Origin of the sequence: Streptomyces sp. NPDC058284, from assembly GCF_042881135.1 — a bacterium.
In the GTDB taxonomy this organism is placed as follows: Bacteria; Actinomycetota; Actinomycetes; order Streptomycetales; family Streptomycetaceae; genus Streptomyces.
On sequence record NZ_JBHVYE010000042.1, the window covers coordinates 1 to 51,007 of the forward strand.

Sequence of the window (51,007 nt, forward strand, 5' to 3'; positions counted from 1 at the left end):
AAGTCCTTGTAGCGGAGCTACTAGGGCTTTTCGGCAACGCGGCGAGCGTGCGTGCCAGGCGGCGACCACCCGGCCGGGGATATGACACAGGCTCTGAGCAAAGGCTCGGTTCGTTGCGGGTCCCTTCCGCCTTCTCCGTTCGCCGCTCACCATTTCGCCAGGAGCTCTGCCATGTCCCCGAAGTTCCCCGCCCGCACCGTCCGCCGTACCGCCGCCGCCGTCGTGACCGCCGCGCTGCTCGTTCCGCTCGCCGCCTGTGGGAGCGATGACGACAGCGGGAGCGAGAAGAAGGGCGGGGGCAAGGACGTGAAGCTCACCGTTCTTGCCGCCTCGTCGCTCACCGATGTCTTCGCCGCCGCCGAGAAGGCGTACGAGAAGGCGCACCCGGGCACGGACATCACGGTCTCCGCGGCCGGTTCGCAGGAGCTCGCCGCGCAGGTCAAGCAGGGGGCGCCCGCCGACGTCCTCGTCACCGCCGACACCAAGACCATGGAGGGGCTCACGGGTGAGACCGGCGCCCCTACCGTCATCGCCAAGAACCGCCTCGTCATCGCCACCCGCGAAGGCAACCCGGACAAGGTGAAGGGGCTGAAGGATCTGGGCGACAGCAAGCTGAAGGTCGTCCTCGCCGACGACACCGTGCCCGTCGGCCGCTACAGCAAGCAGGTCCTGGACAAGCAGGGCGTCAAGGTGAAGCCGGTCTCCAAGGAGGCCAACGTCCGCTCCGTGCTCAGCAAGGTGGAGCTCGGTGAGGCCGACGCCGGCATCGTCTACCGTACGGACGCCGCCACCGCGACCGACAAGGTCGACGCCGTCGAGATCCCCGACGCGCAGAACGCCGTCGCCTCCTACCCGGCCGCCACCCTCAAGGGCTCGAAGAACGGTGACGCCGCCGCCGCGTTCGTCAAGTGGCTCAGCACGCCTCAGGCGCAGAAGCTCCTGCGCGACGCGGGTTTCCAGAAGCCGTAGCCTGCACATTCACCATGAACCGCCGCCGCCCTCGCACGCGTCCCCGCGCGCCGCTGACGCTCGCCGTTCCCGCCCTGCTCGCCGTCGCGTTCCTGCTGATGCCGCTCGTCGGCATCCTCGCCAGGACCGAGTGGGGCGACCTCGGCACGCATCTGAGCACCCCCGGCGTCACCCAGGCCCTCAAGCTGTCCCTGCTCGTGTCCTTCTGGGCGCTCGGGCTCTCGCTGGTGCTCGGGGTGCCACTGGCCTGGCTCCTCGCCCGGGTCGAGTTCCGCGGGAAGGCGCTCGTACGGTCCCTCGTTCTGCTGCCGATGGTGCTGCCGCCCACCGTCGGCGGCGTCGCGCTCCTCCTCGGGTTCGGGCGGCGCGGCCTTCTCGGGCCCTGGCTGGAGGACACCTTCGGGATCGTGCTGCCCTTCCACACGTCGGGCGCGGTCGTCGCGGCGACGTTCGTGGCCATGCCGTTCCTCGTCATCAGTCTCGAGGGCGCCCTCGGCGGGCTGCGGCCCGGCTTCGAGGAGACGGCGGCCTCGCTCGGGGCCTCCCCGGTACGGGTGTTCCTCACCGTCACCCTGCCGATGGTCGCCCCCGGGCTCGTCGCGGGCGCCGCGCTGACCTGGGCGCGGGCCCTCGGCGAGTTCGGCGCCACGATCACCTTCGCGGGCAACCTGCCCGGCACCACCCAGACCCTGCCGCTCCAGGTGTACCTGCTGCTCCAGGACTCGCCGGAGGCCGCGACCTCGCTGTCGCTGCTGCTGCTCGCCATCGCGATGGCCGTACTGGCCGGGCTGCGGGGGCGGTGGACGACGGGGGCCCCCTCCGTACGCGTACGGGAGCGGCCCGCCGACTCCGAGGAGGGGGACGACCCTCTGGCGACGCCCCCCGCGCCGCTCGTCAAAACCCCGGCCCCGCAGGAGCGCTGGGCCCTGCACGCCGACGTGACCGGGCACAACGAGCTCACCCTGGACGCCGAGCCCGGCACCACCATCGCCGTCGTCGGGCCCAACGGCGCGGGCAAGACCACGCTGCTGCGCGCCCTGCTCGGTCTGACCCCGCGCGCCCACGCCCGCCTGCGGCTCGGTGAGCGCGACGTCACCGCGCTGCCGCCGCACCGCCGCGGCGTCGCCTGGGTCCCCCAGGAAGGCGCGCTCTTCCCCCACTTGAACGCCCTCGGCAACACCGCCTACGGGCTGCGCGCGCAGGGCGTCCGGCGCGCCGAGGCCCGCCGCGACGCGCAGGACTGGCTCGACCGGCTCGGCGTCGGCCATCTCGCGCACCGCAGGCCCGCCCAGCTGTCCGGCGGGCAGGCCCAACGGGTCGCGCTGGCCCGAGCGTTGGCGGCGCGGCCCCGGCTGCTGCTCCTCGACGAACCGCTCGCCGCCCTCGACCAGACCACCCGCGCCCACGTCCGCCACACGTTGCGCCGCCACCTCGACGGGTTCGGCGGGGTGTGCCTCATCGTCACGCACGACCCCGTCGAGGCGGTGTCGCTGGCCGACCGGGTCCTCGTACTCGACGAAGGCCGTACGTTGCAGGACGCGCCGCCCGCCGACGTCACCCGGCACCCGCGCTCGCCCTGGGTGGCCCGCATGCTCGGCCGCAACGCCTGGCCCGGCACCGCGGACACCGACGGGTCGCTCGTCCTCGCCGGGGACGGCCGCCTGGTCGTCGCCGACCCGCCGACGGCGGGGGCGCGGGCGCTCGCGGTCATCGCCCCGGAGGCGGTGTCGGTGCACCGCGAGAGGCCGCAGGGCAGCCCGCGCAACGTATGGCCGGGGCGGGTACGCGAGATCACCACCGCCGGGAGCCGGCTGCGCGTCCTGATCGCGTCGGACGAGGCGCCCGACCTGGTCGCCGAGATCACTCCGCAGGCCGCGCTGGAACTGGGGCTCGTGGACGGGGCGGAGGTGTGGACGAGCGTGAAGGCTACGGAGGTTTCGGTGGTGGCGTTGTGAGGCTGGTGCCGGGCGGGGTCGGTGCTGGTGTGCTGCTGGTGTTGGCCTCGGCCTTGGGGGTCGGGGTGGTTGGCGGTCTGTGGGGGGGATTACAGCGGTGCCTGCCAAGTCACCGTCGTGCCCGCCTCCGTACCGTTCGCGCCGCCCGTATCCCCCGTGTCCCCGTCGTCGTACACCGTCAGGCGTACTCCCTCCCGGTGGTCGGGCAGGGTCGCCCTCGCGTCGATGACCACGTCGACCCGTGTGACGCCCGTGCGGCGTGACGTGGCGGCCAGCGCGCGGCGCAGGGCCGCGAGCAGGTGGCTGGCGGTCGGGTCCGTGACCCGGTTGTCGACCGCACCGGCGAAGTGCACCGACGGCTGGATGCCGAGGACCGCGGCGGCGCCCGCCGTCTCGCGCAGGACCTTCCCGCGGAAGGTGGCCGGGGCGTCGGCGGGCGGCTGCTGGAGCGCGAAGATGGCCGTGCGCACCTCCTGGATGGTGGACTCCAGCTCGTCGACGGCGAGATCGAGCGTGGACTCGACCTTCGTCGACCGGGCCCTGCGGCGGGTCGCGTCCAGCATCATGCCGGTGGCGAAGAGGCGCTGGACGACGAGGTCGTGCAGGTCACGGGCGATGCGGTCGCGGTCCTCGAAGACCGCGAGGCGTTGCCTGCTCTGCTGGGCGTCGGCCAGTACGAGGGCCAGTGCGGCCTGCGAGGCGAACTGCGTGGCGAGCAGGCGTTCGGCCGCGGTGTAGGCGGGCGCGCCGCGTCGGCGGGGCAGGGCGAGCGTGCCGATGAGCCGGCCGCCGGCCTGCAACGGCAGCATCATGCTGGGGCCGAAGCGGAGGCGTACGTGCGTCGTCATGCGGGGATCGGTCGCCGAGTCCTCGATGAAGACGGGCTCCCCACCGAGCAACTGCTCGAGCACCGCGCTGCCGGGTTCGATGGTGGTGCCGATGAGGTCGTTGTGGCTCGGGGGGTAGGGGTGTGAGTTCGGTTGCAATTGTGGTTTCGGCTTCGGCTTCGGCTTCGGTTGTGGGTTCGGGGCACTAGTGCTCCCCTGACGCGACACGGGGGCGGTCGGGCGCGGGCCGGAGCCGGAGCCGGGACCGGGGCCGGGGCCCGTGTCGGATGACGTCCCGCGGGGCCGGGCGTCGGCCGTCTTGCCCCAGCCGTGCGGCGCACCGTCCGTGGCCGCCGCCACGATCCGCATGCCCCCCGTCTCCGTCGGCTGCAGGATCACGCCCGCCGCCGCGCCCGCGAGGATCCTCGCCCGGTCCGCGACCGTCATCAGCGCGTCGGCCGCCGCCTCGCCGGTGAGCAGGGCCGTGGTGACCGCCGCCGCGCCCTCGATCCAGCGCTCCCGCTGCCGGGCCGCCTCGAAGAGCCGGGCGTTGCCGATCGCGATGCCCGCCTGGCTCGCCAGGACCCGCAGGAGCTGCCGGTCCTCCTCCGTGAAGGGGCCGCCGCGCTCCTTGCGCGCCAGCAGGAGCGTGCCGAACGGCTCGTCGTGAACGTATACCGGTACGTCGATGACCGTGCCGTCGGCGGTCGGCCGCACGGTCGGCACCCCCTCGGGGAAGCGTCCGGGGCCGCCCGCCACGTAGAGCTCGGCCGGACCCTCGCGACCGGCGGCGTCGACGCCGAGCGTGCCGAGCCCCGCCCCGGTCAGCCTCGCCGCGCTGTCCACGATGTGCTGGAGCGTGGCACGGAGTTCGAGGTCCGTGCCGACGCTGAGGACCGCTTCGAGGATCGGCTGCAGCGAGGGCGGTGCCGCGTCCGCTCCTTCGGGCATCTCGGTCACGTACTGCGCGCTCCGTGGTCGGTGGGGGCGGCGGCCCGGTCAGCCGGAGAGCGGAGCCAGGGACAGCGGTTGGATCTTGCCCTCCAGCATCGCACCGAGTCCCATCACGGCACACACATCGGGTCGCTCCGCGATGTGTACGGGCATTCCGGTGGCGGTCCGCAGCAGCTGGTCGAGGCCGGGGAGCAGCGCGCTGCCGCCGACCATCATGATGCCGCGGTCCGCGAGGTCGGCCACCAGATCCGGCGGGCAGTCGCGCAGCACCTTGCCGATGCCGTCGAGGACGGCGGTGAGCGGGGTGTGGATGGCGTCGCGGACCGCGGCCGTCTCCACGCGGACGGAACGGGCCGCGCCCGTCGCGACGTCCCTGCCGTGGATCTCCGTCGACTCCGGGCCCTGCGGCGTGAGGCCGTTGCCGTGCAGGGCGAGCTGGAGAGGGCGTACGGACTGGGCAGGCAGCATCAACTCGTGGTGGTGGCGCAGGTGTTGCACGACCGCGTTGTCGATCGCCTCGCCGCCCACCGGGATGCGCTCGGCGGTCACGATCGCGCCGAGGGAGAGGACCGCGACCTGCGTGGTCGCGGCGCCGCAGACGAGGATCATCGTCGCTTCGGGACGTTCCACGGGCAGGCCGCAGCCGACCGCCGCCGCGATGAGCGTGTCGACCAGTTCCACGCGGCGCGCGCCGAGCCCGACCATGGTCTCGACGGCGGCGCGCTGGGCGAGCGGATCCGCGTCGTGCGGGGTGCAGACGGCGGCGCGCAGCCGGGGCTTGCGGCGCAGGGTGCGGCGCAGCTTCTCGCTGATCAGGTTGCGCAGCATGCGCTGCGCCATGTCGATGTCGACGACGGTGCCGCCGGAGACGGGACGGGCCACCCGGATGTAGGCGGGCGTACGTCCCGTCATCTCCTCGGCGAACCGGCCGACCGCGATGAGCGCGCCCGTGCGGGTGTTGACGGCGGCGGCGCTCGGCTCGTCGACGACGAGGCCCACCCCCTTGACGAACACCCGGGTCCGCGAGGCTCCCAGGTCTACGGCGATATGGCAGCGGCGCAACTGCTCCAGACTGACGGTCATGGCAGATCCTCCCGAGAGCGCAGACCGTGCGGACCACCGGGCAGCGGTCCTCTCTCGCATCGTGCGGCGGGCGCGGGCGGCACGCGCGCTGGACTGAGCCGGGCGGGGTGCCGCCGCACGGGTGATGTTTCGCGGCGGGCGGCGCCGGTGGAGACCGCGCCCAGCCGTCCCCCGTCCCTCGTCCCCAGTCCCTCGTCCCCCGGGGGTCGGCGGTCTCACATGTCGTGGAGCGCGCCGACCACGTCCGACAGCAGTCGGCGGGTGAACCGGGCCCCCGCGTCGAGCAGACGCCGACGGGCCCGGCTGTCCGCGGCGATCCCGATGAACGGGATGCCCAGCCGCGGCGATCCCGATGAACGGGATGCCCAGGCTCCGCGCGGCGTAGGGCCGTACGCGGTTGCCGCCCGCGCCGCTGTGGTCGATCTCCACGAGGATCGGCGACCAGGCAGGTGGCGACCCACCGGGGACCGCGGACGGCGCGGGTGTCAGGGGTGCCGCGGACGTGCGGGGACCGCGGACGCTTCGAGCGGCAGGCGCAGGCGGTCCGCCAGCCGGCTCACCGCGTCCGGACCGTCGACCTCGGAGAGCACGTACCAGGCCGCCGACCGGAGCGGGGCGAAGCCCCCCCGGCGGCACCGGCGGACCGAGCGGGCCCACCGCGTCGCGGTACAGCCGTTCCGGGTGGCGGTCAACTGGGCCGCGTGGCCCGGTATTCGGCGAACGTGCCCTCCTCGTACCCCTTCGGGAGCCCGTAGACGAGCAGCCGGGGCCGTGGATGGCCGTACGCGTCCTCGGGCGTGGCGAAGGCGGCCGGGGTGACGTGGACGGGGCACTCCAGTTCGAGGACGGCGAGGTCGCCGGGGTCGTCCTCCCCGCCGTTCCAGCCGCCGTGCGCGCTCACGACGGCCGCGACCGCGCCGAGCGGCCTGTGGTGCGGGAAGCGGACGGTGACCTCGCGGGCCCCGCTGGCGCGGACGACGTGTGCGCAGGTCAGCAGGTGGCGCTCGGAGACCAGGGAGCCCGCGCCCGTCTCGCGTGGCCGCACTGGATCCGGGCGTGCCAGGACATGCTGCTCATGGCGCGCCGGTCGGCTCCGGTGACTGCCCTGTCCCCCTTGACTGCCCTGTCTGCGCCGACTGCCCCGACGGGCCTGCCTGACCTGCCGACGCGGCGGTCCCGGCAGCGGTCCCGGCGGTGGCCCACTCCTCAGCCCGCGGGGGCGCGTCCGGTGTCCAGGTGAGGCGGACCACGAGGTGGCCCTCGGCCTGGCCCTTCACGATCACGGCGCCTGCCTCCGCCGACATCCGTACCCCGAACTCGATCTCGACCGAGTCGGGCCGGAGGCTGCCGTCGCGGAACACCCGCAGCGCGGACGCCGCGGCGGCCCGCGCGCCGTCGAGCGACGCCTCGAACGTGCGGGCCGCCAAGGCGGGTTCGTCGCCGCGGGAGACGAGGCGGGAGCCGGAGCCGTCGTCCACGTCGGCGACGACGACCCGCGCGCCGTCCTCGGTCGTGAACTCCACCAACCCGTCCATGCGACGCCCCCGTTGAGCTGTGTCGATGCCCCACATCTGCCAACGGCATTGTTGCGGAGCCCGCTGGTGGCTGTCAGCCACACCGGCGCACCGAGGGCCTCGGGGCCGCGAACCCGCGCCGCCGGCGGGTAGGTGCCCTGGCGGATTCCCGCCACGTCCCGCCAACTCCCGTACGCCACAAGGGCCCCGACACTCTTCGCAGTGCCCGGCACCACCCCCGCCCGGGTCCGACGAAGAGAGGCAGCCCCATGACCAGAGCCCCCGTGCGGCGAAGAGCCCCGCTCGTGGCCGCCGCCGGTCTCGTGTTCGCCCTGCTTCCCGCGGGGCAGCAAGCCACCGCCGAAGGGCCGGCGGGCGGCGGCACCCCGGCGCCCACCACCCGTATCGCGCGCTCCGCCCACACCGTCACCCTGATCACCGGCGACCGGGTCACCGTCACCCGGCTCCCGGGCGGGCGGCGGACCGTCACCGTCGACCGGCCCGCCGGGGCGAGCGGGGCGGTGCGCAGCCTGATCTCGGACGGGCACGTCACCGTCGTACCGGACGAGGCGCGGCCATATCTGCGCTCCGGCGTCCTCGACCAGCGGCTGTTCGACGTGACCGAGCTGATCCGGCTGGGCCGGGCGGGCGCCCCGCTGCCCCTCATCGTCACGTACGACAACGGCACGGCCCGCGGCCCACGCGCCCAACTGCCGCGCGGGGTCGAGAAGGTGCGGTCCCTGCCGAGCGTCGACGGCGTTGCCGTCAGGGCCGATGAGCCGGGCGCGCTGTGGCGGTCCGTGCGCGGTGGGGCGGCGGGCATCGCCAAGGTGTGGCTGGACGGGCGCGTCGAGGCCGACATGGCGCGGAGCAACGAGCAGATCGGCACCCCGAAGGCCTGGGCGGCCGGGCTCACGGGCAAGGGCGTGAAGGTCGCCGTCCTCGACACCGGGGTCGACGCCGGGCACCCGGACCTCAAGGGGCGCGTCGACGAGAGCAGGAGCTTCGTTCCGGGCGAGGAGGTGGCCGACCGCAACGGCCACGGCACCCACGTCGCCTCCACCGTCGGCGGCAGCGGGGCGGGCTCCGAGGGCGCGAAGGAGAAGGGCGTCGCGCCGGGCGCCTCGCTCGCCGTCGGCAAGGTGCTCGGCGACGACGGTTCCGGCAGCGAGTCCGAGATCATCGCCGGTATGGAGTGGGCCGCGAAGGACGTCGGCGCCAAGGTCGTGTCCATGAGCCTCGGCTCGCAGGAGGCCAGTGACGGGACCGACCCGATGGCCGTCGCCGTCAACTCCCTCTCCAAGGAGACCGGCGCCCTCTTCGTCATCGCCGCGGGGAACACGGGCGCGCCCTCGTCCATCGGCTCGCCCGGTGCCGCCGACGCCGCGCTGACCGTCGGCGCCGTCGACTCCCGCGACGAGGCCGCGTACTTCACGGGACAGGGACCGCGCGCCGGTGACCACGCGCTCAAGCCCGACCTGTCGGCGCCCGGCGTGGACATCCTCGCGGCCCGTTCCCAACTTGCGGGCGGCACCGGCCTCTACACCGGGATGAGCGGTACGTCGATGGCGACGCCGCACGTCGCGGGCGCCGCCGCCCTGCTCGCCGAGCGGCACCCCGACTGGACGGGCGCCCGGCTCAAGGACGCCCTGATGTCCAGCGCGAAACAACTCGGCGCGCCCGCCTATGTGCTGGGGGCCGGACGGGTCAGCGTGCCCGACGCCGTCGACGCGAAGGTCACCGCGACCGGCAGCGTCGACCTCGGCTTCCACGGCTGGCCGTACGACACCGACAAGCCGGTCGCCAAGACCCTCACGTACGCCAACGGCTCTGACGAACCGGTCGCGTTGAGCCTGGACGCGCGAGGTGCCGCCGACGGAGTCGTCACCCTCGCCGACTCCACCCTCACCGTCCCGGCGCACGGCACCGCGTCGACCACCGTCACCGGGGACGCGGCCGAGGCGCCCGTCGGGAACACCAGCGGCGCCGTCGTCGCGAGCAGCGGCGGCAAGGAGGTCGCCCACACGGCGTTCGGCCTGGTCAAGGAGGAGGAGCGGTACACGCTCACCGTCCGCGTCAAGGACCGCGACGGCGCCGCGACACCCGCCGACCTCGTGGTGCAGCGCCTCGCCGAGGGGACCGAGCCGTTCCCGGCCGCTGTCGGCGACTCCGGCACCCTGGAACTGCGCCTGGAACCGGGCACGTACGCCCTCTCGACCTTTCTCGACGTGCGCGGGGCCGGCGGCGAGGACTCCCTCGGGCTCGGCTTCCTCGCCGACCCGCAGATCACCCTCGACCGGGACCGCGAGATCACCCTCGACGGGCGGAAGCTGCGCGAGATCAGGGCGGCCGTGGACCGGCGCACCGAGACCCGGCAGCTCCTGATGGAGTACGACCGGACGGCAGGCGGCGCCGACCTGGTGGGCGCCGTCCAGGTGCCGGTGAAGTACGACAGCGTCTTCGCCGCGCCCACCCGGAAGGTCACCGAGGGCAGCTTCGAGTACCGGACCGTCTGGCGCCTCGGCAAGCCCCTTGTGGACGTGCGGGGCATCGGCGAGGCCGTCGCGCAGCCCGGCGGCACGATCGCCGAGGGGCGCAGCCGCTGGTCCCTGGTGGACGCGGGCGACGGCGCGCCGGCCGCGTACGAGGGGAAGGACGTCCGGGGCAGGGCCGTCGTGGTGCGCCGCACCGGCGAGCTCTCCCCGGCGCGGCTCGGGCAGGCCGCGCAGGACGCGGGCGCGAAGGCGCTGTTCGTGACGGATGACCGGCCGGGGCGCCTCAACGCCTGGTTCGGCACCGACGACAACGGCGATCGGCCGTTGCAGATCGCCACGGTCGACGCGGCGGACGGGGCCAGGCTCGTCGCGGCGGCGAAGGCGGGCAGGAGGATCGAGAACACCGGCACCGTCAACACCCCTTATGTGTATGACCTTTCCGAGGGCCACAAGGGCGCCGTGCCCGAGGACCTCACGTACGAGCCGGAGAAGAGTGAGCTGGCCGTCCTCGGCACCGCCTACCACGCGGTGAAGCCCGCGACGGGCGGTGAGTTCCGCTACTCGATCACCGACACCTTCCCCGTCGGCCTCGGCTTCCAGGAGAAGATCGACTACCCGGCCGAGCGGACGGAGTACGTCTCGGCCGGGCGCGGCCAGCTGTGGCACGAGTCCGTGACCACCGGTCCCGGCGCGCTGGAGGAGCGCGGCGGCCTCGTCGCCTACCGGGGCGGCGGGCACACCGAGCTGGACTGGTTCAAGCCGGTCCTGCACCCCTGGCTCGGCACCGGCCTCGGCTGGGGCCAGCAGCGCAGGGGCAACGACCTGGAGTTCGACGTGCCCGGCTGGGGCGACTCGGGCCCCGACCACACCGGCTTCGGCGACGTCTGGAACGAGGACTCGATGACGCAGGTCAGCGAGGTCTTCGTGGACGGGGTGAGCGCCGACCGGAGCATGGGTCCGGCCGTGTACGTGTGGGACGCGGACCCTGCCGAGCACACCTACAAGGTCGTGACCGATACGACGCTCGACCCGGAGCGGTGGCGGCTCGGGACGAAGGGCCACGCCGAGTGGACCTTCAGGTCGAAGGAGACACCGGCGGACAGGAAGACCTTCCTGCCGCTCCTCAACCTCGGCTTCGACGTGGCCACGGACCTCTCGGGCGAGGTGCGGGGCGGTCGTACCGTGCCGGTCGGGATCTTCGCCGAGTACGTGAAGGGGGCGCGGGACACCGGGAGGATCGGGGGCGGCGAGCTGTCCGTCTCGTACGACGAGGGCAGGACGTGGCGGGACGTCGCGCTGGAGCGGGAGGGTGGGAAGGCTTCCTGGGAGGCGCGGTTGAGGGTGCCGGACAGCGCGGAGTCCGTGTCGCTGCGGGCCTCGGCGCGCGATGACCGGGGCGGGGCCGTCTCGCAGGAGATCGTGCGGGCGGTGGGGGTGCGGTAGCCCCGGTGCCCTGCTCGGGGCGGAGCTCGGCGTAACCCACCGACGCGAGGCTCCGCCCCGGATCCCGCTCCTCAGCCGCCGGAGGGGCCCACTGGCCGCAGCGCCCTCTTCATGATCTTGCCCATGTCGTTGCGGGGCAGCGCCTCCAGGTACCGCACGACCCGTGGCCGCTTGTGCGGGGCCAGTCGCGCGGCCACGTGATCGGCCAACGCATCGGCCGACGGCGGGGCTTGGGCGTCGGCCGGGACGATCCACGCCACGATCCGCTCCCCGAGGTCGGGGTCCGGCTCACCGGTGACCGCGGCCTCCCGCACCCCCTCGTGTTCGAGCAGCGCGTTCTCGATCTCGCCCGCGCCGATCTTGTAGCCGCCGCTCTTGATGAGGTCGGTGGCCTTGCGGCCGACGATGCGCACATATCCGTCGGTGTCCCGCACCGCCATGTCGCCGGTGCGGAACCAGCCGCCGGGCGCGAAGGCCTCGGCGGTCGCGTCCGGGCGGTTCAGGTACTCCGTGAAGAGATTCGGGCCGCGCACCTGGATCTCGCCGACCGCTTCGGGGCCGCCGTCCGCCGCGAGCTCCTCGCCCTTCTCGTCGACCAGCCGCAGGCCGACCCCCGGCAGCGGCACGCCGACCGTGCCCGCGCGCGGCTCGCCGTCGGCCCGCACACTCGTGTTCATCAGGGTCTCCGTCATGCCGTACCGCTCGATGACGCGCCGGCCCGTGGCCGCCGCGATGCGCTCGTGGTCGTGGACCGGGAGCGCCGCCGAGCCGGAGACCAGGAGCCGCGCCCCGGCCAGCGCCTTCGCCAGCTCGGGTGCGCCGGGGAGGGCCTCGGCGATCCGGTGGTACATCGTCGGCACCCCGAACAGCATGGTCGCCCCGGTGCCGAGAGCCCGCGCCACGCCCTCGGTGGTGAACCGCCCGAGGTGCCGTACGGAGCCGCCGCGCCGCAGCGGGCCGAGCGTGCCGAGGATCAGGCCGTGCACGTGGAAGAGCGGCAGGCCGTGCACGAGGACGTCGTCGGCGGTCCACTGCCAGGCGTCCTCCAGGGCGTCCAGCGTGGCGGCGATCGCGCGGCGCGGCAGGACGGCGCCCTTGGGCGGGCCCGTGGTGCCGGAGGTGTAGACGATCAGGGCGGGGGACTCTGGGGCGGGTTCGGCGGGCAGGTCTGCCGGTGGGGGCCCGCCGTCCTGGCGTATGTCGATGTCGTGCCGGGCCAAGTCGGCGAGGGCGGGCGGCAGTTCGGCGTCCGGCTCGGCCAGTACCAGCGAGGGTGCGCTGTCGCGGAGGATGTGGGTGAGTTCGGAGTCGCCCGACTTCGGGTTCAGCGGCACGGCCGGTACCCCGGCGAGCAGCGCGGCGACCACGCCCACGGCCGTCTCCATGGACGGCGTCGCCCAGACGGCGACCCGGTGGGCGCCCGAGGCGCGCAGTCGTAGCGCCAGTGAGCCAGTCGTTGAGGCAAGGTCGGGATAGGTCAGTGAGCGTTCGCCGAAGCGGAGGGCCTCGCCGCGCGCGGCGTTCAGGGCCGGGAAGAGGGGGTCCACGTCTCGTACTCCTCATCGTCGTCTCTGCACCGGAGCGTAGATCGCGACACGATCGGCCCGCATCCGTACACGGCGACGCCGCCTCCCGTGGGACGGGGGAGGCGGCGCCGCCGCGTACGGATGCGGGTGACGTCAGACCAGCCAGCCGAGGAAGTGGGCGAGACCGGCGACGACGTCGGTGATGAGGTTCATGGTGGTGCTTCTCCTTGTGGGACTCATCGGAAGGTCGGACCCGTGGGACCGGGCCCAACTCACCGGCCCTGTATGGGACATGGGCCGGGGTGCGGTCACGGTCTGCAGCCCGTCGCTCGCGCACCGTAAGCATCGTCAACCGCAGGGGCCCCGCGCAATTCCTGGCGCGACGATCACCTGTTCCAGGGAACAACTGCCCAGTCGTTCGCTTCCGTTGTTCGCATGCGCGTCGGTCGGTTCGGTCAGTACGTCAGCAGTACGCCCGCGTACGACACCCCCGCGATCACGACCCACGAGAAGAGCCCGAGCGCCGCCACCCGGCCGCCGGTACGGGTCAGGGACGGCAGGTCGACCGCGCTGCCGAGGCCGAACAGGGCGGCGGCCAGGAGGAGTTCCTGCGCCGTCTGCGCCGTTTCGATCGCCGCGCCCGGCAGCCACCCGGTGGTGCGCAGGGCAACCATGACGAGGAACCCGGCGACGAAGAGCGGCACGAGCGGCGGCCGCTTGGTGCCCGCGGTCCCCTCCGCGGCCCCGCCCGCGGTCCCTTCCACAGCCCCGCGCCCCTGCCGCCGCGCCCGCACCGAGAGGGCCAGCGCCGCGACGAGCGGGGCGAGCAGGGCGACCCGCATCAGCTTGACCAGGACCGCGTCGCCGAGCGCCCCAGCACCGGCCGTCTGTGCGGTCGCCACGACCTGCCCGACATCGTGCACGCTCGCCCCGACCCAGCGCCCGAACTCCGCGTCGCTGAGCCCGAGGGGGTGCTGGAGCAGCGGTAGTACGGCGATGGCGAGGGTGCCGCACAGGGTCACAAGGGCCACCGACGTGGCCGTGTCCCGCTCGTCGCTCTCGGAGACCTCGCTGACCGCGCCGATCGCGGACGCGCCGCAGATCGAGTAGCCGGTGGCGATCAGCAGCGGCTGGTCGCCGCGCAGCCCCATGCGGCGGCCCAGCCACCAGGTGCCGGAGAAGGTGACGGCGACCACGCAGAGCACCATCGCGACCGAAGCCCAGCCGAGGCCGAGCACGTCGTCCAGGCTCAGCTTCAGGCCGAGCAGCACGATGCCGACGCGCATCAGCCGCTTCCCGGCGAACGTGAGGCCCGCCTTGCCGGGACCGCGGACGAACGTGTGCGCGGCGCCCGGCAGATGGGCCGCCGCGATGCCGAGGACCACCGCCGCGGTGAGCATCGGCACCCCGGGCACGAGCCGGTGCACGCCCCAGGCGACGCCGACGCCGAGCACGGCGAGCGCCAGGCCCGGCAGCTTCCCGGGAGCGCGGACGGCGGGTGGGGCGCCGGGTGCGGCGGCGGGTGTCGTACGGGAGGCGGGGCGCTCCCCGAGCAGCGCCATTACCGGTCGGCCGGGAGCTCGTACACCCGGCGGACACTGCTGCCGAGGCGGGCGATGTCCGCGCCGTAGACGTGGATCGATATCGCGCGCGTACCGCAGGCGTTCCACACCCGGTGGATGTCGCCGGGCGGCGCGAAGCCGCAGACCGAACCGCGCGGGTTGACGACGTCCTCGGTGGCGACGAGCCGGGCGGTGCCACCGGCCCCGGCGGCGGGCACCAGACGGTAGCGGCGCTCCTGCTCCTCGCCCTCGTGCACGCCGGTCACGCACCACGACACGTGGTCGTGGACCGAGGTCCGCTGCCCCGGCAGCCACACCAGCGCCACCAGCGAGAAGCTGCCGTCCTGCTCGGCGTGCAGGACGTGCTGGCGGTACCGCTCGGGGTCACCCTCGCGCTGCTCCTCGGTGAGCAGGTCGGCGGCGCCGAGGTGCGGGGCGAGCCGCTCGCCCACGAGGTACGCGGTCAGGTCGGGAGGCAGGCCGCGCCCCACGGCCTCGCGCACGTCGGCGACGAGGGTGTCGAGGCGCTCTGTGGTCCGGGCGGGCCGGTACGCGATCGGAGTGCTCATACCGGCAGCGTCGCGCCGCCCGATCCATCACGTCCAACGACAGTCTTTTGGCAACCCCCCAACTTGCGCTTATGGATACGAGGGGGCGCGGGGGCGCAGGGAGGTGCTCAGCAGCCGACGCGGTTGGCGGCGACCGTCTTCAGTTCGTCGAGGACCAGGGCGGTGGCCGGGATCCGCAGATGGTCCTTGAGGACGTACGCCGACACCTGGCGCCGCGACGCGGGGTCCAGGGCGCGGCCCGTCACCTTGCCGTGGCAGAGGAAGTTCAGGACGAGCCCCGGCATCATCGCGATGCCGAGCCCCTCCGCGACCAGGCTCTGCACCACCAGGTTGTCGTCGGTGGTGAAGGCGATGTCGGGGGCGAAGCCCAGCTCGGCGCACTCGTGCAGGAAGTTGGCGCGGCAGCGCGGGCAGCCGGCGATCCACCGCTCCTCCGCGAGCTCGGCGAGCTTGACCGAACGCTGGCGCGCCATCCGGTGGCCGGCGGGCAGCAGCACGGTCAGCTGGTCCTCCATCAGCGGGATCTCCGCCAGCTCGTCCGGCACCTCGTCGTGCAGGCCGGGATAGGTGAAGGCGAGTGTGATGTCGCACTCGCCGCGCACCACGCGCCGCAGCGATTCGGGCGGCTCCTCCTCCAGGAGCTCCACGCGCACCCCCGGATAGCCCGAGGCCAGCCGGGCCAGGGCCTCCGGGATGAGGGTCGCGTTGGCGCTGGGGAAGGCGCAGACCCGCACCCGGCCCGAGCGCAGCCGCGTGATCGCGGTCATCTGCTGCTGGGCGGCGGAGATGTCGTCCAGGATGATCCCCGCGTGCCGGGACAGCGCCTCGCCGGCCTCCGTCAGCCGCATCTGGCGGCCGACCCGGGTGAACAGCGGGGTGCCGACGGACCGTTCCAGGGCCTTCATCTGCTGGGTGATCGCCGGTTGCGTATAGCCGAGGGAGCGGGCGGCCGCCGAGTACGACCCGACGCGGACCACCTCGTGGAACGTCTTGATGTGCCGTGAGTCGAACACCGCTGAATCATAAGCAGATGTTGGAGTCCGCGAACAAGAGCGGGTCCCGGCTTTTGCCTCGCGGGCAAGGGCGGCCCGGAGCACACAGACTCTCATCCTCCGAGCATTCTCCGAGCCGCACCGGTCGCGGTTGCTAGCCTGCGCGTTCGATCGGTGTATGTGGTGTACGCGAAGGAGAACTCCCCATGGCAAGCCCCCGTATCGCGCTGGTCACCCGCAGGCCGCAGCCGGAGTACGACACCGATCTGCCCGTCCTGGCGAAGGCCCTCGGCGACGCGGGGGCCGAAGTCCGCGTCGTCGGCTGGGACGACCCGGACGTCGACTGGTCCGGCTTCGACCTCGCGGTGATCAGGTCCACCTGGGACTACAGCTGGCGCACCGCCGAGTACGTGGCGTGGGCCGAGCGGTGCGCCCGGCTCACCCGGCTCGCCAACCCCGCGGACGTCGTGCGGTGGAACACCGACAAGCGCTATCTGGGCGAGCTGGCCGAGGCCGGAGTGCCGGTCGTGCCGACGTACTACCGCGCGCCCGGCCAGGGAGCGGAACTGCCGCACACTGATAGCGAGTTCGTCGTCAAACCGGCCTCCGGGGCCGGTGCCCGGAATGCCGCGCGGTACCGCGCGGACGAGCGGGACGCGGCCCTGGCGCACCTCGCCCACCTGCACGCCGAGGGCTTCACCGCCATGGTCCAGCCCTACCTGGAGCGCATCGACGTCACCGGTGAGCGTGCCCTCGTCTTCTTCGGCGGACAGTTCCTGCACGCCATACAGAAGGGCGCGGTGCTCGCGCCCGGCACGGCGTACGACGACCCCAAGATGCCGCACCCCGACCTGCGGCCCTGGGAGCCCACCGGCGCTGAACTCGACGTGGCAGCGCGGGCGTTGGCGGCCGTTCCTGGATCGCCCGACCTGCTCTACGCGCGCGTGGACCTGGTGGACGGCGCCGACGGCGACCCCCGCGTCATGGAACTCGAACTCGTCGAGCCCAACTTCTTCCTCGGCCTCCACCCCGGCTCACTGCCCCGCGTCACGGAGCTGATCATCGAGGCGGCGAGTGTGTGAAGGCAGGCGCCTACTCCGTCGCACACGCGTCCCGCACCCCAACCCGCTGGAGCAGCCCCCAGGTGAACTCCGCCACGCAGGAGCGCGGTTCACCGTTCGCGTCGGGCGCCTCGAACGCCAGGGCCCACCGCGTCGGCGCGCTTCCCTCCATGGGCCGCGCCGGGGCGAAGGCGCGGGCCGCCTCGTCGACCGTGCACGACCACGGGGCGAGGTCGTCGAGCGTACGGAGTCGCGGCGGCGGGGCTCCGGGAGCGCGCACCAGCCACTCGTTCCACACGGCGCCGTTCGGTGCGCGCAGCACCTCGAAGCGCAGGTCGGGCCAGAGCGGGACCGGCCAGAGCAGCGCCTCGCACTCCAGGTCGCCGATGGTGCGGCGGACCGTCGCCTCGGGTGCGCCGAGCACCGAGCGGTAGCGGGAGGCGGCGCCCCGGGAGCGCGGCGAGCGCGCCATCGCCTGCCAGCGGCGGTTGGCCTCGCGCATCTCGGCGATGGAGACACCCAGCTCGTGGCGGGCGTCCTCCACCAGGTCCGGATTGTGGTCGGCCATCCGGCGCAGCAGGACCAACTGGAAGTCGAGGGCGGTGAACGGGCCACCGGGAGAGCTAGCGGGCATGCACCCCATCGTCGCGCACCGCGAGCGCTCCCGGGCGGTGGCCCTCGGGCAGGAACAGCACCGAGTTCACGTACCGGGGACGTCTCGGCGTGAGCACCCGGCGCAGCAGGCCCTGCGACACGACGTGCGCCGTGCCGGACTGGTGGGTCTCCAGATCGAAGGCGGCCAGCGGCAGCCAGGTGCGCCGGGGCAGGACCCAGCCCCGGTAGCCGTGGTGGCGGGTCAGGAGCTCCACGACCGGGGCGATCGGCTGGATGCGGGACTCCAGCTCGATGAAGAGCGCCGGGCGGTCGCGGTCGATCAGCTCGTGCGCGCCGCGCAGCACCTTCAGCTCGTTGCCGTCCACGTCGATCTTGATGAAGTGGACGTCCCGCAGGCCGAGGCCGTCCAGGGTCAGGCACGGCACGTCGACGGCGGTGGCGTGGATGTCGCGGCGCACGAGCGACGACACGCCCCGCTCGCCCCGGTCCCCGTCCGGCAGCCAGAGCCGGGCCGTGCCCGGATGGTCCGTCGCCGCGGCCCGCACCACCCGTACGTTGCCGGGCGTGCAGGCGGCGAGGACGCGCGCCAGGTGCGGCACCGGCTCGACGGCCACCACGCGCCGCGCGTGCGAGGCGAGCCGGTGCGACCACGGTCCGTACCAGCCGCCGACGTCCACGGCCGTGCCGCAGCCGGGCGGGCAGAGGTCGGCGAGCCGGGCGAGCTCCGGTTCGAAGCGGGGGTAGACGAGCCGGGCCAGGGCGGCGATCAGCCGGTCGGGGACGTAGGGCGCCACGCGGGCGGCGAACGTCATGGGCATCCCTTCGTCGTCGTGGTCAGCCCCGTGGTCACGGGGACATCCGCTTGATCAGCTGCTCGTGCTCGTCCTCGGAGACCTGCTCGCCGGAGGAGGGCAGCAGCTGCGGGATGCCGTCGACGACCGGATAGCGCCGTCGCAGCCGCGGGTTGTACAGCGACTCCTCCGGTATGAGGGGCTCCGCCGGGGACAGCAGGTGCAGCGGGCCCTTGTCCAGCGGGCAGGCGAGGATCTTGAGGAGCGGGTCGTCGGGGTTCATCCGCTGGTCAACTCCTTGGGGGCGGGAGCGGGGTGGGGGGCGGTTCCGTCGTGCTTCGGCATGGCGAGGAGCACGGACACGGCGAGGACCGTGCCCGCGATCCGCAGGGCGAGGCGCACCGGCTCGTGCGGCAGCGCCTCGCCGAAGGCGAGCGTCCCGAGCACGGCCGTGAACAGCGACGTCACCGTCGTGCACACCGGCACGATCAGGGACGCCCGGCAGCGCTGCAGGGCCGCCTGCGACATGATCAGGCCGAACGCGCCGGTGAAGAGCAGCAGGTAGGGGTAGGGCGAACGGAGCAGGTCGCCGAGCGCGCCGCCGATGTCGTCCGTCGTCAGGTAGCTGGAGACGCCCTTGATGGCCAGCGAGCTGACCCCGTAGAGCAGGCCCACCGCGACGCCGTACTCGACGCCCGCCGTCGGCATGCGGTGCCGGTGCCTGGCGCGCCGCTCCGCCGAGCCGTACAGCCAGACGCCGGCCGCGAGCGACGGCAGGCAGACCGTGAGGATCAGCGCCACGGGCGCGCTGCGGCTGACCGCGTCGTTGTCGTCGCTGAGCGACAGGACCACCATGAGCAGGGCGAGCAGGATCCCGCCGACCGCGTACCGCTCGCGCCCCGAGGTCCGCTCGCCGAGCAGGACCGAGGAGAGCAGCAGGAGCAGCACCAGGCCCGATACGAAGATGCCCTGCGCGGCGGCGATCGGCAGCGTGCGGTACACGGCGAGTTGGGCGCCGAAGCCCGCCGCGAGGGAGAGTGAACCGCCGATCCACAGCGGGCTGCCGAGCACCTGCCTCAGGAGCCTAGCGGGGTTGCGGACGCTGACCGCCTGCATGGCCGTCAACGCCTTCTTCTCCAGCACGAATCCGGTGCTGTAGAGCAGGTTCGCGAACAGCGCCGCGGCCACGCCCCACCACACGGGCCTCAGGCCTTTCGGGCGTGCAGCAGGAGGATGGATGCGGCGCCGGGCACGGCGCAGGCCAGCCGGTCCAGGGCGCGCAGCGGGCGCGGCACGCCGTGGAAGGGCGCGCCGGACAGGCGCACCACATCGAACCCGGCGGCCGTGACGAACTCGCGCAGCGCGCGGGCCGTGTACAGCCGCAGGTGCCCCACCACCTCCTTGCCGGGGCGGCCGTGGATGGCGCGCAGGCTCACCTCGGAGAAGACGGGCTGGACACCGGCGAGGAGCAGGCCGCGGTTGTACCAGGCGGCGAGGTTCGGCGTGGAGAGCATCAGGTGCCCGCCCGGCCGGAGGACCCTGCGCAGTTCGTCCAGGGCGCTGTCCGGATCGACGAGGTGCTCGATGACCTCGCTGAACAGCACGGCGTCGGCCGCCCCGTCCGCGAACGGCAGCCCCCCGTCGGAGAGTTCGCCCCGCACCGCGTACGGCAGGCGGGCGTGCGCGCGCCGCAGGGCGTCCTGCGACCAGTCCACGCCGACGACGCGGTGGCCCGCGAGGAGCGGAGCCGCGGTCGCCGCCGCCGTGCCGTCGCCGCAGCCGATGTCGAGGACCGTGGCGGTACGGGTCGTCGCGGGGCCGAGCGCGGCGGCGAGGATACGGGCCTGGCGGAGGCTGCGGGCGTCGCCCGAGGCCACCGGGACGGACGGGTTCTCGTAGAAGTCCCGCAGTCCACGGGGGCGCCCGGGCCCGGCGGTTCCGGTGGGCTCTGAGGTCGTGTTGATCGTGTTGGCCGCGGTGGTCACTTGGGCTCCCCGGGGGTCCCGTGGGGTTCGGTGTGTTCCGTCGCGTGGAGGTAGTGCTCGAACAGGTCGCGCAGGTGCGCCCCGTCGCCGTGGCTGAGCAGCGTCCTCGACCAGCGCAGGGCCAGGTGCAGGCGGCCCGCAGTCGACGCCGTGGTCACGGTGAGCCCGCGGGGCAGCCTGGCCGGTGCCGAGAACCACACGGCGTGCGCGCGGCCCGCGTCACCGAAGTCCAGCGCGTACGGGACGCGGCCGATGTTGCTCAGGAGCGTGGTCGACGTCCAGGGCGCGGCGGCCCTGCGCAGACCGCGGGTGACGGCGGCCCTGAGGGTGACGGGCAGGACGGGCGCGGTCAGGAGCGCGGCGCCGTGGCCCAGCTGGGGGCGGGGCAGCGCCTTCAGGGCGCGGGTGCGGTCGGAGGTGCGGCGCAGGAGGTCGTGGATCGCCTCCGGGGTCCAGTCGCGGTGCGCCAACTCGTCCGCCGCGAAGGGCACTTCCACCAGGCGGGTGCCGTTGCCCATCGGCATGGTGGCGTCACGCGGGCGGTCGTCGACGGGCATCGTGATGCGGAAGGGGCGCGGGCGCGCTCCGTGTTCGCGGTTCCAGTGCGCGATCATCAGCGCGGTCGCCACCATGAGCTGGTCGTTCACCGTGAAGGGGGAGCCCTTGGGGCGGCGGGGCACGGGCAGCTCCGCCACCAGCATGCCGTTGCCGGGGGAGGGGTCGGGGGTGCCTTTCGCGACCCGGGCGGGGGGTGACCAGCCGGGTTTCGCGTCGGGTGGGGGTTCGGGGGTGGCGGCCTGGTCGGTGGGGGCGCGGGAGGGGGGCGCCGCGGGGGAGTTGTCCTGGCCGCCGTAGAGCTCGGCGGCGGTGGCGAGGACGCGTAGGCAGGCGGGGCCGTCCAGGGCCGTGTGGTTGATGGTGAGGAGCAGGACGGAGCGGGTGCCCTCGGCGGGGGCGGGTGCGTGGGGCTCTTGCGTCTCTGTGGGCCGGGCGGAAGTACCGGTGCGTCCCCGTGCGTCGGTCGCGCGGCCGTCCGTCGGCGGGGCGTCTGCCGCCACTATCACCTCCAGGCGGACGGGAGGTGATGTGGCCAGTGAGGGTGCCTCTGCCAGCGCTCTTTCGCGGGCCCGTTTGAGGGCGTCCGGTTCGGGGGCCGGGAAGGTGACGACTTCTGTGTCGGGGCCCGTCGTCAGTTCCCACTCGTAGCGGCGGCGGTACCAAGGGCCCCTGGCCTCCCGCATCAGGATGCGTGGGTGGCGGCGGAGGGCCTCGGTGAAGGCGGCCTTCAGGCGGGCCGGGTCCGGGGTGCCCGGAAGGTGCACCTCGATGTGCACGGTCTCCGGCTCCTCCTCCTGGAGGCAGTGCCGTGAGACCTCGTCGACGACGGGGAACGGTACGCGGGACGGCGGCCGCGCGGGGCCGCCCGCCCGTCGTGCCGGATGTTCCAGTGCGGTCATCGCTGGGTGCCTTCTCCTGTCGTGGACGTACGCCTGCGTCGGGGGAAGCGTGCCGTTCTGTGGCTCGGTGGCGCGGGGTCCGGCTGGGCGGCGGCGGGGCCGCGGGCCGAGACGGTCGGGCCCGCCTCGCCGGGTGGCGGGGGGTCCGTGGCGCGCTCGCGGCGGGGCAGCGGGGGCGTCGTCGGGGCGGGTGGCGGGCCGTACTCCAACGTATCCGTGACCCGTGGCTGTGTCTCGCGTACGGACACCAGCGCCGCGAACAGCGCGATGAGGGCGAGGAGTTGGGCCGGGTGGCCGAAGGTTCCCTCCTCGGGTGTGAAGGAGCCGCCCACGCCCGTCGCCGCCGCGATGCCCGCGCCGGCCATCGCGAGGAACGCGACCGGCACCAGGAGCGCGTGGCGCCACCGGGCGAGCAGCGCGAGGGCCGGGACCAGCAGGGCGAAGGGGCCCGCGATCACCGCGGCCACCAGCGTGAGCGCCACCGTGCCGAGCAGCAGGCCGGGGGCGGGCGGCGCGAGGGGCACGGCGTCCTGCTCCTTCTCGCGCCGCCACAGCACGGCCAGGGCGATCAGGACGAGTACGCCGACACCGGCCAGGATCAGGCCGATCTCGTAGATCTGCGACGGCTCGTAGGTGAGCTTGACGGTGCCGCCCTCGCCCTTGGGCACGAGCCAGCCCTGCTGCCAGCCGTCGAGCCGTACCGAGGTCAGCTCCTTGCCGTTGAGCTCGGCCTTCCAGCCGTCGTTCACGTTCTCGTACGTCGTGAGGTACGAGGCCGCTCCCGAGCCGACCGTGAGCTCGCGGCGGTCGCCGAGCCAGTCCTTGACCTTCAGCTCGCGCGAGGCGCTGTCGGCCGCGGCCGGCGTGCCGTGGGTCAGCGACGCGTCCATGACGGTCAGCGGGCCCGCGTCGCCCGTCTCCACGCTGTGCGCGCCCGCGCCCAGCCGGACCTCGGAGTCCTTCTTGCCGCGCCGGCAGAGCGTGATGTCGACGGGGCGCCGCTCGGTGAGGTCGCGGACCTTGCCCTTGGCGGCGGTCTGGTACAGCTCGCCGTCGATCGCCATGTTCGGGCCCTGGCCGCAGGGCAGCGAGAAGTCCGCGTCGGGCGCGGGCTGTGGGGTGCGGTACTTGTCGAGGGCCGGGACGTACACCTCGGTGAGGCCCACGGGGAGCTGGAGGTCGCTGTCCGCCAGCGGGTTGTGCACCGTCAGCGGGGCCGTCTCCGTGATGGTGATGTCCATCCGGTCGGTGGTGATCGGGGCGAAGCGGGCGTTGCCGTTCTCGTCGACGCCCGCGGTCGCCGCGCCGTCCGGGGAGCTGATCTCGATCTGCTCGGGGCGGGTGGAGATGCCGCCCGCCGCGGGCAGCACGATCTCGCCCACCGGCTGCTTGTCCGGCCACTTGAGGTGGATCACCGGGGTGTCGGAGCCCGCGATCCACCCCGTCGTCAGATCGCCGTCCGTGAGGTTGCGTGGCGACAGGGTGCTGCCGAGCTTCGCCGTGGAGTCCGCCGTGGCGATGATCTGCTGCTCCTGCTCGGGCGCCACCTTGTAGAGCAGGTCGTCGAGTTCGGCGCCCGGCACGGCCACCGCGCTCGCCTTGAACGTGTACGTGCCGTCGCCCGCCGTCGTGAACCGGCGGTGCAGGCCCGACTCGGCGTTCACCGGCGAGAGCGCGCTCGGGTCGGAGGAGCGGTGCAGCGCGTACGTCCTGGCGCCGGCGTCCGTGGACTTCTCCGCGTCCGTCGGGAGCTGGAGGAGCTTGGTGACGCGTACGCCCGGGATGCCGATCTCCGCGAAACCGGCGCCCGTCAGACCGGGGTGCGGCTCCTGGGTGTCCACAATCGTGATCTTGACCCAGCCCGTGCTGCCCGCGCGGGCCTTGATCCGCTGGGTCGTGCCGTTCGGCTGGAGGTTGCTGGTCACGCTGCCCCGCTCGCTCTCCACGCGCACCCGGGTCGGCGCGGACCGGGCGCCGTTCTGCGGCAGCGGCGTGACGCGGAAGGAAGCAGGAAGCGTGATTTTGGAGTTGAACTCCGCCTTGATCCATTCGCCGTCCGAGGAACCGGAGTTGCCCTCGGCCCATGCCGTGGCCGGGTTTCCGTCGAAGGCGTTCGCCGGGTCGTACTGCGGCAGGTGGAAGAACCAGTTGCCGTAGCTGGACGCCGAGACCGACTTGGCGCCGCGCAACTCCGCCGTCGTCTGGTGCTCGATGCCCTTGGTGGGCAGGATCTGGCGCGGCTTCCTGCCGGCGTCCTGCTGGGCGTCGACCGCGTTCCGCTCGTCGCGCCCGTACGTGTAGGAGGTGTTGGTGTTGACCACGCCGAAGCGGGTGTCGGCGCGGCGCAGGCCGTCACCGACCACCTGCCATCCCGGCGTGCCGACACCGGGGTGGTTGTCGCCGGTCAGGACGGCAGGACGGTCCCGCATCGAGGGGTCGGCGGAGAGCGGCAGCAGGGACTCGGGGCCGCCGCTGACGACCGCCGTGTTGGACACCGGCTTCAGGCCCGCCTGGCCGGGCCGCTCCGCGCCCTTGCCGGGGGCGTAGATCTCCACGGCGCGCTGGCGCGGATAGAGCCCCTCGATCTGGAGCGGGGTGTCCTCGGCGATCTTCCCGTCGGTCGTCGTCGGACCGAGGCCCGTCACCCGGCTGAAGCCCGACTCCTCCAGGGTGCGCTTCACGGTCGCGGACGGGACGTGGCCGACCTGGTCGGGGTCGAGGTCGTTGCGTACGACGACGTAGTAGAGGCCGGCGCGGGTCAGGTAGTCGCGCAGACCCGGGACTTCGCCGCCCGTCATCAGCGCCTGCTCGACCGCGTCCATCGCGCGGCGGTTGCCCCGCGCTCCGAACGGCACGTAGTCGCGCTGCGCCCAGCGCGAATCGGCGAGCACGTCCAGGGGCTGGTCGATGGGGGAGCCCCAGGTGTAGATGCCGTGCGCGGTCGCGGGGACGACCAGGGCGCGGGAGTCGGGGGAGTACTTCTCCAGCCAGTCGGCCGTCGCCTGCCAGTACGTCGGCAGCTTTTGGAACGAACCCGGCTGCAGGATCGAGCCGTTGAGGTACGGCCACGCCAGGCCGGGCAGGACGAGGACCGCGGCGATCAGCGGCGCGTACCGCCTGCCGCGCACCGGGCGCGCGCCGCGCGCCTGGGCGGCCACCCCCACCAGGTGCATCAGGCCGAAGGCGAGCGCGAGGGCGAGCCCCGTCTGGAACTTGTAGATGTTGCGGAAGGGGACGAGCCCGCCGTCCAGCCACGACTGGACGGTCCCGTGGAAGGGGGCGCCGAACGCGCCGCCGTACCCGGCCAGGGTGATCAGGGCGACGGACAGGACCGTCAGGACCAGCCAGCGCCGCTCCGGTAGATCGCGCCGGGCCAGGCCCGCGAGACCGAGCGCCGCGGCGAGCGCCGAGCAGACGACGGCCACCACGGCCGTCGCCACCGTCCAGCCCGCGGGCAGCCAGGCCTCGCCGAAGTGCAGGTACGCGACCCAGTTGCCGGCGCCGCGCAGCGTCTCCGTCGCCGACATCGTGCCCGTCGTGGTGGCCGAGTTCTCCACGTAGGGCAGGAAGTTCTCGCCGTAGATGCCGAGCATGAGCAGTGGCACGACCCACCAGGCGGTGGCGAGGACGACCCCGGGCACCCACCAGATGATCAGCTTCCGCTTGCGCGGGCCGCCCGGTCTGGAGAGGAGGTAGAGGGCCACGGGAAGCAGGGAGGCGAGCGTCGCCGCCGCGTTGACACCGCCCATGAACGGGATGATCAGCGCCGAGCGGCACGCGGCGAGGCGCGCGCTGATCCGCGCGTCGGTCAGCGGGAGCAGCACCCACGGCAGCACCGCGCCGGGCAGCACGGCGGCCGACGTCGACCCGATCACGATCGTGAACGTCGGCCACAGCGCGTACACCACCGCGCCGAGGAGCCTGCTGTGCCGGCTGCCGATGCCCAGGCGCTCGGCCAGGCGCATGGCGCCCCAGAACGCCACCGTCACGATCAGCGAGAGCCAGAGCCGCTCGGCGAGCCAGACCGGCAGGTGCACGAGCTTCGCCAGGCCGTAGAACGGCAGCATCGGGAAGACGTACCCGACGTACTGGTCCTGGATCCCGCCGAAGCCGCCCCGGTCGTGCCACAGCTGGCCCAGGTCGGAGAGGAACTGCCAGGGGTCGACGGTGACACCGAGCTTGGTGTCGAACGTCATCCGCCCCGGCTCCACCGCGAGGAACGCCAAGAACACCACGGCCCAGAACCCCAGCAACCAGCGCCGCGAGCGCGGCCCCCGCGAGGGTTCAGGGGCATCGGTCGTGGGCCGGACGGCCGCCGGGGGTGGGGCCTGGACCGTGGTCATGGACACCGCCTGAGGATGAGGAGGAGGTTCCAGGTCGCGACCTCGCGCACACCCGGCACCTTGGTGATCGCCCCGGCCAGGAACGGCCAGTAGCGCGAGCGCGCCGACACGACGTCCACGTCGGTGCGGGCCCGCACCTGGCGCAGGGTCGTACCGACGTGGTGCGCGAAGAGGTTCTCGCCCAGCGTGTGCTTCGCGGGCCTTCCGGTACGCCGCTCGTAGCGGACGCGGGCCCGCTCGGCGCCCAGGTAGTGCCAGGGCGCCCACTCGTGGCCGCCCCAGGGCGAGAGCCAGTTGGTGAACGAGACATAGATCAGCCCGCCCGGCCTTGTCACCCGGACCAGCTCGCTCAGGAACGTCTGCGGGTCGTCGACGTGCTCCAGGACGTTCGAGGAGAACGCGACGTCGGCGACCCCGTCCGCGAGCGGCAGCAGATACCCGTCGGCCACCACGGCACCCTCGGGCGGCTTGGCCCCCAACTCGTCCTGATCCGGCTCGAAGAGGAAGCACTGCGCGCCGCGCCGCCGGAACTCCTCGGTGAAGTAGCCGCCCCCGCCGCCGACGTCGACGACGACCCGGCCGCCGACCGGCCCGTACGCCTCGACCTGGTCGGCGGCGTCGCGGGCGAGGAGCGTGTAGCACCGCTCGGGCTCCCGCTGCTCGCGCAGGAAGGCCCTCAGGAGGGTGGCTGAACGGCGCAGCGAGGGGTCCTTCACGCAGCCCCCTGAGGTGCCGGGGGCCCGGCAGCCGCCAGGTGCGCGGCGGCCGCCTCGGCCGCCACCGCCTGGAACTGCCGCACCGTGTTGCCCCAGCGGAACCGGGAGGCCCGCTCGCCGGCGGCCTTGCCGAGCGCTCTGCGGCGCTCGGCGCTGAGGGCGAGGGTGCACCAGGCGGCGGCGAAGGAGCTCTCGCCCCGCGCGAGCAGGCCCGTCGCGCCGTCCTCTATGGAGTCGCGCACCCCCGGGACGTCGAAGCCGATCGAGGGCGTCGAGCGCGTCGCCGCCTCGGTGATGACGAGCCCCCAGCCCTCCACGGCCGACGGATGGAGCAGCATCCAGGCCTCGCAGAGCAGTCGGTGCTTCTCCGCCTCGGGGACGTGGCCCCTGAACTCGACGCCGGGGCCCGCGAGTTGTTCGAGTCGCCGCCTTTCGGGGCCGTCGCCCACGATCACGAGCCGGCCGCCCGTGACGGGCCTGACGCGCTCCCACAGCCGGAGCAGCAGATCGATCCGCTTGTACTCGACGAGCCGCCCCATCGCCAGGAAGAGCGGCTCGTCGGAGCGGGCGTGCAGCGGCCCCGGCTCCTCGACGCCGTTGTGCACGATCCGGATGCGTTCGCGCTCGACGCCGATCGCCCGCAGCGCCGTGGCCGTCGACGGCGAGACGGCCACCAGCAGATTGCCGCGCTGCGCCCCGGAGAGGGCCCAGTGCTCAAGCCGTCGGCCGAGCCGGGCGGCGGGGGCAAGCGCGCCCTGGAAGCGCATCCCCCATAAGTCGGTGTGTACGTGGTTGACCAGGCACAGGGTGGGCCCGCGATGCCAGAGCGGCGCCAGGTACGGCATGCCGTTGCAGACCTCGACGAGCAGGTCGCAGTCGCCGATCTGCCGGGTGAACGCGGAACGTGCCCGTAGGTAGTGACCCTTGTCGCTGCCCGCGGAGACCACGCGGTAGTCGCGGTACGCGGCGGGCCCGCCGCACAGCAACGTGACCTGATGGCCCTGTTTGCTGAGTCCGTCGGCGAGCCGGTCGACGAGGAGTTCGGAGCCGCCCGCGGCCGGATTGCCGAGGTCGCGGTGGGCGAGGAAGACGATCCGGCGCGGATGTGGGGGAGACGCCGGAGGGTGCTGCGCGGGGCGTGGGGCGGCCGAGCGCAGCGAGGACGGTACGTGCTGGGGCATACGTGCTCCAACTCGTCTCAGGGTGCGGAACTGTGGGGGGTCCGGTCGGGAGGAACGGTTTTGTGGGGTACTGCGGATGTTGCGGGTCTTGCGGGTCTTGCGGCTCTTGTAGGTCTTGCAGGCCTGCGGGGCGGTGGCTATGCGCGGGTGGTGCGGTGGCTGTGCGCGGGTGGTGCGGTGGCTGTGCGCGGGTGGTGCGGGGACTGCGCTCGGGTGGTGCGGGGACCGTGCTCGGGTGGGGGTGGACAGTTTTCGCCGCCCGGAACCGCGCGGCTACTCACCGAAGTGACAATTTCCGGGCTTTCGAGAGCTGATGCCGCATCACATCGTGGTCGACTGCAGGGCTGTCGGTGACGTCCCGGGATCCGGACTCCCCGGCTCCGCCGAACCGCGCCGCCGCCCTCCGGGACCGGGTGCCCCGTCGCCGCGCCGTCCGCGCACGACGAGCACGATTCCGGCCACCGCGAGCACTGCGCCCAGCACGGCCGCGCCGACCGGAAGCGTCTCGCCGACCAGCTTCAGCCGGCTGCTGTCGTCGTCGGCGAGCTTCACCTGGTCCTTCTGCGTGGCAGGCGTGAACGCGATCCGCTCACTGTCGAGCAGCACCGTCGAGTCCTTGCTCGACCCCGGCGCGCGCAGCGTCTTGCGGGGCCCGATGGCGGCGTAGATGATCCGGCCGGTGCGCTGGTCGGCGACGAGCTCGATGCCGTGGTTGGCGTAGTACTCGTCCGCGATGACCTGGCCCTGCTTCGGCCGGCCGACCAAGGTCCCCGGCACCTGACGCGTACCGGTCTTGGTGGGCCGCACGGTGGCCGTGAAGCGGAGCCCCTCGTACCCCTGGATCTTCTTCGTGCCCCGGTAGGTGAGCGGCACGGTCGCGCCCAGCGTGTTGTCCCACCAGCGGTAGGAGCGCTTCTCCACGTCGAAGGGGAACTTCAGGTAGGCCTCGCCCTCGAAGTACGGCTTCTCGCCGCAGCAGTGCACCGGCGCGTTCGTCCTCCGGTCGGTGACCCAGCGCTCCAGCGTCCACTGGAGCGAGTCGTGCGGGTCGGCCGCGGGCAGCGACTTGTCCGGATCGACGGACGTGGACACGTCCCAGACCGCCCGCCCGCTGTCCTCGCTGTCCGCCACGTCGCCGCGCACCTGCCGCGTGATGGTGAGGTTCTTGTCGTGGACGGTCTTGATCTTCTCCGTGTCGAAGTAGCTCCCCTTGCCCTTGAAGACGGTGATGGTGTCGATGTCCACCGGGGTGCGTTTCGCGCGTGGCTCGACGTACCAGGCCAGCATCGGCGCCAGAACCAGCAGGAACGCGCCGAGCCCGAGAAGGATCAGTGACAGGGGAGAGGCGGTGCGGCGCATGAGGTCACTCCTGGGCTGAGGCGGGAGAAGTGTTACCGAGCCGTATGGGCCGGGAACGTAAGCGCACCCTTGACGAAGTGTCAATGCGTTGCAGAGACTGGGGACTTGCCGGGTGGGGCCGGTACGGGCTGTGCGCCAGGGGCGACGCGGCCCGAGCCGCTCGGCCCGGCCGGGGGACTGTGCGACCGGGATGGGGACGACCTCCGACAGAGAGGCTGACCCTCACCATGCACCGATTGCTCGCCGCTTCACTCACCGTCGCCGCCGGGGCGCTGCTCGCCGTGGGCGCGGCGCTCGGCATCGTCGCCCTCCTCGACGCCACGCCGGACCAGCCGAACACGCCACTGGTGCATTACGAGGCACCGGCGACGCAGGGGCAGTGAGCGACCGTGGCCGCGACTGACACCCAGCCCGCCGAGACGGCCGTCGCCCCCGACCCCATGACCGCCGACGAGGACCCGGACCGCCCCACGGCCCGCTCCGCCTGGCGCGACGTGCCGCCGCGGCAGGTACGGGAGTTCGCCGCGCTCGCCATGGAGGAGGTGCCCGCGCTCGCCCAGGACATCCTGCGCGAGATCCGTGCCGAGTACCCCGGCCTACCCGTCGTCCGCGACGACTCGGGCGAGCCGATGGCGCTGATCGGCATCCGCCGCGCGCTGGAAGGTTTCGTCCAGCAGCTGGCGTCGCAGGAAGGGCGCCCGCGCTACCACCTGGAAGTGTTCCAGGAGTTCGGTCGCGGCGAGGGCCTGCACGGCCGCAGTCTCGACTCGCTCCAGGCGATCTACCGCCTGGGGGTACGCCTCGCCTGGCGGCGCCTCGCCGAGATCGGCCAGCAGATCGAGATCCCGCCGCCGGCCATGTACGAGCTCGCCGAGTCGGGCTTCGAGTACCTGGACGGCCTCGTCGACCAGTCAGTACGCGGATACGCGGAGGCGGCGGCGCGGGAGGCGGGCGAACGGCTTCGGCTGCAACGGAAGTTGATGGAGCTGCTGCTGACGGAGCGGCGTTCCGACACGGCGCCGGGAGCGCCGCACGGACCGCAGTCCGGGTCGTCCTCGGGATCCGGCTCGGCCTCCGGTACCGGAGCCGCGGCCTTCGGGCACGGCCTCGGCGAACGCGCCGCCCGCGTCGGCTGGCAACTGCCCGAACGCGTCGCCGTCGGCGTCCTGCTGCGCCCCGCTCGGGATGCCGTCGCGCCCGCTGTCGGGGCGGGCGTCCTGCTCGACATGGAGGCCGAGCAGCCCCGCATGGTGGTGCCGGACCCCGAGGCGGCCGGGCGGCCCGAGCTGCTGCGCCGCGCCATGGCGGGCTGGTCGGGCGCCATCGGCCCGCCCGTGGCGCTGGCCGACGCGGCGAAGTCGCTGCGCTGGGCGGAGGCCGCGGTACGGCTCATGGAGCGCGGCCTGCTGCCCGCCGGCGAGGTCCTGCACTGCACGCAGCACACCGAGGCGCTGGTGCTCCTGCAGCCCGAGGAGCTCATCGAGGACCTGGCCCGCCGCTGTCTGGCCCCACTGGACCACTGCGGGCCCGCCCACGGCCGCCGCCTCGCGGAGACCTTGCTCGCCTGGCTGGAGACCCGCGGCGGCGCCCCGGAGGTGGCGGCCCGCCTCGGCGTCCACCCCCAGACGGTGCGCTACCGCCTACGCCAGATCAGGGAACTCTGGGGTGACGAGATTGACGACCCGGACCGCCGGTTCGAACTTGAATTGGTGCTGCGGGCCCGCCGATTGCGGGGCCTTGTGGGCAGAACGTGACACCCGGACCCGACGTCCGACCGTGACCGGACCTTCCGATTCCGCACACAACCTTCACAGCGTCGACTTCCGCTCCCGCCGAGACGGCACCTAGCCTCCATGCCTCATGGACTACTGCCTCCCGTGCCGCAGGCACCTCAATGGCGCCCTCGCCTGCCCGGGGTGCGGAATTCCTGCCGAAGCGTGCCGGGCGTACGCGCGGTCGGCCGCCGCGCCCCCGGAGGAACCGGACGCCTGCGACGACGGGTACGAGGAGCCGTCCCCGCGCCCCCGCGGCCGCCGCAAGGAGCGCAGCCGCAGAGCGCACCGGCGCAGGCGCCGCAAGGTCCTCTTCATCACGGCGGGCCTGGCACTCGCAGCGGGCGGCCTGAGCCTGGCGGAGCTGGGTACGGAGGGGGCTACCGAGAGTCCCGTGCGGTCGTCCGCACCGGACGGCGACGTCGCAGGAGGCCCGTCCCCGACGGATTCCACGGGCCCCGACGGCGGCGCGGTCGGTGCGGCGGCGGTCGAGGACGTGGCGGCGCGGTCGGCGGCGCCCTCCGGGTCGGCGGCGGAGGCCGAGCGGCGGCGGGCGGAGGAGGAGCTGGCGAGACAGCGCGAGGCCGCGAACGGCGCCCAGGACGGACAGGGCAGGAACAGCAACGGCGAACAGGAAGACGCCCCGTCCCGCACCACCGCCCCCACCCAGGCCCCCCGCCCCGGCACCACGCCCCGCCCAACCGCCCCACCGGCCACCGAGCACCCCGCCCCGACGGGCCCCCCGGCCCCGACCCCCACCAAGACCTGCCACCGCTTCCTCTGGTGGTGCACGTAAGACCCGGCAAGCCACTCAGAGCCTGTCTTTGAACCCCCGTCGTCCGCGCGAAGCGCGGGCGCAGCGGTGTTCGGTGCGTGCGATCGGTGTGCGGAGTCCCAGGTCATGTGGCGGAGCCACCTGTCCTGGGGCTCCGTGCGCCGAGCGTGCGTGCCGGGCGCCGGGGCGCAGGCGGGGGTTCAAAGACAGGCTCTCAGCCCTCTTCGCCCAGCATCCTCCGCAAAAGCCCGCGCAAAGCGACCCGCTCGTCCCGGGACAGCTCGGCCAACGGCTCCCGCGCGAAGTGCAGGGACTCCCGCAGGCTACGGGCGACCTCGGCGCCCTCCTCCGTCGGCGCTGCCAGCTTCACGCGGCGGTCGGTCGCGTCGGGGCGCCGCTCGACGAGGCCGCGGGCCTCGAGGCGGTCCACGATCCCCGTGATGTTCGACGGCTCGCACTTCAACTTCTGCGCGATGCGACGCATAGGCATAGGTTCCAGGGAGAGCAGACCCAGTACGCGGGCCTGCGCCCCGGTCAGCGAATGCCCGGCCGCGGCCTCCTCGTACTCCTCGTGGTAGCGCGCCACGACCGAGCCGATGAGCTCGACCACCTCGAGCGTCAGCGGGTCGGCGCGGGGGGACGGGGTACCGGTCCCGGAGTTGCTGGACGTGCTGCTGGACATGTTCTTCAGGTTACCGGGTTACTTGACATCATGAAATATCCAGGAGCATGGTTGTTTCATGCTCTGAAGTATTTGTCGTACCGCCATCCATGGCACCGTCGTAGGAGGACACCCCCTCATGTCCGTCACCCCTGAGCAGCAGCTTCCCTCCGTCAGCCGCGAATGGCACCTCGTGCGGCGCCCCGAGGGCTGGCCGGTCCCGGAGGACTTCGCGCTGCGCGAGGCCCCCGTCGAGGCCCCGGCCGAGGGCCGCGTCCTGGTCCGCAACCTCTACTTCTCCGTGGACCCGTACATGCGGGGCCGGATGAACGACGTGAAGTCGTACGTGCCGCCGTTCCAGCTCGACCGCCCCATGGAGGGCGGCGCGGTCGGCGAGGTCGTCGCCTCGAACGCCGAGGGCTTCGCGGTCGGCGACCACGTCCTGCACTTCGCGGGCTGGCGCGAGTACGCCTCCGTCCCCGTCCAGCACGCCACCAAGGTCGACGCGCAGGCCGCGCCCCTCTCCGCGTACCTCGGCGTACTCGGCATGACGGGCCTGACCGCGTACGCCGGGCTCCTTGAGGTCGCCTCCTTCAAGGAGGGCGACGCGGTCTTCGTCTCCGGCGCCGCCGGTGCCGTCGGCGGTCAGGTCGGCCAGATCGCCAAGCTGAAGGGCGCCTCGCGCGTTGTCGGCTCGGCGGGCTCGGACGACAAGGTCAAGCTCCTCGTCGAGGAGTACGGCTTCGATGCGGCCTTCAACTACAAGGACGACAAGCCGGTCGCCGAGCAGCTCAAGGAGGTGGCCCCCGACGGCATCGACGTCTACTTCGACAACGTCGGCGGCGAGCACCTGGAAGCCGCCATCAGCCGTCTGAACGTGCACGGCCGCGTCACCATCTGCGGCATGATCGCCGGGTACAACGACACCGAGCCGACCCCGGCCCCGCGCAACCTCGCCCTGGTCATCGGCAAGCGCCTGCGCCTTCAGGGCATGCTCGTGCAGGACCACAACGACCTCCAGCCCGAGTTCGTGCGCGAGGTCGGCGCCTGGGTCCGCTCCGGCGAGCTCAAGTACAAGGAGACGGTTGTCGAGGGCGTGGAGAACGGCGTGGACGCATTCCTCGGCATGCTCCGCGGTGAGAACACCGGCAAGATGATCGTCTCCCTCGCCTGAGGGCCTGTGTGGCGTCCGCCGGGACGCCCGCCAGGCGACTTCCGGTATCCGATAACCTAATTCCACAAACCGTGGTTGTGGGCGCGCACCACGTCACATCTCAGGAGGAACAGGAACTCATGTCCATCCAGAAGATCGACGTCAAGTACACCGCCGTCGCCACCGCAGAGAACGGCCGTGACGGCCGCGTGGCCAGCGACGACGGCAAGCTCGACGTCGTCGTGAACCCGCCGAAGGAGATGGGTGGCAGCGGCGCGGGCACCAACCCCGAGCAGCTCTTCGCCGCCGGTTACAGCGCCTGCTTCCAGGGCGCCCTCGGCGTGGTCGCCCGCAAGGAGAACGCCGACATCTCCGGCTCGACCGTGACCGCCAAGGTCGGCATCGGCCAGAACGAGGCCGGCGGCTTCGGCCTGGAGGTCGCGATCACCGCCTCCATTCCGAACGTGGACGCGGCCACCGCGCAGTCCCTGGTCGAGAAGGCCCACCAGGTGTGCCCCTACTCGAACGCCACGCGCGGCAACATCAAGGTCGAGCTCTCGGTCGCCTGACCCGCTCGCCGTACGTACGACGAGGGCCGCACCCCGGAAGCAATCGGGGTGCGGCCCTCCGTCGTGCCTGCCTACGGGTGTCGCCCCAGGCGCTCAGCCCGCCGCGAGCGCCGCCTCGTGCACCACCCGGGCGAGCCGCTCGTTCTCCGGCGCCGAACCGCCGGGGAAGGCGTACCGCCGCCGCGCGTACCCGTAGGCGAGCCCGCTGCGCGGATCGGCGAACGCCTGGGAGCCGCCCGCGCCGCTGTGCCCGATCGAGCCCGCGCCGAGGAACGGGAACAGGGCCTCGGACGTGGCCTGGAAGCCGACCGCGAAGATCTTGTGCGCCTGCGACACCAGGTCGTACCCGACCGACTGGATCTGCCCGAACTCGGCGACCGTGTCCGCCGTGAGGAGCGCCTCGCCGCCCTCGACACCGGTGACGGCTGCCGCGTACATCCCGGCGAGGCCGCGCGCGGAGGCCACGCCGCCGACCGAGGCGGGGCCCTTCGCGCGTATCGCACGGGAGTTGGGCAGGGCCTGGAGGTCGGTGGGCCGAGCCGCGTTGCGGTTGAAGGCGATGGAGTTGAGGCTCTGCGGCCCCGTCGGCACCGACGCGAGGAGCGCCTGCTGCTCGGGCGTCGGGTCCATCGGCAGGACCGAGTGGAACCGGCTCTCGTGCTCCTCGGGCAGGCCGAGGAAGAAGTCGAGGCCGTGCGGTGCGCGCACCCGCTCCTCGTACACCTCTTGCAGGGCCCGGCCGGTGGCGCGGAACACCACCTCGCCGGAGAGCGCCCCGATGGCGAGGGCGTGGTAGCCGAAGGCGGTGCCGGGGCGCCAGTACGGGCGCTGCGCGGCCAGCCGCTCGGCGATCGCCCGGTCGTCGGCGAGTTCCTCGGGCGAGAAGCCGGTGTCCGCGCCCACCACGCCCGCCCGGTGCGCGAGCAGTTCGCGCAGGGTCACCGCGCCCTTGCCCCCGGCGGCGAACTCCGGCCAGTAGTGGGCGACTTCGCGGTCCAGATCGAGCGTGCCGTCCTGGACGAGCAGGGCGACGACGAGATGGGCCGCACCCTTGGTGGACGAGTACACCCCGTACAGCGTGTCCGCGTCCGTGTCGGGGCCGGCCCACAGGTCGACGACCTTGCGGCCCTTGACGTACGCGGCCAGCTGCCCGGCGTAGCGGGGGTCCTCGGCGGCGAGGACGGCGGTGAACTCGTCGCGCACGGTCTCGTAACCGTCGGCGACAGTGCCCTGCACTCGGATCTCACGGGTCATACGGGATGGCCTCCGGGGGCGCGTCGGAAAATGATCTGTGTCCGCTCAACCGCCGCGCCGCCGGAACTCATTCCCGCTGGTCCCCGCCTACCGGCGAACGCTCAGCAAAGCCTGCCCGATTTGCGAGAACATCCCCTTCGGGTGGTCGCGGAAGAGCGGCTCCGTGCCGAAGAGCACCACGTTCGCGCCGCCCGCCGATCCGCTGACGACCGAGGCCTGGCCCGCGGCGTCGGCGGGTCCTCCGGAGCCGTCGTCCAGCGCCCGCCAGTGCCCGGACAGCAGGGGGTTTCCGCTGCCGTACCTCTGCTCCACGCGCACCCCGGGGCCGAGGTCGGTGAACCACATCGGCGCGTAGACGAAGCTGTGGTCCGGCGCCCCGCCGGTCACCGCCCCGCCGGTCACCCTGCCGCCGCCCGTGTTGGCCACGCGGACCACGCCGTTGGCGTCGCCGTTGCCCTCGACGGGCTCGGCGGCGAGCAGCTTCGCGTCGGCGTTCAGCGCGGCCCCGACGGCTCCCCGCCCGACGAGCCCGCCGCCCCCGGCGAGGAACCGGTCGAGGCCGGCCCTGGCCGCCGGATTCAGCTTGCCGCGGTCGAGTCCGGCCGACACGAAGAGCACGTCCGCCTTCCTCCAGTCGAAGCCGGAGTTGAGCACGGCGGTCGACACGGGCACCACGTCGAAGTCCATCTCCCGCAGCGCGAACAGCTCGCCCGGCGTGACGGCCGCGGCGACCCGTGTGCGGTGCAGGGCGGCGCCGCCCCGGGCTCTGGCGGCCTCGAAAGCCACGTCGTACTTCCGTGCGGCGGCGGTCGCGGCACGGCGCGCGGACGACGGCAGGACGGCGTTGCCCTCGCGGTCACGGCGTACCGGAATGCCCTGCGAGAGAAGGGAGTTGAGGGCTTCGAACTCGCGCGGGTCGTCCAGTCGCAGCCGCAGGTCGCCGTGTGGCGCCACCCGGCCGATCCGCGTCGCCGCGCGTACCGGCCGCGTGTGGACGCCGCGCAGGTCACCGTCCTGGACCACGTCGACGCTCGCGCCCCAGAGGCGCCCGAGGCTCCACCCCGAGATGTCGTACATCGTCGACACCTTGTCGCTGATGTCCCGCCCGTCGGCCAGCATCACATTGGCCAGGCCCCGCTTCGGCTGGTGCATGTCGACGACGTACGAGCCCTTCGGGTACGTCCGTCCGCCTAGCCGGAAGCCGCGCCCCACCCGCTCCACCCGCACGTCGTTGGCGACCAGATGGTCCACGAGCCGCGCCGCGGCCGCCGCCGAACGCTGGCGGCCCCCGCTCGCCGGAATCACGTACGCGCGCGGGAACTTGGTCGTGTACACGTCCTCGGGGCCGATCCCCGGCACCCCCGGAACCGTCTCCTCCGACACCGGCACCTGCTCGGCACCGGCCGCGCCCCGCCGGAAGACCTCGATCTGGTCGGCGATCACCGAGCGGCGGTGGCTGTCGGTGTAGGCGAGGGTGGCGCGCATCGCGGCGCCCGCGATGTCGACGTTGACGGCGGCCCTGCGCCGGAGCTCCGCGACGGGCTGCGTCTCGTACTCCTCGTTGTTCACCTGCATCGGGAACTCGATGGTGTGCGTGGCGACCGCGCCGTGGAAGGGCAGGTACTGCGGGGTGAAGATCGGCGGCCAGTCGTCCCAGCCCTCCTGCTGGTCGCGGAAGGGGATGACGGGCGGCTTCACGCCGTCCTTCTCCTCGGTGTAGCCGAGGCCCTTGATGGCGGCCTCCATGCCGAGGGCGTTGGCGTAGGCATTCTTGAGGAAGAGGTCGTACTCGTAGTTCTCGCCGTGCGGGGGAGTGGTCGGCTCGATCAGTGTGCCGTTGACGTATCCGTGCAGGTCGATCATGACGGCGGGCTGCTTGGCGACGGCGATCCGCCGGATCGCGCGGGACTCGGGCTGCGAGGCGGTGATGAAGTCGCGGTTGAGGTCGAAGCCGCCCGCGTTGGCGCGGGTGCCGGCGATGCGGCCGTCGGGGTTGCTGGTGACGTTGAAGTAGAGGCGGTTGTGCGCGAGCAGGTCCCGGCTCTTCTCGTCCTTCGCCCTCGCCAGCCTCTCGATGAGCTTCAGGGCGGCGTCGGTGCCCTCCCACTCGTTGCCGTGGATGTTGTTGTTGATGAAGACGGGCGTCTTGTACGAGGACTTGATCGCATGGTCGTGGGCGGCGGCCCGCGGCGCGTTCTCGATGCGCTCGCGCATCCGCGCCTGCCGGGCCGTCTCGCGCGCGGACTCGGGCGCGGTGACGGTCACGAGGTAGAGCTGGTGACCGCCCGCGGAGCGGCCCGCGATCTCCACGCTGACGCGGTCGCCGATGCGTTGCAGGGCGTTCAGCTTCGGGGCTATGCCGTGGTACGGCGTGAGCCCCAGTTTTATCGATTTGTCGGCCGGGTTCTCCGGGGGCGCGGTGAGCCTCCGCTCGCGCGGGTAGCCGCGGCCGTTGTCGCTGCCGAGCTTGTCGCTGCCGATCTCGTCGGTCCCGGGCCCGTTGCTGCCGGGGCCGGGGGACCGCGTATCGGCGAGGGCGCGTTCGGCGGCTTCCGCCGGGGCGTCGGCGGCCCGTTCGGCGCCGGTCGGTGAGCCCTCACGGACGACCGGACGCGGCGTCGGACCGGCAACCGCGCTGCCCGGGGCGAGCGCGGTGAGGACCAGGGCGCCCGCGGTGACGGCGGTGATGGCGGTGACGGCGGTGGTGAGCGATACGGTGCTCGACGGCCGGGATATACCCATACGTACCTCCGGGGGATCGGTATGCGAGGTCTTACCGGCTCAACTCCCCCGCAACAAGAGGGCCTTGTGCCCCGCCTGTGACAGAGCCGCCGCCACCCCACGCAGACCGCCGCCCACCTGCGGCTAAGGTGTGCCGCATGCGCGATCTGGGTGTGGGCTTCGGCTACTTGGTGAAGGGGCAGCGCTGGGTCGCCCGGCACGGCCGGCAGTACGGATGGGGACTGCTGCCCGGCCTCATCACCCTCGTCCTCTACGCGGCTGCGCTCGTCGCTCTCGCCCTGTGGGGCGCCGATCTCGTCGGCTGGGCCACGCCGTTCGCCGACGACTGGTCCTCGCCCTGGCTCGGCATCTTCCGCGGCTTCCTCACGGCCCTGCTCTTCGCCCTCGCGCTGCTGCTCTCCGTCCTCACCTTCACCGCCGTGACGCTGCTCATCGGTGAGCCGTTCTACGAGTCGCTCTCCGAGCAGGTCGACATCGCCGAGGGCGGTCACGCACCGGAGTCCGGGCTGCCGCTCTGGCGGGACCTGTGGATCTCCGCCAGGGACAGCCTCCGCATCCTGGTGCGGGCGGTGCTCTGGGGCGTGCTGCTCTTCGCGCTCGGCTTCGTGCCGGTCGCGGGCCAGACCGTGGTCCCGGTGATCGGCTTCTGCGTGACCGGGTTCTTCCTGGTGGAGGAGCTCACCGCCGTCGCCCTGCAGCGCCGCGGCGTGGAACTGCGCGAACGGCTCACCCTGCTGCGCTCCCGCAAGCGGCTGGCCTGGGGCTTCGGCGCGCCGCTCGCCGTCGCCTTCATGGTGCCGTTCGTCGCGGTGTTCCTGATGCCGGGCGCGGTCGCGGGGGCGACGCTGATGGCCCGCGACCTGCTCGGCGAGAACGCGTCGGGTGGCGGCGACGACGGCGACGGCGGCGGCAGTCGTTCAGGGGCCGGCGCCGGTGGCGGTCCGGCCGCCGGTCAGGACGACGACGCGGCCACCCGGAGGATCCCCCGCACCTGAGCGATGATGTCGAGCCGGTTCCGCACGAACTCGGGATCGGTGACGTCACCCGTCGCCGGATCCGTGTTGCCCGCGCCGAACTGCAGCACCGGCGTGTGCACATGGCCGCCGGGCAGTCGGTCGTGCAGCCCGAGCCGGTCCCGCAGCAGCGTCGCGCGGTAGCCGATCTCGTTCGACAGGTAGTCCCCGCCGCCGCCCGCGCGCGCCGTCGACCCCTCGGTGGGCCCGCCGGGCCGGACCACGGGCTCGGTGCCGCCCGCCGGGATCTCGGTCACGGACGTGTTGTCGTACACGGGGAAGCGGCCTGTCCGCGCGTCCGCGATCTTCTTGTACGGGAGGGTCGTCGACGTCCACTGGGGCTGCGAGCCGGGATCGGTCACCGGGATGGTCTCCGTGCGCGACACGTTGTCGTTGTCGGCGAAGCCGCCGCGCCAGGCACCGTTGGTCCGCTCGATGTCGAACCGGCCGACGCGTCCCTGGCTGATGGTGGTGAAGAGGTCGACGCGCGGCAGGTGCGGCCGCAGCGCCCGCTCCACGGCGCCGTCGGCGAAGTCCTGCCAGCGGACCGGGAAGACGACGGCCTCGATGCGCGCGGGCCCGTCGGGGGTCCGGATCGTGGTGCCGTCCAGGGCGAGGGCGGTGGCGCCGGACGGATTGCTGATACGGACGTCACGGTCGAGGGTGAAGGGGTCGAAGCCGGTGACGAGGATGCGTTTGATGTGCTTGTGGCGGGTGGGGGAGAGGCTGCTGTTGTCGCTGCTGTCGCCGCGATAGTCGACGGAGTCCTGGCCGCGGGAGGTCCGCTCCAACTCGCCTATGAGCCGGGCTCGTCGGGTGTCCGTGAGGGAGAAGCGCGCAGGCTGCCACGTCCGCAGCTCCCGCGTCATGCCGAGCCGCGCCCAGTACAGCGGCCGGTCGTCGTCCCGGCTGAGGGCCGCCCCGGAGGACCCGGCGGGCCCGTGCCCCTGCGCCCGGCCGACGGCCCGCCGCCACAGCGACCTGCCCTCGCGGGCGACGAGTCGCCGTGCCTGGCCGTAGGAGTGGGAGGCGCCGAGCGCACGCGCGAGATCCGGGGCCACGGAGTCGAATCCGCTGCGCCGAAGGATCTCCTGCGGGGCGGCGCGGTCGAGCCGCGCCTCCTCGGCGGTGGGGGCCGCACGCCCGGCCGGGGCGGCGGAGGCGGGGGCCGGGGTGGCGAGCCCGGCGAGGAGAGCGGCGACGCCGAGAGCGCCAAGTCGAGAGAGCACGCGAGTCCTTCCGTAAGCGGTGGGGTGGCGGAAGTATCGCGGGGCGGGAGGGGTGAGGGCCAGATCGGGTCTGCGGGACGGGAGGGGTGAGGGCTGGATCGTGACCCGAGGCGGTGCGGTGCCGCGCGGTGGCGGGCGCCTACCGCGTCTTCCGCAGCAGTCGGGCGCGGGCCGCCGCCGCGAGCAGCGCGCAGCCGAGCGCGCCGACCACCAGGTCCGTCCAGGCCGGGGCACCGGCCTCGCGCAGCACGGCGGAGACGCCGAAGCCGGTGTCCCAGCCGGCCTCCGTGATCGCGGAGCCGAACCCCTGGATGAGCAGGATGAAGCCGAAGAGGGTCAGCATCCCCACGGACGACTTCTTGCCCTGCCCGTTCTGTCCGGCCTCGCCCTGTCCGGCCTTGTTCTGCCCGGTCCTGATCGCCATGCGTATGTCTCCCCGAATGCGGCGCCTCGCGTACCACGACGGCGCGGCGCCACTCGTTCCGATGCGGTCGCATCAGATCATGCCCGGAGACGGGATACGATGCAACCGCATCGAAAAGATCCGGCCCGCCCGGCGCCCCGACGAAAGGCATCCGCCCGTGCCCAGACAGGTCGACTACGAGGACCGCCGCAGCCGCATCGCCGAAGCGGTCTGCGCCCTGATCGCCCGCTCCGGGATGGAGTCGGTCAGCCTCCGCGACGTCGCGGCGGAGGCGGGGGTGTCGATGGGCGCGGTCCAGCGCTGCTTCCGCACCAAGGAGGAGATGCTGCTCTTCGCGCTGGAGGGCATCTCACAGCGGATCGGCGACCGGGCGAAGGCCCGCATCGAGGCGTCGGGCACCCCGCGATCGGCCGTGACCCTGCTCCACCGCACGCTGTCGGCGCTTGCCCTCGTCGAGCCGGAGGACAGGACGGAGGCGCAGGTCTGGGGCGCCTTCGTCGCGCACGCGGCGGTGAGCGAGCGACTGGCGGCGGTGCTGCGCGAGACGTACGCGAAGTCGCACGAACTCGTCGCCTGGCTGCTCGGTTACGGCCAGGAGACCGGCGACTTCCGCCCCGGCTTCACCCCGGCCGCCGAGGCCGCCACCTTGCTGGCCCTGACGGAGGGCCTCACGGCCCAGGTGCTGGTGGGCCACCAGACACCGGGCACGGCACGCGAGATCTTGCGGCGGTACGAGGACGGGTTGAGGGCGTAGACGGGGGGATCGGACTGGCCACAGGTGGGCGTGTTCCGGTCGGCGCGGTACGCGGAGTGATCCGGCGAGCGGCAGGGTCGGCCAAGTCGGCGACAGACAGTCCGCGACCCCATCCTGCGTGCGGCGCACCGTGGGAATTCGGTTGCCGCTACCGCTCGCCTCCCGGCACGCTCGGCTCATGAACACGCTCCGGACTGCCGCCACCCCGCCCCCGCGCCCCTTTGCCGCTCGTCCGGCACGGAGCGGGCAGCAGGCCGGCCGGCAGCGGTCATGGAGGCCGATTCGCGCGTACGCGTGAGCGAGGTCCTGGTCGCGGGGCTTCTCGCCGGGTACGGCATCGCCATGCCGGTCGGCGGAGTCGCGACCCACCTCGTGGCGCTGACCGCCCGCACGTCCCTGTGGACCGGAGCCCACGCCGCCCTGGGAGTCGCCACCGCCGACGGCCTGTACGCCCTGCTCGCCGCGGTCGGCGGCGCCTCGCTGACCGGCGTCGTCGAGCCGGTCATGACGCCCTTGAGGTGGGCCTCGGTCCTGGTGCTCGTCGTACTGGCGGCGCGGGGCGCGGCGACGGCGGTCCGCCGGTACCGCGCGCGCGACGCGGCCACCGCGAGGACCGGCACCCCCCTCGGCCCCGCCCGTGCCTACACCGCCCTGCTCGGGCTCACTCTCCTGAACCCCGCCACAATGATCTACTTCGCCGCACTCGTCCTCGGCAGCCCGGCCACCGCCACGCTGACGCACCTGGAGCAGACGGTGTTCGCGCTGGCCGCCTTTGCTGCCTCGGCGAGCTGGCAGCTGCTCCTCGCAGGTGGTGGGGCGCTGCTGGGCCGGGCGCTGACGGGCCACCGGGGCCGTCTGCTCACGGCGCTCACGTCGAGCGCGCTGATCACGGGCCTTGCGGTCCAGCTCCTGCTGAGCACCGGGTGAGCGGCGCGTCGTCGTCGCGCGCGGCCGGACCGACTGCCCGGCCGCGCCCTCCACCGCCGTCGGATGGTGATGACTCCGCCGTCGGATGGCCGAGAACGCGGCTCGCGATACCGGCCATCACGGGGTTCGTCTCCCGGTAGTACGCGAGTTCGGCGAGGGCGACCGTGAGCGCCCAGCCCCGGCCGCGCGCCCACGTGGCGTCGTCGGCGGCAGGGCGTGCCGGGCGTCGGGGCGCGGGGCGGCGCAGGCCGCCGCCGCGAGGGGCGGATCGGGGCCGGGCTCAATCTAGGGCTGCTCGATGAGCTCCGCGACAAGGTCGCGGACGTATGCCTCGTCCGTACCGGGTATCGAGAAGACCACCCGGAAGTAGAGCGGCGCGACGATCCGGTCCAGGACCCGCTCCAGGGACGGGGGTGCCTCGCCACGCTCGCGCGCCGTGTCGAGGACAGGCCCGAAGCGCTCGGTGACCCGGCGCAGGCACTCGCGCAGGCCGTCGTGCCGCTCGTCGACGTCGGGCGCGACCTCGGCGCGGAAGAACGCGATGCCGCCGGGCCGGGAGAGCTCCGTCAGGGTCCAGATCGCCTGGTTCTCCAGGTCGGTGCGCAGATCGCCGAGGAGCGGGGGCGCACCGGCCTCGCCGCGGTGCTCGGCGACGTCGGCAAGGAGCGCGGCGAGCGTGCCCCAGCGCCGGTAGAGGGTGCTGGGGTTGACCCCCGCGCGCTGGGCCACCGCGGGCAGCGTCACCTGGTCGGCACCGCGCTCGCCCACCAGCGCGATCGCGGCGCTGTGGACGGCGGCACGGACGCGGCTGCTGCGGCCTCCGGGCCGCCTCGCCGGTACGTCAGTGTTCACCCCTCCACCTTAAGAGCCTGTGTCATATCCCCGGCCGGGTTGTCGCCGCCTGGCACGCACGCTCGCCGCGTTGCCGAAAAGCCCTAGTAGCTCCGCTACAAGGACTTCCCGGCGCCTTGCGATCGCACGCACCAGACGACGCCCACTGATCCGACCGGGGATATGACACAGGCTCTAAAGCAAAGACTTGCGCCTTAGGGGCCGGAGTGGTCTAGAGTCGCACTAACGCGCAGATCACCGCTTTAGTGGGATCACCGCTTCAGCGTCTTCCGAAGGGATCACCATGTCCACCGACGAATCCGCCCTCGCCCTCGGACGCAGCTTCCACCGGGCCCTCGTCTCGGGCGACTGGGACGCCATCCGGGCCCTGCTGCACGACGACGCCACCTGGACCCTTCCCGGCGACAACACCATCTCCGGCACGGCCGACGGCGCCGACGCCGTGGTGGAACGCGCTCGGCGGATCGCTTCGTACGGCCTGAACTTCGAGCTGCTGCACATCCTGGTCAGCAGGGAGAACATGGCACTCTCCCTGCACAACACCGCACGCCGGGAGGACGCCGTCCTCGATGAGTACCTGGCCACGGTCTGCAGACTCCGGGACGGCAGGATCGCGAGCATCGAGACCTATCTCTCCGACGTGCCCGGGATGAACGCCTTCTTCGCCTGAGCGCCCCGGCGTCGAGGCGGTCGGGTCAGGGCCGCCGCAGCTCAAGAGCGACGGCCCCGCGGAGCAGCTCGTGCGCCCGGTCGAGCGGCAGCGTGCCGCTCAGCCACCGCTCGCTCAGCCCCTCGACCAGCGCGCTGAGCCGCTCGGCCGCCGCCTCGGCGTCGACCCCGGGCCCGGCCTGCCCGGCGTCGCAGGACCGCCGCACCAGGTGCGCGAGGTCGTCGACCCACTCCCGGGTCGCGGTGGCCAGCTGCTCCCGCAGCTCCGGGTCGAAGACCGCGGTGGCGCGCAGCTCGCCCCAGGCCGCGCTGTTCTCCCGTACGTGCGGGGTGTCCTGGAGTTCGAGGAGCAGCAGGCCGGTGAGGCGGGCGCGGGGGGCGTCGTCCGGGGAGGCGTCCAGGGCGGGGTCGGTGTAGCGGATCGCCCGACGGCTGATGAACTCCAGCGTGCGGCGGAGCAGCCCGGCGCGGTCCTTGAAGTGGTAGTAGATCAGGGCGGTCGAGACGCCGGCCTCCGCGGACACTTCCTCGACGCGCAGCCCGCGCACGCCACGGCGGGCGATGAGCCGGGCGGCGGCTTCGAGGATCTGGGTGGGCCTGTCCGGCATCGCGTACTCCACTGCTCCGCCGCCTTTGAGGGCTGGCTGTCGACTCTCTCCGGTGCCCGATCATGCCTCAAGCCCTCGCGGGACACCCATGCCGTAGGCTCGTCCTGACCAAATTTTCAGTCAGGGGGAATCGATCATGTCGTTCGGGCGGATGACCAGGCGTCGGGTCGTGCGGGCGGGGATGGGGGCCGGGGCCCTCGCCGCCCTCGGCGGGACGCTGAGCGGCTGCGGCGGCGAGCAGGGACAGAAGCGGGGCGGCCGGGGCCAGGACGGGGACCGGGAACGTGCCGGGCGCACCGCCCCCACAGCCACCCCCGACGGCCGCCGCCGCATGCCGGAGGAGGCGGCGCCGCACGAGCTGACGTACATGTCCTGGCCGAGCCGCCGCATCTGGAAGTCCGACGTGCACGCCGTGCGGCAGGACATCGCGCGGATCGCCCGGACGATCGCCGAGTTCGAGCCGGTGACCCTGCTGGCGAACGAGCGGGACGTGGCGGCGGCCCGGCGCGCCTGCGGCTCGGGCGTGACGGTCGTGCCGGTGCCGGTGGACGACCTGTGGATGCGGGACACCGGCCCGAGCTTCGTCCTCGGCCCGGACGGCATCGCGGGCGTCGACCTCAACTTCAACGGCTGGGGCGGCAAGCAGGAGCACGGCCGCGACGGGAAGGTGGCGCGGACGGTCCTCGCCGACCGGCGCATCGCCAGGATCGAGGCGCCCCTCGTCGGCGAGGGCGGCGCGATCGAGACCGACGGGGCGGGCACCCTGCTGGCGACCGAGAGCTCGCTGGTCAACGGCAACCGCAACCGAGGCAGGTCCCGCGCCGACATCGAGCGCGCGCTCAAGAGCCTGTTCGGGGTGACCAAGGTCCTCTGGGTGGCCGGTGTCCGGGGCGAGGACATCACGGACTGCCACATCGACGCGCTGGCCCGGTTCACCGAACCCGGCGTGGTCCTCCTGAGCACCCCGGCTCCGACGGCGCCGGAGGATGTCTGGTCCAAGGCGTACGCCCAGGCGCGCGCGGCCCTGGCCGGGGCGACGGACGCCCGCGGCAAGCGCCTCGAGACCGTCTCCCTGCCGGAACCGGTCGACATCGGCCGCCGCGGCGACGGCTTCCTCGCGACCTACGTGAACTACTACGTCGTCAACGGCGGCGTGATCATGCCCCGCTTCGGCGACCGCAAGGCGGACGACGCGGCGGCGTCGATCGTGCGGGACCTCTACCCGGGCCGACGGGTCACCCAGCTCCCGGTGGACACCCTCGGCGAGGGCGGCGGCGGCATCCACTGCGCGACCCAGCAACTGCCGAAGGCGCACCGCGACGACTGAGGCGAGGCGGTGCCCTTCGCTCGATCCGTTACGTAGGGTCGGGCCCGAGAAGCGCGCGAACAGCGCGTGCGCGTGACGGACAGGGGGAAGAGGCCAGGTGACCGAGACCGAGACTGTGACCGAGGCCGAGGTCGAGACGCCGGTAGCCCAACCCGGCCCGACCGCACCGGGGTTGACCCTCCGCCCATGGCACCCCCGTGACGCCCCCGCCCTCCTCGCGGCCCACCGCGACCCGGTCATGCGCCGCTGGCTCGTGACGGACCTGACGAACGCGACCGAGGCGCGCCGCTGGATCGACGCGCAGAGCGAGGCGTGGGCCGACGGCACCCGCTTCAGCTTCGCTGTGATCGATGCCGATGCCGATGCCGATGCCGGACCGGTAGCCGGGGCCGACCGCCTCCTGGGACACGTGACGCTCAAGGTGCGGCCGTACGGTTCGCGGTCCGGTGCCGCCTCGGAGGTGGGGTACTGGACCGTGCCCGAGGCCCGCGGCAAGGGCGTGGCCCCGCGCGCCCTGGAAGCGGTCTCCCGCTGGGCGTTCGCCACGCGACGCGCGCTGCCGCCCGGCCGCCTCGAACTTCTCCACGCCGCCGCCAACCGCGGTTCCTGCCGCGTCGCCCAGAAGTGCGGCTACGTCATGCACTCCGTACTGCCGCCCTTCCCGCCCGACTACCCGGGAGAGGGGCACCTCCACGTCCGCGTGGACCGAGCGACCCCCGCGCCGCCTCCCTGAGCGCCCGCAGGAACGGGCTCGTCGCCGGTGCCGGAGTCAGGCCCCGCGCCGTCGCCGCGTACACCGTCCGGCTTGGCAGGCCCTCGTCCCGTACGGGAACCAGCGCGATGTCCGGCCGTACGCCCTCCGCCGCGAGCGCCGGTACGAGGGTGACGCCGAGGCCCGCCGCCACGTAGCCCTGTTTCGCGGTCCACTCCGCGACGACGTGTGCGACGCGGGGCCGGAAGCCGTGGCGGAGTGCCGGGCCGAGGAGGGTTCCCTCGCCGCCGGGACCGCCCGCTATCCACGGTTCGGCGGCGAGCCGGCTCAGGCGCAGCTCCGGCTCGGCCGCCAGCGCGTGGCCCGCGGGCAGCGCGACGTACAGCGCCTCGTCGAGCAGGTGGTGCAGCTCGTACGCCTCGCCGGGCAGTGCGCCACCCGTCGTCGACACCACCGCCAGGTCGAGCTCGCCCTCCGCGAGGCGGGCGAGGAGATCGGCCGTCAGGCCCTCCTCGCGGGTCAGGGTCACCTGGGGGTGGCGGGTGCGGAAGGCCGCGATCGCCCGGGGCACGAGCCCCGCGTCCGCCGTCGCGAACGCCCCGACCCGCAGCGGTCCGCCCGCTGCCTCCCGCAGTGCCGCCAACTCCCGGCCCATGGAGCTCAGTCGGTTCAGGATCTCGTGCGCGTGCGGGAGCAGCGCCCGCCCCTGCGCGGTCGGACGCACCCCGCGTGGCAGCCTGTCGAAGAGCGGCGCCCCGCCCAGCGCCGACTCGAGAGCGGAGACCTGCCGGGACACGGCGGACTGCGTCCAGCCCAGCTCCCGCGCGGCCACCGTGAACGACCCGTGCCGGGTCACCTCGACGAAGGTCCGCAGCCAGACGGTCGACAGCTCCGGCGGTGAGGATGGCGGGGATGGCGGGGATGGCGACAGGGGTGACGGCGAGGGTGGCGGCGAGTGCGGCGGCGCGTCCGCTCTCCGTGCGGCATGCGGGTTCGGCATGGCTCGCATGCTAGACATTCGCTTGTCGCATCCCGTGTCCGGGCCTAGCGTCGGCGGCATGGAAAAGATCGCATTCCTCGGACTCGGCCGCATGGGCGAACCAATGGCGCGTCAACTGCTCGCCGCAGGACACCCGTTGAAGGTTTGGAACCGCACCCCGGAGAAGGCCGGACCGCTCGTCGCGACGGGTGCCGAGGCCGCCGCGAGCCCCGCCGACGCCGTGCGCGAGGCCGACGTCGTCATCACGATGCTCGCAGGCCCCGACGCCGTGCGCACGGTCGCCGACGCCGTCGTCCCCGCGCTGCGCCCCGGCGCGTACTGGGTGGAGATGTCGACCGTCGGGCCCGATGTCGTAAGGGAGTTGGCGGGCCGCGTCCCCGCCGGTGTCACCCTCGTCGACGCCCCCGTCATGGGCAGTACCGACAAGGCCGCCGAGGGGCGGCTCGGCATCCTCGCGGGTGGCGACGCGGCTGGCGTCGAGCACGTACTCGCCCGCTTCGGGCCCGTCACCCGCACCGGCGCCCTCGGCTCCGGCGCCGCGCTCAAGCTCGTCGTGAACACCGCCGTCATCGGCGGTGTGGGCCTGGTCGCCGAGGCCATGAAACTCGCCGACGCGCTCGGCCTCGACGAGGCCACCGCCAAGGACGCCCTCGCCGCGGGGCCGCTCGGCGGCGCCGTCGCCCGCGCCTTCGCGACCGGCGTGCACTTCGGCAGCGATCTCGCCGTCAAGGACATCACCCTCGCCACGGAGTCGGCTCGACTTCCGATGATGGAAGCGGTGTTGGGCCACTTCGAGGCAGCTGCCGCAGACCCCGACGTCGTCCACGAGGACGTCGCCCGCGCCGTCACCCACATCCGCACCCGCCACGCCCGCCCGATGCGGATCACCATCGACAACCCCGCCTCCGCCCCGCAGCCCTTCGGCCCCTACTCACAGGTCGCCCGCCTCGAACACGCCGACGGCGGCGTGCTGTTGTACGTCTCGGGCCAGTGTGCCGAGGGCGACGGCATGGCCGCCCAGACCCGCGGCGTCTTCGACACCCTGAAGCGTCTGCTCAAGGCGCACGGCGCGGGACTCGACGACATCATCAACATCCGTACGTTCCTCACCGACATGGACGGCTTCGCCGACTACGCGGCCGTCCGCAAGGAGTTCCTCACCGGGACCCCACCCACCAGCACCACCGTCGCGGTCTCACGGCTCGTCCCGCCGCGGGCGCTGGTCGAGGTCGAGGTCGTCGCCGCCGTCGCCCCGCCCAGGTAGGACCACCGCCGTTAAGCCACCCGCTCAAGCAGCCTGCTCAAGCCACCCGCTTGCGCGACGTCACCTGTCGATAGGCGAGCTCGGCCAGCCGCGACTGCCCGTTCTTGCTGGGGTGGAACCAGTCCCAGTGGCTCAACTGGTCACCGTCGAAGCGGTAGTCGAAGACCGCCCCGCCGTCGTAACGGCAACGCCGGTCCTTGTCGCACACCTCTTCGAGGACCTTGTTGTACGCGACCACGCGATCCCGCACCGTGGCGCGCCGCTGCGTCGCCCTGGCGTTGAGGTCGTCCGGGTCGGCCAGCATCGAGGCGCAGATGCCCAGCTTCCACACCTGCTTGCCCAGCGGATTGGCCCGCCCCTGGGACCAGAGCCTCTTGAGATCCGGCACGGACGCCACGTACACCTGCGCCTTCGGCAGCTCGCGGCGGAGCGTGCGCATCGCGTCCTCGAAGTCGGCGCGGAACTGCGCGACCGGGGTCATCGAGGCGGCCGAGGGGCGGCAGGCGTCGTTGGCGCCCGTCATCACCGTCACCAGTTCGGGGCGCTCGGCGGCGGCCTGCTCGATCTGGCCGGCGAGATCCGCCATGCGCGCCCCGGTCTTCGCGTGGTTCCAACTGTGCGAGGCGGCCCGCCCCTTCCCGAGCAGCCGCGTCGCCAGGCTGTTGACCTCGCCGTCGGTCCCGGTCGCCCAGGACGCCTCGGGGCAGTCGGAGAGCACCGAGCAGGCGTCGAAGCCGCGGGTGATGGAGTCGCCGACGGCGGCAAGGGAGCGGGGCGAGGTGTCCCAGACGGGCGTAGGCGTGGGGGACGGCTTGCCGTGGGCCGGTGGCCCGCCCGGCGCCGAGGAGTTGTCGCCCTGCGCGTCGCACGCGGTGAGCGCCCCGCCGCACAGAAGGGCCGCCGTCGCCATAGCGACCCCGGCGCGCGAGCGGTGCCTGCGGATCCGCATCCCCTGCTCCCCTCTGTCGTTCAACGTGACGTCATGCGTGCGGCCGGGGTTGCGCCCCGCCGGGTGAAAGGTCGGAGTTTCCTGGCCTTCGGACCGACGGTACGTCACACTCCTTGCGCCGCCGCACGGTAGCCTCGGCCCGTAGCCGCCGGGCCGCCGCTGTCACGGCAGCGACAGGGCGGGTGGCCCACCCGGTGGCGCCCCGCTGCAGTGGTTCCGCTAAATTACATCACGTCACATCTGTCCCCTTTTCCCAGTTTTATCTAGTATTTGGGAAAACTGCTCGGCACGGGCGCGAGGCCGCCGGGGAAGGCGAACCTCGACCCACACTGGAGGTCCCGGTGACGACACGTGGAGTTCTGTACGTGCACTCCGCTCCGCGCGCGCTGTGCCCACACGTCGAGTGGGCCGTCGCGGGCGTGCTCGGCGCGCGCGTGAGCCTCGACTGGATCAGGCAGCCCGCGGCGCCGGGCACCTGGAGATCCGAATTCTCCTGGCAGGGCTCGGTGGGCACCGCGTCCAAGCTTGCCTCCGCCCTGCGCGGCTGGGACCTGCTGCGCTTCGAGGTCACGGCGGAGCCCTGCGCGAGCGCCGAGGGCGAGCGCTACAGCGCCACGCCCGAGCTCGGCATCTACCACGCCGTCACCGGCATCCACGGCGACATCCTGATCCCCGAGGACCGGTTGCGCGCCGCGCTCGCCCGCTCGCAGCGCGGCGAGAGCGACCTGGCGGCCGAGCTGGCCAAGCTGCTGGGCAAGCCCTGGGACGACGAGCTCGAGCCCTTCAGGTACGCGGGCGAGGGCGCGCCCGTGCGGTGGCTGCACCAAGTGGTGTGACGTGACGCGAATGGGCCCCCACCGGATGGCGAATTCAAGGGGTCGTCGCAACACGGTGATCAACTGGCTGTTGCCAGGAGCTTAGCGAGGCGCTCGGCTGGGGTTTCCCAGCCGAGCGTT

At 73.1% G+C, this 51,007-nt stretch carries 46 protein-coding genes and 1 pseudogene; 18 read left to right on the forward strand and 29 right to left on the reverse strand.

The window, feature by feature from the left end; translation table 11 throughout:
- Nucleotides 1-171: 171 nt before the first annotated feature.
- Nucleotides 172-969, forward strand: a complete 798-nt coding sequence (gene modA, locus ACFVYR_RS35285) for a molybdate ABC transporter substrate-binding protein (protein WP_384255333.1) — start codon at nt 172-174, stop codon at nt 967-969.
- 14 nt (nt 970-983) lie between these two features.
- Complete coding sequence (locus ACFVYR_RS35290; RefSeq protein ID WP_384255335.1) at nt 984-2,924, forward strand: ABC transporter permease; 1,941 nt, start codon at nt 984-986, stop codon at nt 2,922-2,924.
- A gap of 89 nt (nt 2,925-3,013) precedes the next feature.
- Here ACFVYR_RS35290 and ACFVYR_RS35295 read toward each other — a convergent pair whose 3' ends face one another.
- The 4 genes from ACFVYR_RS35295 to ACFVYR_RS35310 form a co-directional block, all read right to left on the reverse strand.
- A complete protein-coding gene (locus tag ACFVYR_RS35295) occupies nt 3,014-4,702 on the reverse strand; it encodes a GAF domain-containing protein (RefSeq protein ID WP_384255396.1) in 1,689 nt (562 codons plus the stop codon).
- Between the two features lie 48 nt (nt 4,703-4,750).
- A complete protein-coding gene (locus ACFVYR_RS35300) occupies nt 4,751-5,788 on the reverse strand; it encodes a rod shape-determining protein (protein WP_384255337.1) in 1,038 nt (345 codons plus the stop codon).
- A gap of 688 nt (nt 5,789-6,476) precedes the next feature.
- Nucleotides 6,477-6,833 (reverse strand): trypsin-like serine protease, encoded by a 357-nt coding sequence (locus ACFVYR_RS35305; RefSeq protein ID WP_384255340.1) that lies wholly within the window; start codon nt 6,831-6,833, stop codon nt 6,477-6,479.
- Between the two features lie 28 nt (nt 6,834-6,861).
- The gene (locus ACFVYR_RS35310; RefSeq protein WP_384255342.1) at nt 6,862-7,323 is read right to left on the reverse strand and encodes a CU044_2847 family protein; all 462 of its coding nucleotides are present in this window, start codon (nt 7,321-7,323) and stop codon (nt 6,862-6,864) included.
- Between the two features lie 248 nt (nt 7,324-7,571).
- Here ACFVYR_RS35310 and ACFVYR_RS35315 point away from each other — a divergent pair, with 248 nt between their 5' ends.
- Nucleotides 7,572-11,240: a S8 family serine peptidase gene (locus ACFVYR_RS35315; RefSeq protein ID WP_384255345.1), complete on the forward strand. Its 3,669-nt coding sequence runs from the start codon at nt 7,572-7,574 to the stop codon at nt 11,238-11,240.
- A 71-nt stretch (nt 11,241-11,311) separates the two neighbouring features.
- Here ACFVYR_RS35315 and ACFVYR_RS35320 read toward each other — a convergent pair whose 3' ends face one another.
- The 5 genes from ACFVYR_RS35320 to ACFVYR_RS35340 all read right to left on the reverse strand — a co-directional run bounded on the left by ACFVYR_RS35320 (nt 11,312) and on the right by ACFVYR_RS35340 (nt 15,910).
- The gene (locus tag ACFVYR_RS35320) at nt 11,312-12,787 is read right to left on the reverse strand and encodes an acyl-CoA synthetase (protein ID WP_384255347.1); all 1,476 of its coding nucleotides are present in this window, start codon (nt 12,785-12,787) and stop codon (nt 11,312-11,314) included.
- Between the two features lie 132 nt (nt 12,788-12,919).
- Nucleotides 12,920-13,042 (reverse strand): hypothetical protein, encoded by a 123-nt coding sequence (locus ACFVYR_RS35325; RefSeq protein WP_384255350.1) that lies wholly within the window; start codon nt 13,040-13,042, stop codon nt 12,920-12,922.
- A 179-nt stretch (nt 13,043-13,221) separates the two neighbouring features.
- Nucleotides 13,222-14,328 carry a YeiH family protein gene (locus ACFVYR_RS35330; protein WP_384255352.1) on the reverse strand — a complete coding sequence of 369 codons (1,107 nt, stop codon included), beginning with the start codon at nt 14,326-14,328 and terminating at the stop codon, nt 13,222-13,224.
- Nucleotides 14,328-14,897, reverse strand: a complete 570-nt coding sequence (locus ACFVYR_RS35335) for a cysteine dioxygenase (RefSeq protein ID WP_384255355.1) — start codon at nt 14,895-14,897, stop codon at nt 14,328-14,330. The genes ACFVYR_RS35330 and ACFVYR_RS35335 overlap by 1 nt, the downstream gene beginning before the upstream one ends.
- 107 nt (nt 14,898-15,004) lie before the next feature.
- Nucleotides 15,005-15,910 (reverse strand): LysR family transcriptional regulator, encoded by a 906-nt coding sequence (locus ACFVYR_RS35340; protein ID WP_384255357.1) that lies wholly within the window; start codon nt 15,908-15,910, stop codon nt 15,005-15,007.
- A 185-nt stretch (nt 15,911-16,095) separates the two neighbouring features.
- Between ACFVYR_RS35340 and ACFVYR_RS35345 the strand changes: the two genes are divergently transcribed.
- A complete protein-coding gene (locus ACFVYR_RS35345; RefSeq protein ID WP_384255359.1) occupies nt 16,096-16,971 on the forward strand; it encodes a RimK family alpha-L-glutamate ligase in 876 nt (291 codons plus the stop codon).
- A gap of 10 nt (nt 16,972-16,981) precedes the next feature.
- Here the strand turns inward: ACFVYR_RS35345 and ACFVYR_RS35350 are convergent, their stop codons facing one another.
- Genes ACFVYR_RS35350 through ACFVYR_RS35380 form a run of 7 tightly spaced genes read right to left on the reverse strand, consistent with a single transcriptional unit; the run spans nt 16,982 to nt 25,994 of the window.
- Nucleotides 16,982-17,593 (reverse strand): hypothetical protein, encoded by a 612-nt coding sequence (locus ACFVYR_RS35350; RefSeq protein WP_384255362.1) that lies wholly within the window; start codon nt 17,591-17,593, stop codon nt 16,982-16,984.
- Nucleotides 17,574-18,383 carry an FkbM family methyltransferase gene (locus ACFVYR_RS35355; RefSeq protein ID WP_384255365.1) on the reverse strand — a complete coding sequence of 270 codons (810 nt, stop codon included), beginning with the start codon at nt 18,381-18,383 and terminating at the stop codon, nt 17,574-17,576. Before ACFVYR_RS35355 ends, ACFVYR_RS35350 begins: the two co-directional genes overlap by 20 nt.
- A 28-nt stretch (nt 18,384-18,411) precedes the next feature.
- Nucleotides 18,412-18,639, reverse strand: a complete 228-nt coding sequence (locus ACFVYR_RS35360) for a Trm112 family protein (protein WP_384255366.1) — start codon at nt 18,637-18,639, stop codon at nt 18,412-18,414.
- Nucleotides 18,636-19,544, reverse strand: a complete 909-nt coding sequence (locus ACFVYR_RS35365) for a hypothetical protein (RefSeq protein ID WP_384255368.1) — start codon at nt 19,542-19,544, stop codon at nt 18,636-18,638. Before ACFVYR_RS35365 ends, ACFVYR_RS35360 begins: the two co-directional genes overlap by 4 nt.
- A 17-nt stretch (nt 19,545-19,561) precedes the next feature.
- The gene (locus ACFVYR_RS35370) at nt 19,562-20,320 is read right to left on the reverse strand and encodes a class I SAM-dependent methyltransferase (RefSeq protein ID WP_384255399.1); all 759 of its coding nucleotides are present in this window, start codon (nt 20,318-20,320) and stop codon (nt 19,562-19,564) included.
- Between the two features lie 17 nt (nt 20,321-20,337).
- Nucleotides 20,338-21,798 carry a condensation protein gene (locus ACFVYR_RS35375; RefSeq protein ID WP_384255370.1) on the reverse strand — a complete coding sequence of 487 codons (1,461 nt, stop codon included), beginning with the start codon at nt 21,796-21,798 and terminating at the stop codon, nt 20,338-20,340.
- Nucleotides 21,795-25,994, reverse strand: coding sequence for an alpha-(1->3)-arabinofuranosyltransferase family protein (locus ACFVYR_RS35380; protein ID WP_384255372.1), 4,200 nt, complete (start codon nt 25,992-25,994; stop codon nt 21,795-21,797). The genes ACFVYR_RS35375 and ACFVYR_RS35380 overlap by 4 nt, the downstream gene beginning before the upstream one ends.
- On the opposite strand from ACFVYR_RS35380, the gene ACFVYR_RS35385 reads away from it, so the two are divergent.
- Nucleotides 25,981-26,154, forward strand: coding sequence for a hypothetical protein (locus ACFVYR_RS35385; RefSeq protein ID WP_384255375.1), 174 nt, complete (start codon nt 25,981-25,983; stop codon nt 26,152-26,154). The two genes, ACFVYR_RS35380 and ACFVYR_RS35385, sit on opposite strands and share 14 nt — an antisense overlap.
- On the opposite strand, the gene ACFVYR_RS35390 is transcribed toward ACFVYR_RS35385, so the two are convergent.
- The 3 genes from ACFVYR_RS35390 to ACFVYR_RS35400 all read right to left on the reverse strand — a co-directional run bounded on the left by ACFVYR_RS35390 (nt 26,138) and on the right by ACFVYR_RS35400 (nt 29,397).
- Complete coding sequence (locus tag ACFVYR_RS35390; RefSeq protein WP_384255377.1) at nt 26,138-26,857, reverse strand: class I SAM-dependent methyltransferase; 720 nt, start codon at nt 26,855-26,857, stop codon at nt 26,138-26,140. The two genes, ACFVYR_RS35385 and ACFVYR_RS35390, sit on opposite strands and share 17 nt — an antisense overlap.
- Nucleotides 26,854-28,038: a glycosyltransferase family 4 protein gene (locus tag ACFVYR_RS35395; RefSeq protein WP_384255379.1), complete on the reverse strand. Its 1,185-nt coding sequence runs from the start codon at nt 28,036-28,038 to the stop codon at nt 26,854-26,856. Before ACFVYR_RS35395 ends, ACFVYR_RS35390 begins: the two co-directional genes overlap by 4 nt.
- Before the next feature lie 321 nt (nt 28,039-28,359).
- The gene (locus tag ACFVYR_RS35400) at nt 28,360-29,397 is read right to left on the reverse strand and encodes a DUF3068 domain-containing protein (protein ID WP_384255382.1); all 1,038 of its coding nucleotides are present in this window, start codon (nt 29,395-29,397) and stop codon (nt 28,360-28,362) included.
- Nucleotides 29,398-29,633: 236 nt separating this feature from the next.
- Between ACFVYR_RS35400 and ACFVYR_RS35405 the strand changes: the two genes are divergently transcribed.
- From ACFVYR_RS35405 to ACFVYR_RS35415, 3 genes are all read left to right on the forward strand, one after another.
- Entirely contained in the window at nt 29,634-29,780 is a 147-nt protein-coding gene (locus tag ACFVYR_RS35405) for a hypothetical protein (protein WP_384255403.1), read from the forward strand.
- 57 nt (nt 29,781-29,837) lie between these two features.
- A complete protein-coding gene (locus tag ACFVYR_RS35410) occupies nt 29,838-31,151 on the forward strand; it encodes a helix-turn-helix domain-containing protein (RefSeq protein ID WP_384255401.1) in 1,314 nt (437 codons plus the stop codon).
- A 106-nt stretch (nt 31,152-31,257) separates the two neighbouring features.
- Nucleotides 31,258-31,965: a hypothetical protein gene (locus ACFVYR_RS35415; RefSeq protein ID WP_384255384.1), complete on the forward strand. Its 708-nt coding sequence runs from the start codon at nt 31,258-31,260 to the stop codon at nt 31,963-31,965.
- A gap of 193 nt (nt 31,966-32,158) precedes the next feature.
- Here the strand turns inward: ACFVYR_RS35415 and ACFVYR_RS35420 are convergent, their stop codons facing one another.
- Nucleotides 32,159-32,626: a MarR family winged helix-turn-helix transcriptional regulator gene (locus ACFVYR_RS35420; protein WP_384263447.1), complete on the reverse strand. Its 468-nt coding sequence runs from the start codon at nt 32,624-32,626 to the stop codon at nt 32,159-32,161.
- A 118-nt stretch (nt 32,627-32,744) separates the two neighbouring features.
- Here ACFVYR_RS35420 and ACFVYR_RS35425 point away from each other — a divergent pair, with 118 nt between their 5' ends.
- On the forward strand, nt 32,745-33,779 hold the full coding sequence (locus ACFVYR_RS35425) for an NADP-dependent oxidoreductase (RefSeq protein ID WP_384263449.1): 1,035 nt from the start codon (nt 32,745-32,747) through the stop codon (nt 33,777-33,779).
- Between the two features lie 119 nt (nt 33,780-33,898).
- Entirely contained in the window at nt 33,899-34,327 is a 429-nt protein-coding gene (locus ACFVYR_RS35430) for an organic hydroperoxide resistance protein (protein ID WP_384263452.1), read from the forward strand.
- 93 nt (nt 34,328-34,420) lie between these two features.
- Here the strand turns inward: ACFVYR_RS35430 and ACFVYR_RS35435 are convergent, their stop codons facing one another.
- A complete protein-coding gene (locus ACFVYR_RS35435; RefSeq protein ID WP_384263455.1) occupies nt 34,421-35,581 on the reverse strand; it encodes a serine hydrolase domain-containing protein in 1,161 nt (386 codons plus the stop codon).
- Nucleotides 35,582-35,668: 87 nt separating this feature from the next.
- On the reverse strand, nt 35,669-38,323 hold the full coding sequence (locus ACFVYR_RS35440; protein ID WP_384263457.1) for a M14 family zinc carboxypeptidase: 2,655 nt from the start codon (nt 38,321-38,323) through the stop codon (nt 35,669-35,671).
- Nucleotides 38,324-38,460: 137 nt separating this feature from the next.
- Here ACFVYR_RS35440 and ACFVYR_RS35445 point away from each other — a divergent pair, with 137 nt between their 5' ends.
- Nucleotides 38,461-39,318 carry an EI24 domain-containing protein gene (locus ACFVYR_RS35445; RefSeq protein ID WP_384263459.1) on the forward strand — a complete coding sequence of 286 codons (858 nt, stop codon included), beginning with the start codon at nt 38,461-38,463 and terminating at the stop codon, nt 39,316-39,318.
- Here the strand turns inward: ACFVYR_RS35445 and ACFVYR_RS35450 are convergent.
- Entirely contained in the window at nt 39,276-40,565 is a 1,290-nt protein-coding gene (locus tag ACFVYR_RS35450; protein WP_384263462.1) for a pyroglutamyl peptidase, read from the reverse strand. The two genes, ACFVYR_RS35445 and ACFVYR_RS35450, sit on opposite strands and share 43 nt — an antisense overlap.
- 139 nt (nt 40,566-40,704) lie before the next feature.
- Entirely contained in the window at nt 40,705-40,989 is a 285-nt protein-coding gene (locus ACFVYR_RS35455; protein ID WP_384263464.1) for a hypothetical protein, read from the reverse strand.
- Nucleotides 40,990-41,146: 157 nt separating this feature from the next.
- Here ACFVYR_RS35455 and ACFVYR_RS35460 point away from each other — a divergent pair, with 157 nt between their 5' ends.
- A complete protein-coding gene (locus tag ACFVYR_RS35460; protein WP_384263467.1) occupies nt 41,147-41,743 on the forward strand; it encodes a TetR/AcrR family transcriptional regulator in 597 nt (198 codons plus the stop codon).
- Between the two features lie 270 nt (nt 41,744-42,013).
- A complete protein-coding gene (locus ACFVYR_RS35465; RefSeq protein ID WP_384263469.1) occupies nt 42,014-42,670 on the forward strand; it encodes a LysE family transporter in 657 nt (218 codons plus the stop codon).
- An 88-nt stretch (nt 42,671-42,758) separates the two neighbouring features.
- Here the strand turns inward: ACFVYR_RS35465 and ACFVYR_RS35470 are convergent.
- Both ACFVYR_RS35470 and ACFVYR_RS35475 read right to left on the reverse strand, forming a co-directional pair.
- Nucleotides 42,759-42,881, reverse strand: a pseudogene (locus ACFVYR_RS35470) (phosphotransferase); the annotation flags it as partial.
- Between the two features lie 74 nt (nt 42,882-42,955).
- Nucleotides 42,956-43,522, reverse strand: coding sequence for a TetR/AcrR family transcriptional regulator (locus ACFVYR_RS35475; RefSeq protein WP_384263471.1), 567 nt, complete (start codon nt 43,520-43,522; stop codon nt 42,956-42,958).
- A 283-nt stretch (nt 43,523-43,805) separates the two neighbouring features.
- Between ACFVYR_RS35475 and ACFVYR_RS35480 the strand changes: the two genes are divergently transcribed.
- Complete coding sequence (locus ACFVYR_RS35480) at nt 43,806-44,192, forward strand: nuclear transport factor 2 family protein (protein WP_384263474.1); 387 nt, start codon at nt 43,806-43,808, stop codon at nt 44,190-44,192.
- Between the two features lie 25 nt (nt 44,193-44,217).
- On the opposite strand, the gene ACFVYR_RS35485 is transcribed toward ACFVYR_RS35480, so the two are convergent.
- Nucleotides 44,218-44,799: a TetR/AcrR family transcriptional regulator gene (locus ACFVYR_RS35485; RefSeq protein WP_384263476.1), complete on the reverse strand. Its 582-nt coding sequence runs from the start codon at nt 44,797-44,799 to the stop codon at nt 44,218-44,220.
- A 151-nt stretch (nt 44,800-44,950) separates the two neighbouring features.
- Here ACFVYR_RS35485 and ACFVYR_RS35490 point away from each other — a divergent pair, with 151 nt between their 5' ends.
- Nucleotides 44,951-46,126: an agmatine deiminase family protein gene (locus ACFVYR_RS35490; RefSeq protein ID WP_384263479.1), complete on the forward strand. Its 1,176-nt coding sequence runs from the start codon at nt 44,951-44,953 to the stop codon at nt 46,124-46,126.
- Nucleotides 46,127-46,223: 97 nt separating this feature from the next.
- Nucleotides 46,224-46,859 carry a GNAT family N-acetyltransferase gene (locus tag ACFVYR_RS35495; protein ID WP_384263481.1) on the forward strand — a complete coding sequence of 212 codons (636 nt, stop codon included), beginning with the start codon at nt 46,224-46,226 and terminating at the stop codon, nt 46,857-46,859.
- Here ACFVYR_RS35495 and ACFVYR_RS35500 read toward each other — a convergent pair.
- The gene (locus ACFVYR_RS35500; RefSeq protein ID WP_384263489.1) at nt 46,762-47,727 is read right to left on the reverse strand and encodes a LysR family transcriptional regulator; all 966 of its coding nucleotides are present in this window, start codon (nt 47,725-47,727) and stop codon (nt 46,762-46,764) included. The genes ACFVYR_RS35495 and ACFVYR_RS35500 overlap by 98 nt on opposite strands.
- Before the next feature lie 169 nt (nt 47,728-47,896).
- On the opposite strand from ACFVYR_RS35500, the gene ACFVYR_RS35505 reads away from it, so the two are divergent.
- Nucleotides 47,897-49,102 (forward strand): NAD(P)-binding domain-containing protein, encoded by a 1,206-nt coding sequence (locus ACFVYR_RS35505; protein WP_384263484.1) that lies wholly within the window; start codon nt 47,897-47,899, stop codon nt 49,100-49,102.
- A gap of 37 nt (nt 49,103-49,139) precedes the next feature.
- On the opposite strand, the gene ACFVYR_RS35510 is transcribed toward ACFVYR_RS35505, so the two are convergent.
- The gene (locus ACFVYR_RS35510) at nt 49,140-50,051 is read right to left on the reverse strand and encodes an SGNH/GDSL hydrolase family protein (RefSeq protein WP_384263486.1); all 912 of its coding nucleotides are present in this window, start codon (nt 50,049-50,051) and stop codon (nt 49,140-49,142) included.
- Nucleotides 50,052-50,392: 341 nt separating this feature from the next.
- Here ACFVYR_RS35510 and ACFVYR_RS35515 point away from each other — a divergent pair, with 341 nt between their 5' ends.
- Nucleotides 50,393-50,887, forward strand: a complete 495-nt coding sequence (locus ACFVYR_RS35515; RefSeq protein ID WP_356261936.1) for a DUF3145 domain-containing protein — start codon at nt 50,393-50,395, stop codon at nt 50,885-50,887.
- The last annotated feature ends 120 nt before the right edge of the window (nt 50,888-51,007 follow it).

Bases quoted from the DNA above. Each gene is read 5' to 3' on its own strand.
- modA (WP_384255333.1), top strand. From the start codon at position 172: ATGTCCCCGAAGTTCCCCGCCCGCACCGTCCGCCGTACCGCCGCCGCC.
- ACFVYR_RS35290 (WP_384255335.1), top strand. From the start codon at position 984: ATGAACCGCCGCCGCCCTCGCACGCGTCCCCGCGCGCCGCTGACGCTC.
- ACFVYR_RS35295 (WP_384255396.1), bottom strand. From the start codon at position 4,702: ATGCCCGAAGGAGCGGACGCGGCACCGCCCTCGCTGCAGCCGATCCTC.
- ACFVYR_RS35300 (WP_384255337.1), bottom strand. From the start codon at position 5,788: ATGACCGTCAGTCTGGAGCAGTTGCGCCGCTGCCATATCGCCGTAGAC.
- ACFVYR_RS35310 (WP_384255342.1), bottom strand. From the start codon at position 7,323: ATGGACGGGTTGGTGGAGTTCACGACCGAGGACGGCGCGCGGGTCGTC.
- ACFVYR_RS35315 (WP_384255345.1), top strand. From the start codon at position 7,572: ATGACCAGAGCCCCCGTGCGGCGAAGAGCCCCGCTCGTGGCCGCCGCC.
- ACFVYR_RS35330 (WP_384255352.1), bottom strand. From the start codon at position 14,328: ATGGCGCTGCTCGGGGAGCGCCCCGCCTCCCGTACGACACCCGCCGCC.
- ACFVYR_RS35335 (WP_384255355.1), bottom strand. From the start codon at position 14,897: ATGAGCACTCCGATCGCGTACCGGCCCGCCCGGACCACAGAGCGCCTC.
- ACFVYR_RS35345 (WP_384255359.1), top strand. From the start codon at position 16,096: ATGGCAAGCCCCCGTATCGCGCTGGTCACCCGCAGGCCGCAGCCGGAG.
- ACFVYR_RS35350 (WP_384255362.1), bottom strand. From the start codon at position 17,593: ATGGGGTGCATGCCCGCTAGCTCTCCCGGTGGCCCGTTCACCGCCCTC.
- ACFVYR_RS35355 (WP_384255365.1), bottom strand. From the start codon at position 18,383: ATGCCCATGACGTTCGCCGCCCGCGTGGCGCCCTACGTCCCCGACCGG.
- ACFVYR_RS35360 (WP_384255366.1), bottom strand. From the start codon at position 18,639: ATGAACCCCGACGACCCGCTCCTCAAGATCCTCGCCTGCCCGCTGGAC.
- ACFVYR_RS35375 (WP_384255370.1), bottom strand. From the start codon at position 21,798: ATGACCGCACTGGAACATCCGGCACGACGGGCGGGCGGCCCCGCGCGG.
- ACFVYR_RS35380 (WP_384255372.1), bottom strand. From the start codon at position 25,994: ATGACGTTCGACACCAAGCTCGGTGTCACCGTCGACCCCTGGCAGTTC.
- ACFVYR_RS35395 (WP_384255379.1), bottom strand. From the start codon at position 28,038: ATGCCCCAGCACGTACCGTCCTCGCTGCGCTCGGCCGCCCCACGCCCC.
- ACFVYR_RS35400 (WP_384255382.1), bottom strand. From the start codon at position 29,397: ATGCGCCGCACCGCCTCTCCCCTGTCACTGATCCTTCTCGGGCTCGGC.
- ACFVYR_RS35410 (WP_384255401.1), top strand. From the start codon at position 29,838: ATGACCGCCGACGAGGACCCGGACCGCCCCACGGCCCGCTCCGCCTGG.
- ACFVYR_RS35415 (WP_384255384.1), top strand. From the start codon at position 31,258: ATGGACTACTGCCTCCCGTGCCGCAGGCACCTCAATGGCGCCCTCGCC.
- ACFVYR_RS35420 (WP_384263447.1), bottom strand. From the start codon at position 32,626: ATGTCCAGCAGCACGTCCAGCAACTCCGGGACCGGTACCCCGTCCCCC.
- ACFVYR_RS35425 (WP_384263449.1), top strand. From the start codon at position 32,745: ATGTCCGTCACCCCTGAGCAGCAGCTTCCCTCCGTCAGCCGCGAATGG.
- ACFVYR_RS35430 (WP_384263452.1), top strand. From the start codon at position 33,899: ATGTCCATCCAGAAGATCGACGTCAAGTACACCGCCGTCGCCACCGCA.
- ACFVYR_RS35435 (WP_384263455.1), bottom strand. From the start codon at position 35,581: ATGACCCGTGAGATCCGAGTGCAGGGCACTGTCGCCGACGGTTACGAG.
- ACFVYR_RS35440 (WP_384263457.1), bottom strand. From the start codon at position 38,323: ATGGGTATATCCCGGCCGTCGAGCACCGTATCGCTCACCACCGCCGTC.
- ACFVYR_RS35445 (WP_384263459.1), top strand. From the start codon at position 38,461: ATGCGCGATCTGGGTGTGGGCTTCGGCTACTTGGTGAAGGGGCAGCGC.
- ACFVYR_RS35455 (WP_384263464.1), bottom strand. From the start codon at position 40,989: ATGGCGATCAGGACCGGGCAGAACAAGGCCGGACAGGGCGAGGCCGGA.
- ACFVYR_RS35465 (WP_384263469.1), top strand. From the start codon at position 42,014: ATGGAGGCCGATTCGCGCGTACGCGTGAGCGAGGTCCTGGTCGCGGGG.
- ACFVYR_RS35480 (WP_384263474.1), top strand. From the start codon at position 43,806: ATGTCCACCGACGAATCCGCCCTCGCCCTCGGACGCAGCTTCCACCGG.
- ACFVYR_RS35485 (WP_384263476.1), bottom strand. From the start codon at position 44,799: ATGCCGGACAGGCCCACCCAGATCCTCGAAGCCGCCGCCCGGCTCATC.
- ACFVYR_RS35490 (WP_384263479.1), top strand. From the start codon at position 44,951: ATGACCAGGCGTCGGGTCGTGCGGGCGGGGATGGGGGCCGGGGCCCTC.
- ACFVYR_RS35505 (WP_384263484.1), top strand. From the start codon at position 47,897: ATGGAAAAGATCGCATTCCTCGGACTCGGCCGCATGGGCGAACCAATG.
- ACFVYR_RS35510 (WP_384263486.1), bottom strand. From the start codon at position 50,051: ATGCGGATCCGCAGGCACCGCTCGCGCGCCGGGGTCGCTATGGCGACG.